This is a genomic window from Pseudomonas sp. BF-R-26, from assembly GCF_019947395.1.
Lineage (GTDB): Bacteria > Pseudomonadota > Gammaproteobacteria > Pseudomonadales > Pseudomonadaceae > Aquipseudomonas > Aquipseudomonas farris.
This window is the reverse complement of sequence record NZ_JAGYGK010000009.1, coordinates 57,309-114,191: the sequence shown is the minus strand read 5'-3', so window position 1 is coordinate 114,191 and position 56,883 is coordinate 57,309. Positions and strand designations below refer to the sequence as shown.

Here is a 56,883-nt window from a genome sequence, read left to right as displayed (position 1 = left end):
TGACTTGCTGGTGCATGCCGACAACCAGCCGCAGGTGACTGACGCCTTCGACGCCATGCTGGTGTGGATGGCCGAAGAGCCGATGCTGCCGGGCAAGAAATACGACATCAAGCGCGCCACGACTTACGTGCCGGGTTCGATCACCAGCATCGTCAATCGCGTGGACGTGAACACCTTGGCCGAAGGGCCGGCGAGCTCGCTGCAGCTGAACGAGATCGGTCGGGTCAAGATCAGCCTCGACGCGGCCATCGCGCTGGACGGTTACGACAGCAACCGCACCACCGGTTCGTTTATCGTCATCGATCGACTGACCAACGGCACGGTCGCGGCCGGCATGATCATCGCCCAGCCGTTGAGCCATGGCACCAGCACCCATCACGGCAAACTGGCTCACGTGGCTACCGAAGAACGCGCCCAGCGCTTTGGTCAGCAACCGGCTACGGTGTTGTTCAGCGGCCTGTCGGGCGCTGGCAAAAGCACCCTGGCGTATGCGGTTGAACGCAAGCTGTTCGACCTGGGCCGTGCGGTGTTCGTACTGGATGGCCAGAACCTGCGTCACGACCTGAATAAAGGTCTGCCACAGGATCGCGCCGGGCGTACCGAAAACTGGCGTCGTGCGGCGCACGTTGCGCGTCAGTTCAACGAAGCCGGTTTGCTGACATTGGCAGCCTTCGTTGCGCCGAGTGCTGAAGGTCGTGAGCAGGCCAGGGAACTGATCGGCAAGGAGCGTCTGCTGACGGTCTACGTCCAGGCCTCTCCGACGGTCTGTGCCGAGCGTGATCCGCAAGGTCTGTACGCGGCGGCTGGCGACAACATCCCGGGCGAATCCTTCCCGTACGACGTGCCGCTGAATGCCGATCTGGTGATCGACACCCAGTCGCTGTCAGTGGAAGAAAGCGTCAAGCAAGTGCTGGATCTGCTGCGTAAACGTGGCGCGATCTAAGCATTAGCTGCAAATAAAAAACCCGCAGATGAGTGATCGTCTGCGGGTTTTTTTGTGTCCTTGAGATCGCCATCGCGGGCAAGCCCGCTCCCACAGGGATCTCTAGTGAATACAGAGTTTGCGTTTCACAGAGAACCACTGTGGGTGCGGGCTTGCCCGCGATGGCGCCGGTACAGGCACCTCAAACCTTGGCGGTGTACTCGCGGTGCATCTGCCCCAGCAGCGCATCCTTGTCATTCCACAGCTGATTGATCCAACCCTGAAATTCGAGCCGATACACACCGTCCTGGTCGTAGTTCTTGCCGACGAACTGCGGTGGAATCTTCAGCTCCTGAAAGTGCACCACCACGTCCTTCACGTTCCCGCAGAGCAAATCCCAATAGCCCGGACGCCCGGCCGGATAGTGGATGGTCACGTTGACGATGGCTTCCAGCTGGTCGCCCATGGCATCCAGCACGAAGGCAATACCGCCCGCTTTCGGCTTGAGCAGGTAGCGGAACGGTGAACTCTGCTGTACGTGTTTGCCCTCGGTGAAGCGCGTGCCTTCGACGAAGTTGAAAATCCCCACCGGGTTATTGCGGAATTTGTCGCAGGTCTTGCGGGTGGTTTCCAGGTCTTTGCCTTTCTTCTCTGGATGCTTTTCCAGATAGGCCTTGGAGTAACGCTTCATGAATGGAAAACCCAGCGCCCACCACGCCAGGCCAATCACCGGCACCCAGATCAGTTGCTGTTTGAGGAAGAACTTCAGCGGGCGGATGCGACGGTTGAGCACGTACTGCAACACCATGATGTCGACCCAGCTCTGGTGGTTGCTGGTGATCAGATACGAGTGCTGATAGTCCAGGCCTTCCAGACCGCTGAGCTGCCAGCGCGTGTGCCCGAGCAGATCCATCCAGGCTTTGTTGTTGCTGATCCAGGTTTCGTGGATATGGCCCATCAGCCAGTCGGTGAAACGCTGGGCGGCGGGGAAGGGCAGAAGCAGTTTAAAGATCGCCACCACGAACAGCGGCGTGCAGCAGACAATCGTGTTCAGCGCCAACAACAGCGAGGCGATCACGCCGCGCAGGGGGGCAGGTAGAAAATCCAGCATTTAAAGATCCATAGGTCGGTTGGCAGCTTGGATCGCGGTCAACGCGATGGTGTAGACGATGTCGTCAACCTGCGCGCCGCGCGGCAGGTCGTTCACCGGTTTGCGCAGGCCTTGCAGCATCGGGCCGAGGCTGACGCAGTCGGCGCTGCGCTGCACGGCTTTGTGGGTGGTGTTGCCGGTGTTCAGGTCGGGGAACACGAACACCGTGGCACGACCGGCCACCTGACTGTTCGGCGCCAGTTGTCGGGCCACGGTTTCGTTGGCGGCGGCGTCGTACTGCAACGGGCCGTCGATCAACAGCGAGTTTTGCTGTTCGTGGGCGAGCAATGTGGCCTCGCGAACCTTTTCGACTTCTTCACCGCTGGCCGATTCACCGCTGGAGTAGCTGATCATCGCTACGCGCGGAATGATGCCGAACGCCGCTGCCGAATCGGCGCTTTGCAAGGCGATCTCGGCCAGTTCGCTGGCACTCGGGTGCGGGTTCATCACGCAGTCGCCGTAAACCAGCACTTCTTCCGGAAACAGCATGAAGAACACCGAAGACACCAACGTGCAGCCCGGCGCGGTCTTGATCAGTTGCAGGGCCGGACGGATGGTGTTGGCGGTGGAGTGAATGACCCCTGACACCAGCCCGTCGACTTCATCCAGCGCCAGCATCATGGTGCCAATCACCACGGTGTCTTCCAGTTGCTGCTCGGCCATCGGCGCGTTGAGGCTTTTAGTCTTGCGCAGTGCAACCATCGGCTCGACGTAGCGCTCGCGAATCAAGTCCGGGTCGAGGATTTCCAGCCCCGGTGGCAACTCGATGCCTTGGGCGCGGGCGACCGCTTCAACGTCCGCCGGTTTGGCCAGCAACACGCAACGGGCAATGCCGCGCGCCTGACAGATCGCCGCGGCCTGCACGGTCAACGGCTCGCTGCCTTCGGGCAACACGATGCGCTTGTTGGCGGCTTGGGCGCGCTGGATCAGTTGGTAGCGGAACACCGCTGGCGACAGACGCATTTCCCGTGGTGTACCGCAGCGCTGGTGCAGCCAGTTGGCGTCGAGGTGGCTGGCGACGAAATCGGTGATGATCTCCGCACGTTCGCGGTCGTCGATTGGGATTTCCTTGTTCAAACCGTTTAACTGGTTGGCGGTGTCGTAGGAACCGGTGCTGACCGACAACACCGGCAGGCCGGCCTGCAAGGCGCCACGGCACAGATCCATGATGCGCGGGTCGGGCAGGGTGTCGCTGGTCAGCAACAGGCCGGCCAGAGGCACGCCGTTCATCGCCGCGAGGCTGACGGCGAGGATGATGTCGTCGCGATCGCCGGGGGTTACCACCAGCACACCGGGTTTGAGCAGCTCCACAGTGTTGCGCACGGTGCGGGCGCAGATGATGATGTTGGTCATGCGCCGGGTTTCATAGTCGCCGGCGTTGAGCACCTGAGCGCCCATCAGATCGGCCACATCGCGGGTGCGCGGCGCATTCAGTTCGGGCTGGAACGGGATGCAGCCGAGCAGGCGAAAATCGCCACTGCGCAGTAACGGCGAGTGTTCCTTCAAGCGCGAGGCGAAGGCCTCCATGCTTTCGTCGGTCTTGACCTTGTTGAGGATTACGCCAAGGACTTTCGGGTCTTTCGGCCCGCCGAACAATTGCGCCTGCAACTCCACCCGGCCGGACAATTCAGTCAGCACTTCGTTTTCCGGTGCCGATACCAGAATCACGTCGGCGTCGAGGCTCTTGGCCAAATGCAGGTTGACCCGCGCCGCGTAACTGGCGCTGCGGGTCGGGACCATGCCTTCGACGATCAGCACGTCCTTGCCGACAGCGGCTTGCTGATAAAGGGTGATGATTTCTTCGAGCAGTTCGTCCAGCTGACCGTCGCCGAGCATCCGCTCGACGTGGGCCAGGCCCAGTGGCTGAGGTGGTTTCAAACCGTGGGTGCGGGCCACCAGTTCGGTAGAGCGTTCAGGGCCCGTGTCGCCCGGGTGAGGCTGGGCAATCGGTTTGAAAAAGCCGACTTTGAGACCGGCCCGCTCAAGTGTACGTACCAGCCCGAGGCTGATGGAGGTCAGACCCACACCAAAATCGGTGGGCGCGATAAAAAAAGTTTGCATGCGGATTCTCTGGAAGTGCATGTGGGCAGCCGTGGCCGCCAGGTGATCATCTATATCTGACGATCTACCGAAATTCAGTCGCCAAGGTTATCGCTAACCGAGCCTTGTGCGCACCAACCACAATCAAAGGGATGGCCTATTTTTTCATTACGCAGCGAAGGGTCCAGCACCCAGGCCCGGGATTGCCACGGAGGCTGGTGCCGCAAGTGCTGTGTATGACCGCAGGAAAGCTCGGCCACCCAGTGGCCATCCTCATCCTGATGAAAGCCTGTGACGGTCGAGGCTTTCGTCGCACCCCGTCTGTCCGGGTTGTGTTCGCTTTCGGGCGATTGCTTCGCTAAACTTGGACATTCATCTTTCTTATGCAAAAGGTCTCGCCCCATGCTGATCGCCGCCAATAAGGCTGTCTCCATCGACTATACCCTGACCAACGACGCTGGTGAGGTCATCGACAGCTCCGCCGGCGGCGCGCCGCTGGTCTACCTGCAAGGCGCAGGTAATATTATCCCGGGCCTGGAAAAGGCACTGGAAGGCAAAGCAGTCGGTGACGAACTGACTGTCGCTGTAGAACCTGAAGATGCCTACGGCGAATACGCTGCCGAACTGGTCAGCACTTTGAGCCGCAGCATGTTCGAAGGCGTTGACGAGCTGGAAGTGGGCATGCAGTTCCACGCTTCTGCTCCGGACGGCCAGATGCAGATCGTCACCATTCGCGATCTGGACGGCGACGATGTCACTGTCGACGGCAACCACCCGTTGGCCGGTCAGCGCCTGAATTTCCAGGTCAAGATCATCGACATCCGTGACGCCAGCCAGGAAGAAATCGCTCATGGTCACGTCCATGGCGAAGGTGGCCATCACCACTGATTTTCTGCGCTAAGCTCAGAGAGCTGGAGAGGCGCCTGAGGGCGCCTTTTTAGTCCGCGGCTGTCCTTGATGGCACCGCCAAGTGGCTGTTTCGAGAAGAACACGGGAATTTGGAGTTCGTCATGAGTGCTTTTCACGACCTTAAACTGACAGCCCTGGATGGTCAGGAGCTACCTCTGGCGCCCTTCAAGGGGCGTGTCGTGCTGGTGGTCAACGTCGCCTCCAAATGTGGTTTGACCCCACAGTACGCGGCGCTGGAAAACCTCTACCAGCAATACAAGGACAAGGGTTTCAGTGTGCTGGGCTTGCCATGCAACCAGTTTGCCGGACAGGAACCGGGCACCGAGCAGGAGATCCAGGCGTTCTGCAGCCTCAACTATGGCGTGACCTTTCCGTTGTCCAGCAAGCTGGAAGTCAACGGTCATGAGCGTCATCAGTTGTATCGTCTGCTCGCGGGCGAGGGCGCGGAATTCCCGGGCGACATCACCTGGAACTTCGAGAAATTCCTGCTGGGCAAGGACGGTCGCGTGCTGGCGCGGTTCTCGCCTCGAACGGCGCCGGATGATCATGCTGTCATCCAGGCGATCGAAAAAGCGCTGAGCTAAAAAGAAAGATCAAAAGATCGCAGCCTTCGGCAACTCCTACGGGTGTACGCATTCCCCTGTAGGCGCTGCCGAAGGCTGCGATCTTTTCGTTTCTAATCCTTAATCACTTAAATCAATAGTCCTGTTCAAGCCTTGCGACTCTCCATATTATCGCCGTCATAAAGTCTATATCCCGTGGAGCGTCCCATGCCTGTCAAAGCCCTGTTCAAGCCTTTTCACCTAGGTGCTCTCGAGTTGCCGACCCGCGTTGTCATGGCGCCGATGACTCGCTCGTTTTCGCCTGGCGGCGTGCCCAATTCCAAAGTGATCGAGTACTACCGTCGTCGCGCCGCTGCCGGGGTTGGGCTGATCATCACCGAAGGCACCACCGTCGGTCACAAGGCCTCCAACGGCTATCCGAACGTGCCGCACTTCTATGGTGAAGCGGCATTGGCCGGCTGGAAGAAAGTCGTCGATGCGGTACATGCCGAAGGCGGCAAGATCGTTCCGCAACTGTGGCATGTGGGCAGCGTGCGCCGCATCGGCACCGAGCCGGACGCCAGCGTGCCGGGTTACGGTCCGTCGGAAAAATTGAAGGACGGTCAGGTCGTGGTTCACGGCATGACCCAACAGGATATCCAGGACGTGATTGCCGCGTTCGCCCAAGCCGCCAAAGATGCACAGAGCATCGGCATGGACGGCGTGGAAATCCACGGTGCCCACGGTTATCTGGTGGACCAGTTTTTCTGGGAAGGCAGCAATCAGCGCACCGACGAATACGGTGGCAGCCTGGCCAATCGTTCGCGCTTCGCCATCGAACTGATTCAGGCGGTGCGTGCAGCGGTCGGTGAGGGTTTCCCGATCATCTTCCGTTTCTCCCAGTGGAAGCAGCAGGACTACACCGCGCGCCTGGTACAAACCCCGGAAGCCTTGGGCGAATTCCTCAAGCCATTGTCCGACGCCGGCGTGGACATTTTCCACTGCTCGACGCGGCGTTTCTGGGAGCCTGAGTTCGACGGTTCCGAGCTGAACCTGGCCGGCTGGACCCGCAAGCTCACCGGCAAGCCAACCATCACCGTCGGCAGCGTCGGCCTGGACGGCGAATTCCTGCAATTCATGGTCAACACCGACAAGATCGCGCAACCGGCCAGCCTGGAAAAACTGCTGGAGCGTTTGAACAACGATGAGTTCGATCTGGTGGCAGTGGGCCGTGCATTGCTGGTGGACCCGGACTGGGCGCAGAAAGTGCGGGACGGTCGTGAGGAAGACATCCTGCCGTTCAGCCGTGAGGCTTTGATGACGCTGGTTTAAGTAGCGACTGGAAGGGCCCCATCGCGGGCAAGCCCGCTCCCACAGAGTTCTGCGTCACACACAAATCCTGTGGGAGCGGGCTTGCCCGCGATGATAGCCTCAAGGTCAGCAAAGATTCAGGGTAATGTCTGTGCATTAGGAACCACCTGCTCCCCAACACAAGCCCCGCGCAACTGCCCCTCGAACTGCTCGATAATCGCCGCCCACCCCTGCCGACTCGCATGCTGGCGCGCATTAAGGCGCACGCAGCGCAAGGTTTCGCGCTCCTCCAGCAGCCAACGTGCCGCATCGCAGAACGCTTCTTCATCCCCGGGCATGGCCAGTACGCCGTTGTAGCCATGGCGAATGTGCTGGGCTGCCGCCGCCTGATCGTATGCCACCACCCCCAGCCCCGAGGCCAATGCCTCAAGCACCACATTGCCGAAGGTTTCGGTCAGGCTCGGAAACAGAAATACATCCCCCGACGCATAGTGACTGGCCAAGGCTTCGCCGCGTTGTGAGCCGCAGAAAATCGCTTCGGGCAATTCCTTCTCCAGCATCGATCGTTGCGGGCCGTCACCGACCACAATCAATTTCATTTTTCGCTGTGGATAAGTCATTTTCAGCGTGTCGAAACTGCGCCTGAGCAAGCCAAGATTCTTCTCCTGGGCCAGGCGTCCTACGTGGATGAAGGCAATATCATCCTCGGCCAGTCCCCATTGCTCGCGCAGCGGTTTCAGCCGTTTGGCCGGATGAAACAACTGACTGTCGACGCCTCGAGAGAGCAGCGCCAGGCGCTCGAAACTGCGGCGTTCCAGTTCCAGTCGCTGGCTGGCGCTGGGCACCAGGGTCAGGGTCGAGCGATTGTGAAACCAGCGCAGGTAGTGAGTCAGCAAGCGCGTCAGCAGCCCGAGGCCGTACTGGCTGGAGTACTGCTGAAAATTGGTATGAAAGCCGCTGACCACCGAAATCCCCAAGCGCCGTGCCGCGCGCAACGCCGATAACCCCAGCGGTCCTTCGGTGGCGATGTACAACACGTCCGGGCGATGCCGTTTCCAGCGCCGCAGCAACTTGTGCATCGACGACTGACCCCATTGCAGGCCGGGATAACCCGGCAGCGGCCAGCCTCGACACAACAGCAACTCATCATTGTTGCCCATAAGCGGGTCGCCGCCCTGGCGTGGCCGCACCAACTCGACCTGATGCCCGCGCGCGCGCAAACCATCGAACAAGCGGCCAAGGGTATTGGCTACGCCGTTGATTTCCGGTGGGAAGGTTTCGGTGATCAGGGTGATATGCAGAGTTCTCGTCATGACCTCAGTGTCGGCTGAGGTCATGTCGTCATTGTGACGATGGGATGATGGATTTGTGACGAGATACCTGGCGGTGACGATTTGTGTTTATCGGACATCGCTCAGTAACCCTTGGATTCAAGGGCTCCGCTATCACCATGGCACTGGTGGTGGATGGGCTACGGCGCGGGCGATACACGACAGTGACTGATGGTCGATCGGGGCGTTCGGCGAGTCCCAGGTGCGCTGCCCCAATGGCAGTAACCACGATTTCAGCTGAGTCCACATTTCCTCGGGCGAACTGAACGTCGGCTGCTCGATCCACAATTGAATGCCGGCCCCCGCCATCGCCGGACTTTGCGCAGGAATTTCGGTGAAAGCAGCTCCTGCCTTGTCCATGAAACGGTTGGCTCGCCAGACATCATAGATGCCATGAGGTGAATGTTTGGCGTGGAAGAGATTGTCCCAGGTCTTGTTGATAATGAAGTAGAAGTCACCGTGGGCGTTGGTCACGGTATAGCCGGCATTCACCAACTCCTGCACGGTCATATGGTTTTTCAGGCTGCCCCAGATACTCCAGCATTCGATTTGCACGTGTTTGTCCAAGGCGATGATTTGATTTTTTTGCACGGCTCCATCGTTCCAGACCCGGGCGATTTTGCCTTCCGCCCTTACGAAATCCGCCAGTTCATTAACGAAGTACCTGACGGCATCCTCTGAGTTAGCCTCTGGATTACCTGAAGCTTCACGTACGTATTGAGCCAATTGGGGCGTGTTGTTCGGGATGATCGGACTTAGAAAGTATTCGTCTGCCCCCAAATGGACATATCGACTGTCTGGAAACATATCCAATAGGTCGCAGAACAGTGTTTTCAGAAAGTCCCGGGCGTCGGGGATGCTGAAGTCGAGGGCTTTCGAGACAACGGTACCGTTATTGAGCTTGAGTTGAAACTCTGGTCTGTTGCGTAATATCCAGTCCATATGCCCAGGCATATCCAGCTCGGGAATAACCTGGACATGATAAGCGGCGGCGGTGTCGAGCACGCGTTTCAGATCTGTTGCACTCCAGGCATCCTCGCTGGAAATGTCCGGGAAGGAAGGGAACATTACCCTTACCCCCTCATTGTCGGTGAGGTGTAGATGCAGTGTGTTGAGCTGGTTCCACGCCATTTCCTGTATCAGACGGATCACCCACTCAGGACTGAACTGCCGGCGCCCCATATCAATCATCACCGAGCGTTCGGCATAGACGGGTGCGTCGATCACTACGCCTGGGTCAAGCACCGTAGATACCCGAACCGCTTTATGCAGGGTCGTCAGCGCACGGGCCATGGCTCCCGGATTTTGCGCGGTGACGCGAATGGAGCGAGTGATATCGATCCGGTAGATCTCACCTTCACCATTGGCGGGGATAGGTATATCTGCGGTATCCGGAGCGGACAGTGTTAACTCTACGTCGCCATCACCCGCCGGAGGGATATCTTCCGAGCTCAGTACGATTGCTGGTGGCCGTGTGAGTTTGGCGGCACCCGTGAAGCCAAATGCCAGGCGTGTTGCCAAAGGGCGAAGACGCTCATCGTCAATAAGTATTCGCGTGCTCGCACTGACTACAAATCCTGCATGAGACTCAGCGTGGAGAACGGACGGACTCATGCTGAGCCATGGGAAGCGCTCATTTTCACAGTGGGCATTGTGGCTTTCTGCAGCTGTTGTCATCGGTCTGATCTCCAAAAGTCGAGGGCATCACTCAACCTTGACTACTTGAAGGTTTTTGACGTGACTGAGCCCGAAGACTTATTGAATACCTGGCGCTGGCGGCTGGCTACTGTCAGAAATAACAGGTAAGAAAGGGAGAGGTTGCTAAAACAGAGCAATGATCCTGTTGGAATGCAGGCCCGGGAAACAGGGACGAGACTCTCACGAGGTCTCATCCCCTTGCATAAAACCGAGCTCTAATCAGCAGGTCGTGTCTCCAGCACTTCAGCCCCACGCTCACGCACCCAGAACAAAGTCGCCCCCGCCACGGCCGCCGGCATCATCAGAATGTTGACCACCGGAATCAACAACACCAGATACACGCTCCCGCCGAAACCGAGGCTCTGCCAGCGCTTTTGCCGCAGCCAGGCGAGCATTTCGTTCCAGCCGAGTTTGTGGTTATCCGCCGGGTAGTCGATGTACTGAATCGCCATCATCCACACCCCGAACAACAGCCACAGCGGCGCGGCGATGATGTTGATCACCGGGATGAACGACAGGATGAACAGACCGATGGCCCTGGGCAGGAAGTAGCCGAGTTTGCGCATTTCCCGGGACAGGGTGCGCGGGATCATGGCGATCAGTTCGCCCCAGCTGAAGGCCGGGAAGTCGTCGGTGCCGCGCACCACCACTTCGACCTTCTCCGCCAGGAAGCCATTGAATGGCGCGGCGATGACGTTGGCCAGCATGGTGAAGGTGAAGAACACCATCAACACCACCAACACGACGAATATCGGCCAGAGAATGTAGCTGAGGAAGCTCAGCCAATCGGGCAGGGACGGCATCAGCGTATCCACCCACATACTGAACTGATGGCCGGCCAGATAGATCAATCCGACGAACAGCACCAGGTTGATTGCCAGCGGCAACAACACGAACAAGCGCAGGCTTGGGCTCAAGACCAGCTTTAGGCCCTCGCGCAGGTATTGCGGGCCAGACAGAACGGGGGCGGGCATAACGTGCTCCGAGCAAAGGGTAAACGCGCCGACCTTACCGGCTTTGCCTGACAGGCGAAAGCGCGGTAGCGGCATCGACATTAACTGTAACAAAGGCGTCTATAAATTCACTGCAACGGGATAGAGACCGCCTATGAGCTGGATTGTTAAACCGTATTTCCTTAATCTTCGCCCCCTCGATACGCTGCACCCAATCTTTTACAGGACTGTCGAGCCCAAGCCTTCCCCAAGTGCTTTCAACGGTCCTTTTTTATTCCCGCCGGCAATCCGGCGTTCCGCGCCCAGTGTTTCGGGCCCGGTCAACAGGAGCAGGTCATGTCTGAAGTTCGTCATTCGCGAGTGATTATTCTCGGTTCCGGCCCTGCCGGTTACAGCGCCGCGGTCTATGCCGCCCGTGCCAACCTCAAACCACTGCTGATCACTGGCATGCAGGCTGGCGGTCAACTGACCACCACCACCGAAGTCGACAACTGGCCGGGCGACGTCCACGGTCTGACCGGCCCGGCGCTGATGGAGCGTATGAAAGAGCACGCCGAGCGCTTTGAAACCGAGATCGTGTTCGATCACATCAACGCCGTGGACTTCGCCGCCAAGCCATATACCCTGATTGGCGACAGCGCGACTTACACCTGCGACGCACTGATCATCGCTACCGGCGCCAGCGCCCGTTACCTGGGCCTGCCATCGGAAGAAACGTTCATGGGCAAAGGCGTTTCGGCCTGCGCGACTTGCGACGGTTTCTTCTATCGCAACAAGCCAGTGGCTGTGGTGGGTGGCGGTAATACGGCTGTGGAAGAAGCCCTGTACCTGGCCAACATCGCCAGCACCGTAACCTTGATCCACCGTCGCGAAACTTTCCGCGCCGAGAAGATCCTGATCGACAAGCTGAATGCCCGGGTTGCCGAAGGCAAGATCATCCTGAAGCTGAACTCGACCCTGGACGAAGTCCTGGGCGACAACATGGGCGTGACCGGTGCTCGCCTGAAGAACAACGACGGCAGCTTCGACGAGCTGAAAGTCGACGGCGTGTTCATCGCCATCGGCCACACCCCGAATACTTCGTTGTTCGAAGGCCAACTGACGTTGAAAGATGGCTACCTGGTTGTGCAGGGCGGCCGTGATGGCAACGCCACTGCGACCAACCTCGAAGGCATCTTCGCCGCCGGTGACGTGGCTGACCACGTTTACCGTCAAGCCATCACCTCGGCTGGCGCCGGCTGCATGGCGGCACTGGATGCCGAGCGCTACCTCGACGATCTGCAGAACGCGTAACTCCGATTCTGTAGAAAGCAAAAAACCGGCTTCCGCCGGTTTTTTTGTGCCCACGATTTAGAGGCCGATCAAAAAACCTGTGGGAGCGTGGCTTGCCCGCGATAGCAATTTATCATTCAACATTGACGTCGACTGATACACCGCTATCGCAGGCAAGCCAGCTCCCACAGGTTTTGTGTTACCCGAAGTCGATTGCGATCAACTGCGAAACCGCTCCTGAACAAAGTCCATGACCTTCAACGACTGATAAATCGCATTGGCTGCAACCCGCCCGAACGGTCCTCCGTTCCAGTCCAGCAGGTACGGTTTGAACAACTGATACCGCGCACTTTCCCCGCACACGGCTTCGGCGATGACCCTGCCGCCAATCGAGCCGGTATTCAGACCATGGCCGCCAAACGAGGTACAGGCCCAGACGCCCGGTTCCAATAGCCCCAGGTTAGGCATTTTGTTGGTGGAATAGCCCATCAGGCCCGACCAGGCCAGTTCGATTTTTACCGGCGCCAGTTGTGGATACACCGAGACCATGTCCGCCTTGAGCATGGCCGCCAAGGCTTTTTCGTCCTGTTCGTTGCGGGTGGTGATGCGTCCGCCCCAGAGCAGGCGGTCGCCTTCGACCACGCGATAGTAGTCCGAGGCGCGGCGGTCGTCGGAGAAGGCGGCGCCGGAGTCGAGGACGTTTTTGATCGAGTCGCCCAGGTGTTCGGTCAGTACCACGTAGGTCGCGATGGGCAGGTAGGCGCGGCTGAGTTTCTGCAATTCCGGGCCGCCGTAACCGCCGGCGCAGAACACCAGGTCCTGGCAGCGCACGGAACCGTGAGCAGTCTGGACAATTTTGTCGCTGCCCTCGCAACGCCAGGCCAGCATTTTTGAGTGTTCGAAAATCTGCCCTCCAGCCGCTTCGATGGCGAGAGCCAGACCCAGGCAATAATTCAGCGGATGAAAGTGCAAGGCGTTCGGATCCTCGATGCCCTGGAAATAGCGCAGGGTGTGGGCCCGTTCGCGAACCTGGGTGGTGTCGAGGTAGTTGAGTTCATAGCCGAAGTCGCGGCGCATGGTGTCGATGTGGTTTTTCACGCCTGCGCTGTCGTCGTAACGCTTGACCCTAATCGTGCCGGCAGATGGATCGCAGCCGGGCAGAGCCAGTTCAGCGATGTTGTGGCGCACGATTTCCACGCCTTCGACCGACATTTGAAACAGCGCCCTGGCCTGTTCCAGCCCAAGTTTTTTGCGGATCGCCCCTGACCCTTCAGCCCAACCTGGCGAGACCACGCCGCCATTGCGGCCAGACGCGCCCCAAGCGACTTGATGGGCTTCGAGGATGACCACGTGTTTCCCGCGCCGGGTCAGTTCCAGGGCGGCGGTAAGGCCCGCGATCCCGGCGCCGATGATGCAGACGTCGCAGGTTTCGTGGGTATTCAGTTCGGACCTGGCCGCGCGGGGCAACGAGGTTTGGGAGTACCAGGTGGTGGGGAAGGACATGCTGAATCCTTGACAAGTTGCCGGTCGATTAAGCGAATGCCTGGCTTTTGTGGGAGCGAGCCTGCTCGCGATGGCGGTCTGACATTCAACATTGATACTGAATGTTATGGCCTCATCGCGAGCAGGCTCGCTCCCACAGGTGGGCGGTGTGATCAAGGTCGGTTACTTAACCGTCGAGTAGTCCACGCCGTACCACTTGGTCGACAGTTTGGTCAGCGTGCCGTCCTTGTGCATCGCGCCGATGATTTCACCGAGTTTGGCTTTCAACTCCGCGTCACCCTTGTCAGTGGCAATGGCCAGTGGTTCGTAGAACACCACGCCGTTGTCGACGGCCCGCAGCGGATAATTCTTCTTGATGGCAGCTTCCAGCGTGCTGCGCTGAGTGAGGATGCCGTCGAGACGAACGCCATCGCCCAGGCGCAGGTCATCCAGCGGCCCGAGGGAACCGGCATAGGTTTTCATCTTTGTGGTCTGTACGTCGTAGGCGACGGGCGGCATGTCCGTCGCTTCGATGGCCAGTGCCTGGTTCAGGTAATCCTCGGAAGTGGTGCCGCCTTCGACACCGATCGTCTTGCCATTGAGGGCTTTGTGGTCGGTGAGTGTGGATTTGTTGTGCACCGCAAACACGTAGGGCACGTAGTAATAAGTCGCGGGAAAGTCGAGGATCCGTGCGCGGCTTTTGGTGGCGGTCATCGAGCCCACGGACATGTCCCAGCGCCCGTTCCACTTGCCAGCGGTGATCACGTCCCAGTCGGGGGTGATGAACTTGACCGCAACGCCGAGACGCTTGGCGATCTCCTTGGAAACGTCGATGTCGAACCCGTCGATTTCATTCTTGTCGTTGATAAAACCCTGGGGTGGCCAGGTTGCCGAAGTGGCGACGGTCATGGTTTTGCTGCTTTGGATTTTGTCCAGTACGGCTCCGGCGTTGGCGGCGCCGACGAACAACAGCGACATGGCGGCTGCGAGGGTAAGTACGTGTTTTTTACTGAGCATGTTCATCTCCACTTCTCGTTATTGTTATGCGGGGGTAAAAGCAGTTCTCAGTGACCGATGATTTGCGACAGGAATTGCTGCGCGCGTTCGGTCTGTGGGTTGTTGAAAAATTCGGCAGGGGTGGCTTGTTCGATGACCTGGCCCTGGTCCATGAACAGCACGCGATCGGCGACCTTGCTGGCAAAACCCATTTCGTGGGTCACGCAAATCATGGTCATGCCGTCGGTGGCCAACTCGCCCATGACGTCCAGCACTTCGTGAACCATTTCCGGGTCCAGGGCCGAGGTCGGCTCATCGAACAGCATGACTTTGGGGTTCATGCACAGCGCTCGCGCAATCGCCACTCGCTGCTGCTGACCACCGGACAATTGCGACGGGTACTTGTGCGCATGCTCGGCAATTCGCACTCGCTCCAGATAAACCTGAGCGCGCTTTTTCGCCTCGGCGGACGATACGCCTTGCACCAGTTGCGGGGCCAGGGTCAGGTTGTCCATCACGCTCAAGTGCGGGAACAGGTTGAAACTCTGGAACACCATGCCGATCTCCCGGCGCACGGCGCTGACACTGTCTGCCTCGCTGGTGAGGGTGATGCCGTTGACTTGAATGTGGCCTTTCTGGAAGTTCTCCAGATGGTTGATGCAACGAATCATCGTCGACTTGCCCGAGCCCGACGGACCGCATACCACCAGAATTTCACCCGTGGCGACATTCAGATCGACATCGCGCAAGGCGTGAAAATTGCCATACCACTTGTTCAGGCCGGTGATGGAAATCATTGAGGGGCTGGTCTTCACCGCAGGTGCCAGGTCGAGTTGCTCAGCGGTATTGGTTCGAGTCATCACGCATCAACCCCTTGCAATGGATCGGTTGACCCGTTTTTCGATTCGCGCCTGCACCCGTTCGAGGATGAACGACAGGGCCCAGTAGATCATCGCGGCGGTGATCAGCATTTCCAGGTGGCGGAAATCCGCGCGACCCTGGGTCTTGGCCAGATACATCAATTCCCAGACGCCGATCACCGACACCAACGAACTGTCCTTGAGCATGGCGATGAACTGGTTGCCGGTGGGCGGGATAATCACCCGCAAGGCTTGCGGCATGATCACCCGGCTCAGGGTCTTGAACGGGTTGATGCCCAGCGCCCGTGAAGCTTCCCACTGGCCTACCGGAATACTCTGGATGCCCGCACGGAAAATCTCCGTCATGTAGGCGCCGTAGCACAGCGACAACGCCAGGATGCCGGCCGGCACCGCATCGACCACATAGCCCAGCTGCGGCAGTCCAAGGTAAATCAGGTAGATCTGGATCAGCAGCGGAACACCGCGGAAGAACGAGGTGTAGAACGAGGCGATGGCATTGGCCAGGCCGTTGTTCGACAGCTTGGCCACGGCACCGATCAACGCCAGCACGAAGGCAATCACAATCGCGATGGCGGAGATGTACAGCGTGGTGGCGGCACCCTGGATGATCAGGAAACCGATCTTGTCGAGGATGAAGCTGTAGGAAAGGTCGAAGGTGTCGAAGAATGCCAGGAACAGGATCAGCAGTTCGATCCAGACCACGGTGGTCTGCACCTTGAACTTCAAGCGCCCGAGGACGTGGAAGTTCAGCGTACCCAGTGCGGCAATCGCCAAGCCAATGGCAATGTTACGAGCGGTCAGGCCGTCCGGGGCATTACCCAACAGCGGATGCAGGAAATGACTGAGGGCGCTGTTACCCAGGTTCATCAGGTAGGAACCGAGGAACAGCACCACGGCTACGCCAAGCAGGAATTGAGGATCATTGGACTTTTTCTTATAAATTATATTGTCGTGATACATGACTGCCTCAGGCTTGTAGGTGGTAGTGATCTCGCTTGATAAAAGGGGTATCTGGTCAGTATTGCGGCGCAAAATCGGGGACTACAAGCGAACATAATTCGCTACGTCAGTCCCGGATCGCAGTTTGCTGTTCAGGAAAGCTTTGCCAGGCATGCCTCAAGGATATCCAGCCCTTCCTCCAGCACGGCGGCCTCAGTGGTCAATGGCGCCAGTAGACGAATGATGTGGCGCGACTTGCCGCTGGGCATCAGCAGCAAGCCCGAGTCGCGCGCCAGTGCCAGCAGCTGTGTCAGTTGCGCCGAGGCCGGTGTGCCATCGGCATTGATCAGCTCGATGCCGCGCATGGCACCGACGCCGGTCAAGCGGCCCAGATACGGTGACAGTTCGCGGGCTCGCCAGGATTCGTAGCGGCTGACAATCGCCTCTTCCTGTTGCGAGCCCCAGGCGTGCAGGTGTGCATCACTCATTTCGTCCAGGGTCGCCAACGCGGCGGCGCAGGCGATGGGATTGCCCGAATAGGTGCCACCCAATCCGCCCTTGGGCAAATTATCGAGTAGCGACTTACGCCCGACCACCGCACCCAGCGGTACGCCGCCAGCAATGCTTTTGCCCAGCAGGATCAGGTCCGGCTCAATGCCCAATCGCGAGAACGCAAACCGCTGGCCGGTGCGGCCGAAGCCGGACTGGATTTCATCAGCGATCAGCAGGATGCCTTTGTCATCACAGAAGCGTCGCAGCGCCTGGGCAAATTCCACGTCCATCGCCAGGAAGCCCGCCTCGCCCTGCACCGGTTCGACGATAAAACAGGCCACGTCATCAACGTCGATCTCGACGCTGAACAGCCGCTCCATCGCCTTCAGGGCCTCGGCGCAGGTCACGTCATTGTCTTTGCTGGGGAAGGGCAGATGGAACACCGGCCCCGGTAGCACACCGACTTTCTGCTTGTACGGCGCGACTTTGCCGTTGAGGTTCAGGGTGGCGAGTGTGCGACCGTGGAAGGCGCCGTCGAAGGCGATGACTGCCGTGCGACCGGTGGCGCCACGGACGATCTTCAGGGCGTTTTCCGCCGCTTCCGCGCCGCTGTTGGTGAGCATGCCGCTGACCGGGTAATCCACCGGAATAAACGCCGTCAGGCGATCCATCAGTTCGAGGTAAGGCACATGCGGGGCGGCGTTGAACGCGTAGTGGGTCAGCCGGGTGGCCTGTTCGCGAATGGCCTCGACGATGCGTGGATGGCAATGGCCGAGGTTCAGCACGCCGATACCACCGACAAAATCGATGTAGCGTTTGCCGTCGGAGTCCCAGACCTCGGCGTTTTTACCGTGGCTGAGCGTGACGGGGTGAACGATGTTGATTGACCGACTGATGTTTTCGCTGCTCATGGATACCGGACTCAGAAGAAGGGTTTCTTCTTTTTATCTAAGCCGCGAGCAGCGGTGCCCGGCAAACGAAATAAAGTTGCCGGGTCAATATTAAAAGTCGGGATGTGGTTTCGGGATTGAAATATCAAAGACGCGCAGGCTTCTGTAGGAGCTGGCGAAGCCTGCGATCTTTTGATTTTGATCTTCGCCAATCAGCGGCGAGTCAGCGGCTGCTGAGTGAACTTCACACCGGCCAAACCATGGGCGATCAGCGCGCGGATATTGCCGTGGTCGCTGCCTTCAGGCGTGGCCACCACCGAGCGGTAATGCTCACCAAATGCCAACAGCGCTTCTTCATCGCTCAGACCTTCCAGCAATGCCAGACCCAGGGTCTTGCACGAACCTTCGTTCTGCCCGGCGGCGTTTTCCACACCGCCGTTATTGAACGCCTGGGGCTGATAGTCGTAACCGGCGGCGATGAACGCCAAGGTATCGGCGAAAGCGTGTTCGCCGCTCTTGAGGCTGGCGCGCAGGGTGTTCAGATCACTCATTGGGTTTTCCTTTGGCGAACGCCGCTTGCTGGTCGGCGCTGGCTTCTTTCTGGTATTGGGCTTTCCACTCGGCGTACGGCATGCCGTAAACCACTTCGCGGGCTTCATCGAGGCTGACGTCGATCTGGCGTTCGTCGGCGGCGGCCTTGTACCACTTGGACAGGCAGTTGCGGCAGAAACCCGAGAGGTTCATCAGGTCGATGTTCTGCACGTCCTTGCGGCTGTCCAGGTGGGCAACCAGCCGGCGAAAGGCGGCGGCTTCAAGTTCCAGGCGTTGTTGATCGTTCATGATGGGCTCTGTGCAATCAAATCGTGGCGCGGATGATAAAAGCCTGGCGACCGATGCGCCAGACGCGGTCAGCGGCTCGCGGCCAGGGTAATCGATACCGACTCGGCGAAGCGCAAGGCATGGGGCTTGTCGACTTCGACTTCGGCGTACAGCACCGACTCGTTGACCATGATCAGGTCCAGCAATTCCTGGGTCAGGCGCTCGAGCAGGGCAAAGCGATTGCCCTCCACGTGGGCGATGATTGCCTTGGTGATGGTGCGGTAATTCAACGCGTGATCGATATCGTTGTCACGCACTGCATCCTGGGCGGCGTACAGAATGGTCAGGTTGATCAGCACATCCTGCTTGTTGAGGATTTCGTCCTCGTTGATCCCGATGAAAGTTCGCAAACACAGGTCCTTGACCCGGATGCGTGCCATTCCTGGTTGAAGTTGTGGCATTGCTACTTGCTCCGTCCAATCAATTGCAGGAACTCCTGGCGGGTATTACTCGACTCGCGGAAGGCGCCGAGCATCACCGAGGTGTTCATGGTCGAATTCTGTTTTTCGACGCCGCGCATCATCATGCACATGTGCTGGGCTTCGATGACCACCGCGACACCGGCGGCGTCGGTCACTTGCTGCACTGCGTCGGCGATTTGCCGGGTGAGGTTTTCCTGGATTTGCAGTCGGCGGGCGAACATATCCACAAGCCGCGCAATCTTCGACAGGCCCAGCACCTTGCCCGTTGGAATATAAGCCACATGGGCCTTGCCGATGAAGGGCAGCATGTGATGTTCACAGAGCGAGTACAGCTCGATGTTGTCGACGATGATCATTTCATCGTTGTCTGAGGCAAACAGCGCGCCGTTGACGATTTCTTCGACACTTTGTTCGTAGCCATGACACAGGTATTGCATCGCCTTGGCGGCGCGAACCGGGGTGTCTTGCAGTCCTTCGCGGTCGGGGTTTTCACCGAGGCCGATCAGAATCTCGCGATAGCTCTGGGACAGGGTGTTCTGAGGCAGGAATAACGTCATGGGACATCCTCGCGGGAGTGGCTTATTTGACGTGCCGTCCGCCGTTGACGGTCAGGGTCGTGCCGGTGACATAAGGGTTGTCGAGCAAATAGCGCAGGCTCTGGTAGATCACTTCGCTGCCGGGCTCGATGCCCAGTGCCGATTTGGCCAGAACCCTGGCGCGGTACGCCGCGTCGTCGTCGGGATTGAACAGTAGCAGGGCTGGGGCGATACCGTTGACCTTGATGCCGGGCGCGTATTTCGCGGCAAAGGACAGGGTCAGGCTGTCGAGCCCGGCTTTGCTGGCGCAGTAGCCGATGTGCTTGCTGCTGCCCCTGCGGGTCACATCATCGCTGATGTGCACGATGTCTGCAGGACTTGAACGCCGTAGCAGGTCGGCGCAGTGCAGGTTGATCAGGTAAGGCGCCAGCATGTGCACGCTGAACATTCGTGTGAAGGCTGCGGCTTCGGTACCCGAGGGTTCGGCCAGCCATTCAGAAGCGTTATGAACAATCGCCCGCAAACTGTCGGTGTGGTTTTTCAGTTCGCCGATGAATGCAAGGATACCGGCCTCGCTGGAAAAGTCCGCAAACACCGCAGTCGCCCCCAGATCGCGAAGGGTTTGCACACCAGGCCGTTCGCTGCGGTAGCTGAAAATGACCGGATGGCCGTCGTCGAGCAAACGCTGCGCACAGTGCAGGCCGACACGCTGGCCGGCACCGGTGATGAGGATTGGGGCTGCGGTAGAGGTCATGAACGGCTCGCGTCGCGGTAAGAGCAAAACTATACCAGCGACGGGAGTTGTTCACCTACGTCCTGCGATGGCCTTGCTTTTGTCGGAGCAAGGCTTGCCCGCGAAGGAGACGACTCGGTCTATCTGTCAAACCGTGTCATCGTTCTTCGCGGGCAAGCCTCGCTCCTACAAAGGGGTTATTGATTTTGGGGGGTGGGTTCGGCGGGCACCGGACGTGCCGATGGGGTTTGCAGCCACCCGGCCAGCAGACGAGTCGACAGCGGAATGAAGAAATACACCATCAATGGCGTCAGGCACAGGGTGCTGACAAACACGCGGGTCAGCAAACCCGTTTCAGCCAGCAGCGGCCCCAATACAAAGTTGAACAACAGGGAAACCGGAAAGAACGCCAGCCAGATAGCCACCGCCTGTTTCCAGCGTGGCGGGCGTTGACCGACCGCACCGAACCAGCCATCGATGCCACTGACCCGATGTTCCGAAGGGTTGGCAAACAGATCACTGCCGCGTCCCAGCCAGGCAGTGCGCGATGCGGAATGCTCCCAGGCGTGCATGGTCTGCTCGTCGGCGAAGCGAAAGATAATCTGGAATTCGTCATCGTCGGGCGGCGGAGCGAGCACACCAGAGCCGAGGTAACCGGGGAAGTCGGTGGCCAGTTGTTCGCCTTCGCGCAACCAGGCCATGAGGTCCTGATAACGCCCATTGGCGACGCGGCGCGCAACCATCAGCGTGACGGGTGAGGTAGACATTTTGTATCTCCGTATTACAAACGCGTCGCTCCGGATAGGAGCTTCGCTGGACACAACGCCGGGGTAGTGGGCTGCATCTCAAGACAAGCAAGGATTATTCCTGATTATGCCTTGGACGTCTGTGACGTCTGTGCCAATTAGACCAGCTACGTGTTGATCACTACTGGGACAGGAGAGTTAGAATGGATCCAAATTTATACATGGACGTAGATTTCAAGATGCCTGTGCTGACCGACGTTGCACCTGGCTTGCCCTCTATCACCTCCCTGATTCGAGAAGAGCTTTTTCCGATTCGCGAGGTCGCGCGCCTGACAGGGGTCAACCCGGTCACGCTACGCGCATGGGAGCGGCGGTACGGGCTGATACAGCCCACGCGCACCGAAAGTGGTCACCGTTTGTATTCGATGACCGATATCGAACGTGTTCGCAGCATCCTCGGCTGGATAGAACGCGGTGTCGCGGTCAGCAAGGTCGGCAAGATACTGGCCAAGACTGAACCGCTCAAGGTGCTGGCGCAGGTCATTCCCAACGAACTCGTTCAAGCCGACTACGGCCAATGGCGGCAGCGGGTCAAGGCAGCGGTGAGTGCTTTTGACGAAGTTCAACTGGAGCAAGTCTACGGTCAGATTTTTTCCAGTTACCCACTGACCGTGGTGTTTCAGGACATTCTGATTCCAGTCTGGAAGCTATTGCTACAACGCCATGAAGCGTTCGGTCAGATCAGCGAGTGGCTTTTCCTGGATGGTTTTCTGCGAGCTCGAGTGTTGCAACGCCTGCTGCTGGTACGTGTCATGCAACCGCGACGAGTGATTGTCTGTGCCTTGGCCGATCAATGTCGTGAACTCGATGTGCTGCTCACTGCGCTGTATCTGAGCAGTGTCGATTCGGCTATTCAGTTGTTGGCGATCGGTCAGCCCTTCGACGAGTTGATCCTGATCTGTGAGAAAATCAAGCCCAAGGCACTGGTGCTGGTTTCCAGTCACGCGCCGGCCGGCGAATTGCCTCGACGTTTGAAACGCTTGGCCATGAGCCTGGATTGTCAGGTGTTGCTGGCCGGGGATGCATCGGACCTGGCACAGGAGAGCCTGGCCGGATCATCGATCGGTTGTCTGGGAAACGAGGGGGTGTTGATACGCCAGCGTCTGAAACAGTTCCTGGCGGGAAACCTGGATACCTGAGGCCAGGTAGACGCAGAGATCAGATATGCAGTGCAGGATGAGTCAGACGATGTTGCTGAAGGATGTACTGACGCAGACGTTCGGTTTCGTCCGTGTCGCTCTGGCTCAACTCGTAAGCGTAGAAACCCTGCTCGGTTTCACGCTCGAAGGTGCCGCGCAACGCAATCCGCTCATAACCTGACGGGCTGAACCACAACGCGAAATGCTTTGGCGCCTTGGTCTTGTTGCGAACCTCCAGCAGAACCCCTTTGAACGATATTTCGTGCACCCACATCGTGCCGGGTTGCCCCTTGGCATTTTCCAGCGCCACGGGCTCTTCGAGCACCAGACGCCATGGCCGAATCATCGGTCCGTCTTCATAGATGCTGGGGACGCCGAGGCGTAGATGCATTGCGTGAAATTCATCTTCCACCAAGTGCAGCGGGAAGGTCATTTGCTGATTTTCGAAATTGGCCTGGATAGTGACTTGTTCATGAGCGGCCAGGCGGGTGAGCAAATCACGAATCTGCGAACCGCCGTTGACGAGCAGGCTCGACGTCGCATCTCGCACATTGAGTTGCGGGTTGTGTTGCATGTTCTGGATAAAATCCAGCTCATCCTGCGTCAGGAGTGCGTCGCGCTGCATGATTTGCTCGAAAGGAATAATTACAAAGTCATCGGTGATTGTAGTAAATGACCACTAATTCGCTGATTGGTTTGAGCCGTTCGTCGTTTTGAGGGCGAGAATTTCTGCCTGTGCCTCGGCCAATTGCGCTTCCAGCTGCGCGACTCGCTGCTGCGCCTTGACCTGAGCCGTGACGTCTTTCTGCACCCCGACAAAATAGGTCTGTCCGTCGTGCGGGTTTTTTACCGTGGAAAGCGACAGCTCGTTCCAGAACGGGGTGCCGTCCTTGCGGTAATTCCTGAGGATTTCCCGGCAGGAGCCGCCACTGCCCAACGCTTGGCGAATCAAAGCGAGGGCTGGCTGATCCCGGTCTCCTGCCTGCAAAAAACGGCAATCCTGGTAGAGGATTTCTTCGCTGGTATAACCCGTCAGGCGTTCGAATGCCGGGTTTACGTAAATCAGGATGTTGTCCTGCTCGCCTTCCTTTTCGGCTATCACGATGCCGTCGTTGGAAGCGTCGATCACCATTTGCAGCAGAGAGGCGTTGATCATCGCAGAGTCCTTTGCGTATTGATTGATACGCTGCATTCTAAAAGATCAATGAGGGAGGTGCTGTTAATATCTCCTACTTTTATTTAGATTCAGGATCAGATTGATGAAAGTCGCCATCCTTTCCGGCTCGGTGTACGGCACGGCTGAAGAAGTCGCCCGCCACGCAGCAAGCATTTTGAACGCCGCCGGTTTTGAAACCTGGCACAACCCCCGCGCGACACTCGCCGATGTTCAGGCGTTTGGCCCCGAAGCATTTCTGGCGGTGACCTCGACTACCGGCATGGGCGAGTTGCCGGACAATCTGCAGCCGTTGTATTTCGCCATCCGCGACCAATTGCCGGCGGCTTGGCGTGGTTTGCCGGGTGCGGTGATCGGTTTGGGCGACTCCAGTTATGGCGATACGTTCTGCGGCGGCGGTGAGCAAATGCGTGAATTGTTTGGCGAACTGGGCGTGCGCGAAGTGCTGGAGATGCTGCGCCTGGACGCAAGCGAAACCGTGACGCCGGAAACCGACGCCGAGCCGTGGCTGGCGGAACTGGTCAGCATTTTGCGGGGCTGACCGGCCGCTCGCGCCTTTCATTGGCGGCGATGCTTTGACATGGATCCAGACTCACCCGCGCACTGACTCGCTCGGCCATCAAGCTGGCTGCCAATGCAACTACACGAAGTCCGGGGGCTGACTAGACTGCTGTAACGCAGCAAAAAACAATAAAAATCCAGAAAAATAAAAAAGAGAATCCTTGCCGTGAGCGTAGCCCCCGTCCAATCGCCACACAGCATCAAAGACAAAGTCAGTGCCGCCGAATGGCAGACCCGCATCGATCTGGCCGCCTGTTATCGTCTGGTCGCCTTGCACGGCTGGGACGATCTGATTTTCACGCATATTTCCGCCAAGGTGCCGGGCACTGAAGACTTCCTGATCAACCCGTTTGGGTTGATGTTCCATGAAATGACCGCGTCGAGCCTGGTCAAGGTCGATCAGGCCGGCAACAAGTTGATGGACAGCCCTTACGAGATCAACCCGGCGGGATACACCATCCACAGCGCCGTGCATGAAGTCCGTCATGATGTCGCGTGTGTACTGCACACCCACACCGCGGCGGGGGTGGCGGTATCGGCACAAAAGCAGGGCATCTTGCCGATCAGTCAGCAGTCCTTGTTCGTCCTTTCCAGCCTGGCTTATCACGCCTACGAAGGTGTTGCGCTGAACCATGAAGAGAAGGCGCGGCTGCAAGCCGATCTTGGCGAAAACAATTTCCTGATGCTGCACAACCACGGTCTGCTGACCTGTGGCGGCACCATCGCCGACACGTTCCTGATGATGTTTACCTTCCAGCGCGCCTGCGAGATTCAAGTGCTGGCGCAGAACGGTGGTGCGGAGCTGATCGCCATCGAACCGCAGATTCTGGCGGGCGCCAAGGCGATGATCGCCGGTGTCACCAAAAGTGCTCAAGGGATGGGCGGCGCGCTGGCCTGGCCGGCGCTGCTACGCAAACTCGATAAACAAGACCCGGGTTATAAACTCTAAATGGCCCTCGCCGAGATTCCACTGTGTGTCTGGCGCAAACGCGGCCAGACGTTCGTATTTCGCGGTCAGACCATCCGCTATTGGGCCGCGGGGCAGGGCGAACCGCTCTTGCTGATCCATGGCTTCCCGACGGCCAGTTGGGACTGGCATTACCTGTGGCAGCCGCTGGCGCAGCGCTATCGGGTGATTGCCTGTGACATGCTCGGTTTCGGCAACTCGGCCAAACCGGTGAATCATGACTACAGCCTGCTGGAACAGGCTGATCTGCAACAGGCCTTGTTGGCGCATCTGAACGTTGAGCAACCCGTTCACGTGTTGGCACATGATTATGGCGACAGCGTGGCTCAGGAATTGTTGGCCCGGCACTATGAAACGCGCGCTGATATTGCCAGTTGCGTCTTCCTCAATGGCGGGCTGTTTCCCGAAACCCATCACCCGGTGTTGATGCAAAAACTCCTGCTCAGCCCCTTGGGCTGGATGATCGGGCGAGCCTTTACCCGTGACGCGTTGGTGAAGAGTTTCCAGCAGGTCTTCGGTCCGCAGACTCGGCCCACGGAAAGTGAACTGGATGATTTCTGGAGTCTGGTCGACAGCAATCACGGGCAACGGATCATGCACAAATTGATCAGTTATATCCCGCAGCGCCGTGTCCAGCGTGAGCGTTGGGTCAGCGCCATGCAGCGTGGCGAGGTGCCGTTGCGGGTCATCGATGGCGAAGTCGATCCGGTTTCCGGCGGGCACATGGTGGCGCGCTATCGGCAACTGATTCCCAACCCGGACACCGTCCTGCTGCCTGAGATCGGCCATTACCCGCAGATCGAAGCGCCGGCGCAGGTGCTCAAGCACTATCTGGAGTTTCGCGACCGTCTGGTTTTACCGCCGCTCAAGGTGGCGTGTTCCTGACTATCCCGCTGCCTTATTGCGCACCATTCAGCCGCCCCCGTGTTCATTGTGACCGGCAGCCCTGTGGCTGACACTCGCACTCATTGTCCCTTGGCCTGCTGGAGTTCCCCATGAATGAGTCTGTGCGCTTCGAAGATAAAGTGGTGATCGTCACCGGTGCGGGCGGTGGCTTGGGGCGGGCGCATGCGTTGCTGTTCGCCAAACAGGGCGCCAAAGTGCTGGTCAATGATCTCGGCGGTTCGGCTCAAGGCGAAGGCGCCAATGCATCGGCTGCCGATCGTGTGGTCGCACAAATTCGCGAAGCGGGCGGCACCGCCGAGGCCAACCACGATTCCGTCACCGACGGTGACAAAATCGTGCAACACGCCCTTGATACATTCGGTCGTGTCGATGTCGTGGTGAACAACGCCGGCATCCTGCGAGACAAGACCTTTCACAAAATGGACGACAGCGACTGGGACCTGGTTTACCGCGTCCACGTCGAAGGCGCCTACAAGGTCACCCGCGCCGCCTGGCCACACATGCGAGAGCAAAACTATGGCCGTGTAATCTTCACCGCATCGACTTCGGGCATCTACGGCAACTTCGGTCAGTCCAACTACGGCATGGCCAAACTCGGCCTCTATGGCCTGACCCGCACACTGGCCATCGAAGGCCGCAAGAACAACATCCTGGTCAACGCCATCGCCCCGACCGGCGGCACCCGCATGACCGAAGGCCTGATCCCGCCACAAGTGTTCGAACAACTCAAACCGGAACTGGTCAGCCCGCTGGTGGTGTACCTGGCCAGCGAACATTGCCAGGAAACTTCGGGGTTATTCGAAGTGGGTGGCGGCTGGATGGGCAAGGTGCGCTGGGAGCGCAGCTTGGGCGCCGGGTTTGACCCGCGGGTGGGGTTTTCGCCGGAGGATGTGGCGGCGCATTGGGAGCAGATTTGTGATTTTGAGGGGGCAGCGCATCCGAAGGACAATATTGAAGCGTTGAAGGAAATGATGGGGAATTTGCAGAAGTATTCGATTTAAGGGCAGTGGCCCACCAAGCCGTAAGGATTTGGCTTGGTGGCTCCCTGATTTCAAATGTATCTTTTTTCTATGACGAACTTGGGCGCTTTCCAGTTCGGGCCTTTGATGCATAGCCCTTTTTCACCGTCTACCAATATTCCCGCTTCGTAAAGCTTAGTGTAGGCTTCCTCAAGCTCGCCATGTTGGACCGCTTCACGATTGTGGCGCCTGATCATCATGTCTAGATGTGGGGGAGATCTAAGTAATGCAAATACCGTCACGATATCTTCTAATGATTCGTTTTTGACTATTTCTTTTATAGTACTCATTTTGGCATCTCCTTTAAAAGCTGTTGGTAATCTCTTTCGTCTTGTATGTCTGCTCCTCGAAACCCTTGTAGGCAGGATTTTCACCTTTGTGGGTCAGTGGGTCATGGCCATAATAAAGATTGGCTATTCCTATCTGTTCTTGATGATCTGTCCTTGCTTTGAACAGTTGCAGCTCAAGCGTCCGTAACTCAATATCAAGAGCATCGGTTCCAGGGGGGACCACAGCAGCAACAGCCGCTCTTGTTTTTGCAAGTTCGGCATCGGTTATATGAATGATGTTCTTGATGTTTTCGTTGAAGAGTTCTTCGGTATAAGCATTGTTATCAATCAGCCAATCAGTGGCGGAATCCATTAAGTCATATCCACGATCGGAGTGGTCGGGATTTGATACGCCCCCGGCGCTAAATCCGAAACCAGAGGACGACGAAGGCGTACGAGGTCTACCTCTATGAACAAGGATGTTTTTTTCTTGCGGCATATCGAATTCCTTTCGATTCCAATACTGGAATAGCCATACCGGCATCCAATGATGACGGCCGTTCATGGTCCTGTGTATCAGCGCCATCCAGGGCGCCGAGAAAGACTATAAATTCCAACGTAAAAGCCGGGCAGGTGAGCGTTTCCGACAGTGATGTAGGAAACAAGAAGTTTTATCTCGGAAATAAACCCACATAAAAAAGGCCGCTGCAAACGCAGCGGCCAAAGTAAGACGTTTGATCAAGGAGCAATAAATCAACGTCAGTGAACACAGGGCGATGAGTCGAAAAAATACGCTTCAAATCATCTGGAATCTGTCGCCAACGGGGTGGGTCTATCATCCCCGTCGCTTCGTGCTTTCAGGCCGTTTGCCGTGAAAGCCCGGCAAGAATAAGGGCTTGAGCGCAAAGGAAAAATAGCGATTCCAGACATGCACTGTTGCAGTCTGAGCAACAGTCTTTGGCTGAACCCTGTAGCAGCCTTCGGCAGCTGCCACATGCCCGATTCAACCCGCCTTCCATGCGTTACGCTGATAACCCTCCATCCAGCCCATCCATACCCCGCGCAAACCCGCGTCCCATGCGGGCATTCATCCTTTGGAGGTACAGCGCGAATACCTCCTTGGTGCGCTTATCGCTCCCGGCGTGCGGCAGTAGGGTGAGGCCTTCTGTCACTCACCGGGGAAGACGCATGACAAAAACAACAATGCGCGCCATCTTCAAACCGCAAGCGCTGGCCGCTGCGGTGGCCTTGGGCTGCTGTGCCCAGGCGCAGGCTGTTTCATTCAACATCGGCGAAATCGAGGGGCAGTTCGATTCCTCGTTGTCGGTTGGCGCGAGCTGGGGCATGCGCGATGCCGACAAGTCACTGGTGGGCACCGTCAACGGCGGCACTGGCCAGTCTTCGACCGGTGATGACGGACGCCTGAACTTCAAGAAAGGCGAGACCTTCTCCAAGATCTTCAAAGGTATCCACGACCTCGAGTTGAAGTACGGCGACACGGGCGTGTTCGTTCGTGGCAAGTACTGGTACGACTTCGAGCTGAAGGATGAAGACCGCGAGTTCAAGCAGATCAGTGACAACGGTCGCAAAGAGGGCGCCAAGTCTTCGGGCGCGCAGATCCTTGATGCGTTCGTCTATCACAACTATTCCATTGCCGATCTGCCGGGCACCGTGCGCGCTGGCAAGCAGGTGGTCAGCTGGGGTGAAAGCACCTTCATCGGCAACTCGATCAACAGCATCAACCCGGTCGACGTTTCCGCGTTCCGTCGTCCTGGCGCCGAGATCAAGGAAGGCCTGATTCCGGTGAACATGCTGTTCGCCTCCCAGGGCCTGACCGATCAACTCACGGTGGAAGGCTTCTACCAACTGGAGTGGGATCAGACGGTTCTCGACAACTGCGGCACCTTCTTCGGTGTCGACGTGGCGGCGGACGGCTGCAACAACGGCTACACCGTCGGCAGCCCGGCGATTGCGCCGCTGGCGCCGTTGGCGGCAGCCTTTGGCCAACCTATCCAGGTCAGCCGTGAAGGTGTGATCGTGCCCCGTGGCGGCGACCGCGATGCCCGGGATTCGGGGCAGTGGGGCACAGCCTTGCGCTGGCTCGGTGACGACACCGAATACGGCCTCTACTTCATGAACTACCACAGTCGCACACCGACCGTCGGCACCACCACCGCCGGGCTGTCGACACTGGCCAGGCTGCCGGGAATGATCAGCGCCGCCAACCGTCTGGCTCCGGGCAGCGGCTCGGGCCTGGCCCAAAGCGTGATGCTCGGGCGCGGTCAGTATTACCTCGAATACCCGGAAGACATTCGTCTGTACGGTGCGAGCTTCTCCACCACTTTGCCCACCGGCACTGCCTGGACCGGCGAAATCAGCTACCGGCCCAACGCTCCGGTGCAGGTCAACACCAACGACTTGACCCTGGCGTTGCTTAACCCGATCGCCGGTGGCGCCGCATCGCCTGTCGCGACCCGGCCAGGTGCCGACAACACCGGTTATCGCCGCAAGGAAGTGACTCAGGTCCAAAGCACTCTGACGCACTTCTTCGACCAAGTGCTGGGCGCCCAACGCCTGACCCTGGTCGGTGAAGCCGCGGTGGTACGAGTCGGCGGTCTGGAGTCGCGGAGCAAGCTGCGTTATGGCCGGGATTCGGTTTACGGCCAGTACGGTTTCGGTGGCGATACCGACGGCTTCGTCACTTCTACCTCTTGGGGCTACCGCGCCCGGGCGATTCTCGATTACGCCAACGTGATCGGCGGGATCAACCTCAAACCCAACCTGTCCTGGTCCCATGACGTCGCCGGCTACGGTCCCAACGGGCTGTTCAACGAAGGCGCCAAGGCGGTCAGCGTCGGTGTCGATGCCGATTACCGCAACACCTATACCGCGAGCCTCAGTTACACCGACTTCTTCGGCGGTGACTACAACGTTCTGGAAGACCGTGACTTCCTGGCGCTGAGCTTCGGTGTGAACTTCTGATCTGGCTGAGAAGGATGATGTTAATGCGCAAGATGATTCTGCAATGCGGCGCCCTGGCCCTGAGCCTGTTGGCCGTCAACGTGATGGCGGCGGTCTCGCCGGAAGAAGCCAACAAGCTCGGCACCACACTTACGCCACTGGGCGCCGAGAAGGCCGGCAACGCCGACGGATCGATCCCGGCCTGGACCGGTGGCATTCCGAAAAACGCCGGCGCGGTCGACAGCAAAGGCTTCCTGGCTGACCCGTTCGCCAGCGAAAAACCGTTGTTCACCATCACCGCCGCGACTGTTGATAAGTACAAGGACAAGCTTTCGGATGGCCAGGTGGCGATGTTCAAACGCTACCCGGAAACCTACAAGATTCCGGTCTACCCGACCCATCGCAGCGTGGGCCTGCCGCCGGAAATCTACGAGTCGGCCAAGCGCAGCGCACTGAATGTGAACAGCATCAACGACGGCAACGGCCTGGCCAATTTCACCGGCAATCGCTACTACGCGTTCCCGATTCCGAAGAACGGCGTCGAGGTGCTGTGGAACCACATCACCCGTTATCACGGCGGCAACCTGCGACGCATCATCACCCAGGTGACCCCTCAGACCAACGGCAGCTACACGCCAATCCGCTTCGAGGAAGAGATCGCCGTACCGCAATTGATGAAGGATCTGGATCCGGAAAAAGGCGCCAACGTACTGACCTTCTTCAAACAATCGGTGACCGCGCCGGCGCGCTTGGCGGGCAACGTATTGTTGGTGCATGAAACCCTCGATCAGGTGAAAGAGCCGCGTCTGGCGTGGATCTACAACGCCGGTCAACGTCGAGTGCGACGCGCACCTCAAGTGGCCTACGACGGGCCGGGCACCGCCGCCGATGGTCTGCGCACGTCGGATAACTTCGACATGTTCTCCGGCGCGCCGGATCGCTACGACTGGAAACTGATCGGCAAGAAGGAAATGTACATTCCCTACAACAGCTACAAACTCGACTCGCCGAGCCTCAAGTACGATGACGTGGTAAAGGCCGGGCATATCAACCAGGACCTGACCCGTTACGAATTGCACCGGGTCTGGGAAGTGGTCGGCACGGTCAAGCCGAGCGAGCGGCACATCTACGCCAAGCGCCACATGTACCTCGACGAAGACAGCTGGCAAGTGGCGCTGGCGGATCACTACGACGGTCGCGGCCAACTGTGGCGAGTGGCCGAAGGTCACGCCCAGTATTACTACGATCACCAGACTCCGGCCTACACCTTGGAGGCGCTCTACGACATCATTGCCGGCCGATACATTGCCCTGGGAATGAAGAACGAAGAGAAGCACAGCTTCGAATTCGGCTTCAACGCCAAGTCTGCGGACTACACCCCGTCGGCTCTGCGCGCCGAGGGTGTTCGGTAAGGGTTTTGATACATTGGCATCACCAGAGGCGACCTGCGGGTCGCCTTTTTTATGGGCGCCAATCAGCGTCCTGAATACTTCTCAACAAGCGGGTTATAGAGGGCTAGGGTGGCCGGACAATTATAAAAAGGCACGCCGCAATGACCGCCATGACTCCGTGTCTTGACCGTTCTGGATTCCTGCCCCGCCTGTCTTCTCATCACCTGTCGCGGGCCCGTTTGAGTGAGCCGTTACTGGCCTCAACGGCACGGGTGAAATTGCTCTGCGCACCCGCCGGCAGTGGCAAGAGCGCGCTGCTCGCCGAATGCCTGTTGCAGGCGCCAACCCAGTGCCGGGTGCATTGGTTGCCAATGTCTGGCGTGGCGTCGAGCGCGGCGGATTTTCGTCATCGTTTGGCAGAGACACTGGGGCTGGCCTCATCGGATGAAACCGGGTTGCTGGGCTGTCTGGCACGATTGCAGACGCCGACCTGGCTGTTTCTCGATGATTATTGCCGTCTGCCAAACCCGGAGCTGGATCTGTTACTGGATCGCATGCTGGCGATCAGCAGCCCGATGCTGACCTGGTGGCTGGGTGCCCGCCGCCGGCCACCCTGCAACTGGCCAAGGTTGCTGCTCGACGATGAGTTGTACGAGTGCGAGAGCGCTTCGCTGGCTTTTACCTCGGGCGAAGTCGAGCAGATATTGCAGCCCTGGGTACCGGAGCAGGCCAGCAAGGTGGCCGGTCGGATCATCCAGCGCACCGGCGGCTGGTGTGCCGGTGTGCGGATTGCGTTGCTGCAGAAGTGCGACTGGTCGCGTCAGGACAAACCCCTGGGACGGGCGGACACCTTGCTCGATTATCTGGAGCATGAGTTGTTCAGCTCGCTGACGCCTGAGTTAAGCGAAGCCTGGAGGGTGCTGGCCCATTTACCCCGCTTCAATGCACGGCTGTGCGATCACCTGTTCGGGGCCGGGGAGGGTGCTCAATACTTGCGGACCTTGCAAGCGCTGGGCTGTTTCATCGAACCCTGGCGGGACTCTACCGACTGGCTACAGATTTTCACCCCGTTCACCCAGTTGTTGCGCGATGAGCAATGGCCGGCAGGACGCTCCTGGCATCGGCGTGCCTGCCAGTGGTTCTGTACCGAACAGGACTGGAAGTCAGCCTTTGAACAGGCATTGCTCGCCGAGGAATACGAAGTGGCGGTCAGCCTGCTGCAGCACTTCAGTTTCGAGCATTTGTTCGAGGAGCAGACGGTGGTGCTGTTGTTGCGTTTGCATGAGCAGCAAGGCGAGGAACTGACGCTAGGCAGCCCGCAATTGGTCGGATTGATTACAGCTACGCTGTTATTCGCCGGACGTTTCGAACAGGCGACTGCCTGCATTGCTCATTTGGCGTACTTCACGCCTCAACCCTCGGCGGTGCTTCAGCGTCGATTGATTGCACGCTGGCAGGCCTTGCAGGGTTGGTTGCTGCATTTACAGGGACGAATGGAGGCTTCGCGCGCGCACTTCCTTGACGCGTTGAGCGCGCTCGATCCCGAATGCTGGACAGCGCGCCTGATGTGTTTGTCCGGTCTGACGCAACAGGCATTGCTAAGGGGCGAGCTCGATGTGGCGCAAGCCCACAACCGCGAGGCGCTGTGCCTGGCGCGGGCGCAAGGTTCGCTGGTGTTCGAGGGCTTGATGGAACTCGATCATGCGCAATTGCTGGAGCAGCGGGGAGCTCCGGCCCGCGCCGAGAGCCTGTTGCTCAACGTGCACGAACTGCTCTGCCAGCAAGGGGATCGGCCCACGCCTCTGCTCGGGCGCATCGCCCTGCGACGTGGACGACTGGCGTTATGCATGGGGCAGGAGGAACGGGCCACCGAGTTCTTTCAGCACGGTCTCGACGATTGTCTGCGCAGCCACGACAAACGTGTGCTCTACGGTTTTCTCGGTCAGGCGCAATTGGCGGCCAATCAGGGCGATTACGCCCAGGCCTTTGTTCGCTTGCGCGATGCCGAGCGCTTGATGCAGCAGCGGCAGATTCCGGACACGGTCTACCGAGGAGTGCTGTTGCAGGTCAGTAGTCATTTCTGGTTGCAACAGGGACGTCCCGAACTGGCGCGCGAGGCGTTGAGCCGGGTACTCAAACACTATCGCGGGCCCCGGGCACGACAGGCGCCGCCGGCCACTCTGGAGTTGATTCCACGGATCGAATACCTGCTGATCCTCGCCCGAGTCCGGTTAGCGCCGCAGATGTCTGATGCCACGGCACAGCTTGAGTTTTTGATGACACACGCACAGGCGCGCGGTATGTGGGCGCTCGCCACTGAGTTGCAACTGGCGGTAGCCGAAGCATTGTGGCTCGCCGGCCGTACGGAACAATCCATCGGTATGTTGCAAGAGGGCGTTTGCAGTGTGGAGCGATACCAGGGACAACAGGTGTTGAGAGAGTTGAGACAGCGTCAGGGTGCATTGTTTGAAGCCCGGTCTTCTGTTTTGCCAGACGAACTTATCCTGCGTTCAGGTGAAACAGGTGCATTGAGCCAGCGTGAACGGCAAGTACTGGAGTTAATAGCACTCGGTCATTCCAATCAACAGATTGCAGATGCCCTGTTCATTTCTTTGCATACTGTTAAAACCCATGCCCGGCGTATTCACGGAAAGTTAGGAGTGGAGCGCAGGACGCAAGCCGTGGCAAAGGCAAAGTTACTTGGGTTGTGCGGATGATTTCAGGGCTTTTTAGGCTGTATTGGTTTTTTTGAATTTTGTGTTTTGAGATGGTGTTGTTTTACATGTGGTATTGAATGCGAATATTTGGTATTGGATAGGCAGTTTGTTGTTTGTTTGTTCTGGAATAGTTTTAAAGGAGCCAGCGGTAAAGTTGGTTTTTTTAAACTATACAAAGGACAGAAATTAATATCATGAATACAATTTACTCCGCAGTAAGCGACAGCCGTCCGCAATGGTTTGAGTATGCGAGTGCCGCCGATCAATTACATTACGGAGAACTGGAACAACAGTTGATCGATAGTCGTAACGATCTGGAAAAACAACTCGGGCGTTTCACCAGTCTACAAGTTTATGCCCAGAGCCTGATGAGTCAGGCGCTGCTAATGGAGTTTGGCGCAACCCTTAACCCCGACAACATCACGACCCACTGCCGTTATGTGTTCCAGCAGAACGGTCGAACCTACATTCAGGAGGACAAGCGATCTCTGACCGACTTGCTGCTGCATGGGCTGCATGAGAATGGTCAGCGTGGCCAGATCACTTTCAAGAGCGATGGATTTTTGCCATCGAGCCTAGACCAGCAATGGCTGGAAGAAGTACTTACCACTGACGTACGCGCAGCTTTTGGGGCTGAAATCCGGAGTGTCTACCTGCGAGCAGGTGTGCTGGCGGCCATGAACAATGTCACTCGTGACCGGCTTTTACTGAGTGCATTTGCCGCGAAGCTCCAGGGACATCTCAACGACGATAACCTGCAACTTATTCGACGTGCTGTAGCCGGAGACACGAGCCTGTCGCTGGCGCCTTTGCAGTTGCGTGAAGACACCCGTCCACTTTGTGATGTGGTCGTCGTCGGCCCTCTTGATGGCTATTCGGACGATTGGTTTTTGTACGCGCCGGGAGCGCCCGGTGGTCAGGACTGGCACCGCTTTGCAACCTTCAGGGTGCTGGATCTATCTCTCAGCGCCTGGACGGCGACGGAACAAGGTCGGGATTATCTGGTATGGCAGACTCACGCGCTGGAACGGGAAGAGATTGGTGGTTACCTGAAAACAATCCCGCCACGACCCAACAATTGGCGCGGCGCCAGGCTGGCACCTTCTTTCTATCAAGGAGAGGAAGTGCTGAAGAGTATTGTTTTCAATCATCGGGCATGGCTGGTTGCGCAAGAAGAAAGTCTGACACCCTATGGTTATCGCATTGCCTCCGATGAACAGCGTCAGCGCTTTACGCGACTCAATTGCGAACTCAAGGCTCTGAAAACCCTTGAGGTGCGCCAGGGCGGGTTCATTTCCTACGAGCGGTTTTGCTTCGACCTGATCAAGCAACGAGTCGAACAAGTATTACTGCAACGAGGTGAAAGTTTAGCGGTCAACCCTGACCGGATTTATGTGCAAATCAGTCAGGAACAACAGATGACACTGACTGAACTGATCGTTCGTGAAGTGCATTTTGAAGCCAGCGGCATCGGTCAGCCTCTTTATCCACGCTTCACGTGGGCGACCGACCATCCGGATATCAGAACGCTTGATATCCGCGATATTTCCAGTTGGTCGAAAACATTGCGCCCCGGTGAGAAGTACATCGACATGTTGCGTTCGGTTTATCTCAACCGCTCCAATCCCGAAGGACTGTTAAAGCGAGGGATTTGCATAGGCGCAATGCGTCGTCAGATGACCGTGTCACTCATGCAAGCGGCTTTCACAGGGCGCATACCACCACAGCATGTCATCGAACTCGAGAAGGTTATCGTGGCGTTCGGTTCGATGCAGCCGACCAGTCCCGTCGGTGAAGCGCCTGGCGATGTGCGCCACAGTGCCTTGTTCAAGCTCTTTCTCCGGGATCGTCTGGTGGTGGGGGTATTCGTGTTCAGGCTGCTTGTGGCCGGGAAAGTCGAAGAATACCTGTATACCCCGAATGCACCGGATGGCTGCGAACTGCGTCCCTTCAAGGATTTTGTACCCGCCGTGAAAACCCGGGGCATTGGTGACTATCTGTATGATCGAGTGTTCGCGAAGTACCAGCCGCAGGTTGGTACCTATCTGACAGATCTTGAGCAGTTGGCCAACTTCACAGAAGCGCCAGCGCTGGTGCGCAACAGTCGCGTCACCGATCTGAACGACTGCTACAACGACGTGGTGTACAAGATCATTTCTGATGTCGATGAGGCCACCCAAAGCCTCGGCGAAATCATTGGCGGCCTGGTGTACGACGCTGTCGTGACGGCAGTCAGCGTGATCAGCATCGTCTTTGCGCCTGTGGGTATTGCATTGAGTGCCGCGTTGCTGACCCAGAATTTGGTGCAGGGGGGCGCGGCCTACTCCGAGGGTGACCGGGCAAAAGCCATGGGGCATTTCAAGGAAGCGTTGATTGAACTGGCGTCGCTGGGCAAGGCCGGGATAGGTGGAGCGGGAGCCAGTCAGGTGCAGAAAAATCTCATTGACTTGCTGGGTGATGCGCGAGAGGTCGAAAAATTGTACAGCGCGGCCACAGGCCAACCAGGCTTGGAGGAGCGGGCGCTCGAGGCGATCAAAGAGATCCTGGCCGATCCTGGAAGCTCTGTCAGCAAAACCACCCTTGTGTAATAGCCAAGGCTGGCCGTTGCTTCCAGATCCCGCTCAGCGGTTGAAGTCTTCAGATTGATACCCCATCCGCCAACTCACGGCCCGCGTCGCCGCCAGCAAACGCTGCGCCGCCGGGCCGTTTTCATCGGCGTGAAACAACGACGTCGGGCCGACGATGGTTATCACCGCCGCTACCTGTCCGACCGCATTGAACACCGGCGCCGACAACGCATCCACGCCGGGCATCAGCAAGCCGTGAACATGGTGCAAGCCGCGTTCGCGGATCTGTTCGCACAATGTGGTGTAAGCCTGCTCATCGGCCAACGGATGAGCTTCGACGGCGCGGACCTCTAGATCGCGCAATTCATCGGTTTCGCGATGAGGCAAATAGGCACTGAACACCAGTCCTGTCGACGAACTGAGCAACGGTAAAACCGAGCCCAATTGCGTGACCACTGTCACCGCGCGCACCGCCGGTTCGATGTGCACCACCGTCGCGCCCTGATTGCCCCACACCGCTATAAAGCAGGTCTCATTCAGCTCATCACGCAACTCGGCCAAGGGCAGGGCGGCGACTTTCAGCACGTCCATACTGTTCAAAGCAGCCAGGCCGACTCGAAGCGCTTCACGGCCGAGACCGTAGTGGTTGGTGGCGGGGTTCTGCTCGGCAAAACCGCTGGCGATCAATGCCTGCAGATAGCGATGCACCTTGCTCGCCGGCATCTGCACGTGTTCGGCCAGGCGCGACAGCGAGGTCGACGGTGACAGCTCGGCAAGCGCCTTGAGGATGTCGGTGCCGACCTCGGCCGAGCGGACTTTCTGTTTACCGTTGCTTTCGCTGGTCATGAGGCGGTGTGATCCCGGGACGAATGGGCGTCTTTATAGCTTGACGGTCAATACCAATCAAATTACGTTATGCGTAATTGAATTACGATAAAAATAACCCAGGCGTGCCAAGACCTCTTCAGCAGAGTGACAGGCCATTGCCTACTCCCGTTCAGGAGGCTCCATGAACCTCGATTCAACGGCGCCAGCACTGGCTTACCAGTCAGGCTTTGGCAACGAATTCAGCAGCGAAGCGTTGCCCGGCGCACTGCCCATTGGCCAGAACTCCCCACAAAAAGTCCCTTACGGCCTGTACACCGAACTGTTCTCCGGTACGGCGTTTACCATGGCTCGCAGCGAAGCACGACGGACCTGGATGTACCGCATTCAGCCGTCGGCCAACCACCCGGCATTCGTCAAACTGGATCGGCAACTGGCCGGCGGTCCATTGGGTGAAGTAACCCCCAATCGCCTGCGCTGGAACCCCTTGGACATTCCGACCGAGCCGACCGATTTCATCGACGGGCTGGTGAGCATGGCCGCCAACTCGGGCGCGGAAAAACCGTCCGGGATCAGCATCTATAACTACCGCGCCAACCGCTCCATGGAGCGCGTGTTCTTCAATGCCGACGGCGAACTGCTGCTGGTGCCGGAACTTGGCCGTTTGCGCATCGCCACCGAACTGGGCGTGCTGGAGCTGGAACCGCTGGAAATCGCCGTCCTGCCTCGCGGGCTGAAATTCCGCGTCGAACTGCTCGACCCGCAAGCCCGCGGCTACATAGCCGAAAATCACGGCGCGCCATTGCGCCTGCCGGATCTGGGGCCGATCGGCAGTAACGGCCTGGCTAATCCCCGCGACTTCCTGACGCCAGTGGCCCATTACGAAAACCTCAAGCAACCGACCACCCTGGTGCAGAAATTCCTCGGCCAATTGTGGGGTTGTGAGCTTGATCATTCGCCGCTGAACGTGGTCGCCTGGCACGGCAATAACGTGCCGTACAAATATGACCTGCGCCGTTTCAACACCATCGGCACGGTCAGTTTCGATCACCCGGATCCGTCGATTTTCACCGTCCTGACCTCGCCGACCAGCGTGCACGGTTTGGCCAACCTCGACTTCGTGATCTTCCCGCCACGCTGGATGGTGGCCGAGAAGACATTCCGTCCGCCGTGGTTCCACCGCAACCTGATGAACGAATTCATGGGCCTGATCCAGGGCGAATACGATGCCAAGGCCGAAGGTTTCGTGCCTGGCGGTGCGTCGTTGCACAGCTGCATGAGCGCCCACGGCCCCGACGGCGAGACCTGCACCAAGGCGATCAACGCTGAACTGGCGCCGGCTAAAATCGATAACACCATGGCCTTCATGTTCGAGACCAGCCAAGTGTTGCGTCCGAGCCGATTCGCCCTGGATTGCCCGCAACTGCAAAACAATTACGACGCTTGCTGGGCCACGCTGCCCGCCACTTTCGACCCGACCCGGAGATAACCCATGACTCAGACTTCCATCACTCGTAGCTGGGTTGCCTCCGCCAACGGCCACGCGGATTTTCCGCTGCAGAACCTGCCGTTGGGCGTGTTCAGCGTGAAGGGCTCCGCGCCGCGCAGTGGCGTGGCGATCGGCGATCACATTTTTGATCTGGAAGCGGCACTGGATGCCGGCCTGTTCGAGGGCATTGCGAAGAAAGCAGTCGAAGCCACCCGTGGCGGTCAGTTGAATGCGTTCTTCGAATTGGGCCGCGAGGCTCGTGTCGCTTTGCGCGAACGTCTGCTGGAACTGTTTGCCGAAGGCAGCACCCTGCACGGCAAGATCGAGGCTCAAGGCGCCAAACTGCTGCCGCTGGCGGCGGATTGCGAAATGCACCTGCCGGCGAGGATCAACGACTACACCGACTTCTACGTCGGCATCGAGCACGCGCAGAATGTCGGCAAACTGTTCCGCCCGGACAACCCGTTGCTGCCGAACTACAAGTACGTGCCGATCGGTTACCACGGCCGTGCATCGACCATTCGCCCGTCCGGCACTGACGTTCGCCGTCCGAAAGGCCAGACCCTGCCGGCCGGCCAGACCGAGCCGACGTTTGGCCCGTGCGCACGTCTGGACTACGAACTGGAACTGGGTATCTGGATCGGTCAGGGCAACGCGATGGGCGACTCCATTCCCATCGGTGATGCCGCCGACCACATCGCCGGTTTCTGCCTGCTCAACGACTGGTCGGCGCGGGACATCCAGGCCTGGGAATACCAGCCGCTGGGGCCGTTCCTGTCCAAGAGTTTCATCACCAGTATTTCGCCGTGGGTGGTGACGGCCGAAGCGCTGGAGCCGTTCCGTCGTGCGCAGCCTGCGCGCCCGGAAGGCGATCCGCAGCCGCTGCCGTACCTGTTCGACAAACGTGATCAGGCCGCCGGTGCCTTCGACATCGAACTCGAAGTGCTGCTGCTGACCGAATCGATGCGCGAGCAAAATCTGCCAGCCCATCGCCTGACCCTCAGCAACACCCAACACATGTACTGGACCGTTGCACAACTGGTTGCGCACCACAGCGTCAACGGCTGCCAGTTGCAGGCCGGTGATCTGTTCGGTTCGGGCACGCTGTCGGGCCCTGAAAACGGTCAGTTCGGCAGCCTGCTGGAAATCACCGAGGGCGGTAAAAAGCCGATCGAACTGGCGTCGGGCGAGGTGCGTAAATTCCTTGAGGACGGCGACGAAATCATTCTGCGCGCGCGTTGCAGCCGCGAGGGTTTTGCTTCCATCGGTTTTGGCGAGTGCCGTGGCAAAGTGCTGCCAGCACGCTAAGAGGATCGGGGCATGGAACTCTATACCTACTACCGTTCGACCTCGTCTTACCGGGTGCGTATCGCGCTGGCGTTGAAGGGGCTGGATTACCAGGCGCTGCCAATCAACCTGATTGCGCCGCAAGGTGGCGAACATCGGCAGCCGACTTATCTTGGCATCAACCCGCAAGGCCGGGTGCCGGCCTTGCGCACTGATGAGGGCGAGTTACTGATCCAGTCACCGGCGATCATCGAATACCTGGAGGAACGTTATCCACAGGTGCCGCTGCTGTCCAAAGACCTCGCCGCCCGCGCTCATGAGCGTGGCGTGGCGGCGGTGATCGGTTGCGATGTTCACCCGCTGCACAACGTCAGCGTACTCAACAAGCTTCGGCAGTTGGGGCACGATGAGCCGCAGGTGGTGGAGTGGATCGGTCACTGGATCAGCCAAGGGTTGGCGACGGTGGAGCAATTGATCGGTGACACCGGTTATTGCTTTGGCGATCAACCGGGGCTGGCGGACGTCTATTTGATCCCGCAGTTGTATGCAGCCGAGCGCTTCAATATTTCATTGGAAGCCTACCCGCGAATTCGTCGGGTGGCGGCGCTGGCGGCGACACACCCAGCCTTCTTCCTGGCCCATCCGGCGAATCAGCCCGATACCCCATAACAAGGTTGTCAGAAACAAGATCAAAAGATCGCAGCCTTCGGCAGCTCCTACAGGGTGTACGCCATCCCAATGTAGGAGCTGCCGAAGGCTGCGATCTTTTGCTTTTAATGCACGACCGAATTCGGCGGCAAATGCCCGAGCCGTTCAGTCAGGCGAATCCGCTGGATCGGATCGTCACTGAGCAGCAGCGCATGCTCCAGGTCAAAGCGCTCGGCATTCGGGCAGTCCAGTCGTTGATAGAGGCTGGCCCGGGCCAGATAGTCGGAGGCGCTGGCGTTGCCCAATTCAAGCACGCGCTCGGCGTCGATCAGGGCGTCGATGTAGTCGTCATTCGTGAGGTGCAACTGGCGCAGGTTGCGCGACAGCCGCTGCAGCATCTGCACCGGTTCGGCAGTCAGTAAATGCTCGGCGCCGAGCTTCATGTTCGGGCCGTACTGGCGTTGCAGCAGTTCGCGGCAATCATTGGGGTACAACCGTCGCCCGCCGCACGGGTCGAGCAGGTGATCGGCGCCTTGCACCCGCAGCAGGAAATGCCCGGGAAAGTTGACCCCGACCATGGGGATCTCCAGCCTTCTGGCCAGTTCCAGGGCAATCAGGCCCAGCACCAGCGGTTGTCCCCGCCGACGTTCCAGTACTTTATTGAGTAACGCCACTTGCGGACGCAAGGGCGTGGAGTCGTCCTGAGCGAACCCCAGGTCATTCATTCGCCGCAACAACGGTTGGGCCAATTCACTCACCGGCAGCATCGGCAACCCGTAGCTGACCCGTTGTTGCAGGTCCTTGAAGTCCGCCAGCACGGCCTCGGGATCCAGCTCTTTATCGTGTTCGACAGCAATCCACAGCGCCGCCTCGAACAGCGCGGGCGGTGATCGTTGCAGACAATCGAAAAAACGTTGGCGCGGGGTCATCAAAATCTCCGGGCAATGCCTCGTTTTAGCCCCGTCACACGCTTTCGTCCAGTGCTGCACACAGGTGGTAACAGGTTATGTCCGAAAGCGTTCAAAGCGACGCCGCTTATTCCGGTGCGCTTCTGCAATTTTTGTGCGCAAGCCTATACTGGCGACTACAAGAAGTGATTCGGGAGCCCTACGATGTTCGCTCTCATGCAAAGCACTCGCCTTGAATCGCTGCACCTGAGCGTCGATCCGGTCACCGGATTGAAGGCGGTGATTGCCATCCACAACAGCCGTCTGGGGCCTGCCCTGGGCGGGTGTCGTTACCTTGCTTACCCCAGCGATGAATCCGCGATCGAGGATGCCGTGCGCCTTGCCCAAGGCATGAGTTACAAGGCGGCCCTGGCCGGCCTGGCTCAGGGCGGTGGCGTTGCGGTGATTCTTCGCCCGGCTCATGTGGAAAACCGTGCCGCGCTATTTGAAGCCTTCGGGCGCTGCATCAACGAACTCGACGGTCGCTACATCACTGCCATCGACGCCGGCACCTCGGTGGCGGACATGGATTGCATCGCTCAGCAAACCCAATTCGTCACCAGCACCACTGCCGCGGGCGACCCTGCACCACACGCCGCCATGGGTGTATTCGCCGGCATTCGCAGCACTGCCATGGCCCGCTTGGGCAGCGATAATCTCGAAGGTTTGCGCATAGCCATTCAAGGCCTCGGCAATGTCGGTTATGCCCTGGCCGAACAGCTACACGCGGCCGGTGCCGAACTGCTGGTCAGCGACATCGATCACGGCAAAGTACAGCTGGCCATGGAGCAGTTGGGCGCTCATCCGATCGCCAACGACGCGCTGCTCAGTACACCGTGCGACATACTCGCGCCCTGCGGCCTGGGCGGTGTGCTAAACACCAACAGTGTGTCGCAACTGCGCTGCGCGGCGGTCGCAGGTTCGGCAAACAACCAGTTGATCCATCTGGAAATCGCCGATCAGCTGGAGCGCCGGGGCATTTTGTATGCGCCCGATTACGTGATCAATGCCGGCGGGCTGATCTACGTTTCGCTCAAACACCGCGGGGAAGAGCTGACGACCATTACCGCGCACCTTTCGAAAATCAGTTCACGGCTGACCGAAGTATTCGCCCATGCCCAAGCGGAAAAGCGTTCTCCGGCCCGGGTGGCGGATGAGTTGGCGGAGAAAGTGTTGTACCGGTGACGCTGTACCGGTGAAAAGTTTGAAAGGAGTGAGAGCCTATCCGGCCATTGCTCCCCAAGCCCTGCGCCACAAGCGTCGGGCCTGACAAATGCACGCCGACTCACGCGTGCCAGGAGCCCTGTGATGCTTCACAAGGTTGAGCTGCCGTACACCCGATTTCTATCCCCTGACGGCCAGTTGCTTGGCGATCTTCCCGACTGGGCCGACGATTTCAATCTGTTGACGCGCCTGTATCGGCAGATGGTCCTGACCCGCCTTTTCGATCAGAAAGCTGTCGCCTTGCAACGCACCGGGCGCATCGGCACTTATGCGCCGACCTTGGGCCAGGAAGCCATTGGTGTCGCGGTCGGCAGCCTGATGCACGCCGAAGACGTACTGATCCCCTATTACCGCGACACCGCCGTGCAGTTGATGCGCGGTGTGCGCATGGAAGAAATCCTCTTGTATTGGGGCGGCGATGAGCGTGGCAGCGACTTCGCCGACCCGGCGGTCGCTCAGGATTTCCCGATCTGTGTGCCGATTGCCACTCAAGCCCTGCATGCCTGCGGCGTCGCCAGCGCCTTCAAGATCCGCGGCGAGCATCGAGTCGCGGTCACCACCTGCGGCGACGGCGGAACCAGCAAAGGTGATTTCCTCGAGGCACTCAATGTCGCTGGCGCCTGGCAATTGCCAGTGGTGTTTGTGATCAACAACAACCAATGGGCGATCTCAGTGCCGCGACGCATTCAGTGCGGTGCCCCGACCTTGGCGCAGAAAGCCATTGGCGCTGGCTTCCACGGCGAGCAAGTCGACGGCAATGACATGCTCGCCGTTTACGACCGCATGCAAGCAGCCCTCGAACGGGCGCGCCACGGTAAAGGCCCGGTGCTGCTCGAATGCCTGAGCTATCGCCTCGGCGATCACACCACGGCCGACGATGCCACGCGCTATCGGCCGGCGGAGGAGGTCAAGCAGGCCTGGCTCGAAGAACCGATCAAACGCCTGCAACGCTTTATGGCCGGGCAGGGGGTGTGGGATGAAAGCCGCGAACAGGCACTGATCAGTGAATGTCAGGGCCTCGTGCAGCAGGCTGTGGATAACTTCGAAGCGGCGGGCCTGCAGGCGCCGGAGTCGGTGATCGATCATGTCTACGCCCAGTGGCCGCAAGCCCTGGCCGAACAGCGCGAAGAATTTCTCGAACGGGTGGCGCGCCGGACGGGAGGTTCGGGCCATGAGTAACGGTAAGGTGACGCTGCTGGAAGCGGTGAATCTGGCGTTGCATCGGGCCATGAGTGAAGACGAAAACGTCATCGTCCTCGGTGAAGACGTCGGGGTGAACGGGGGCGTGTTCCGCGCCACGCTGGGCCTGCGCGACAGCTTTGGTTTCAAGCGGGTGATCGACTCGCCGCTGGCCGAAACCATGCTCGGCGGGCTGGTGGTGGGCATGGCGGCCCAGGGTCTGAAACCGGTGGTGGAAATCCAGTTCATGGGTTTCATCTACGCCGCCATGGAGCACTTGGTGTCTCACGCCAGCCGCATGCGCAACCGCACGCGCGGGCGGATCACCTGTCCGATGGTGATGCGCACGCCCATGGGGGCAGGGATTCGCGCGCCAGAACATCACAGCGAAAGCACCGAAGCCTTGTTCGCGCATATTCCGGGGCTGCGGGTGGTGATCCCGTCCTCGCCGGCCCGGGCCTATGGCTTGCTGCTCGCGGCTATCGACGACCCGGATCCAGTGATATTTCTCGAGCCAACCCGACTCTATCGAATGAACCCGCAACCGCTGCTGGATGACGGCAAGCGCCTGCCACTGGACAGCTGTTTCACATTGCGTGAAGGCAGCGACCTTACCTTGATCAGTTGGGGCGCCAGCGTGATGGAAACCCTGCAAGCCGCCACGCAACTGGCCGAGCGGGGCGTCTCGGCGGAAGTGATTGATGTCGCCAGTATCAAACCGCTGGACCTCGACACGATGGAGGCCTCGGTGCGCAAGACCGGTCGCTGCGTGATCGTGCATGAAGCGCCACGCTCCTGCGGGGTCGGCGCGGAAATCGCCGCCAGTCTCTACGAACGGGTATTTCTGGAGTTGCAGGCCCCGATCCAGCGAGTCACCGCGCCAGACATCCCGCCGCCGCTGTATCGACTGGAATCGCTGTACATGCCCGGCGTCGAAGACATTCTTCATGCCTGCGACACCGTCATGCAGCACTACCCCTGAAGAGACGCCTGAGGCCGAGGAGGTTGCGATGAAATACTTCAAACTGCCGGATCTGGGCGAAGGCTTGCAGGAAGCGGAAATCGTTCGCTGGCACGTCAAGGTCGGCGATACCGTCAAGGCCGACCAACTGCTGGTGTCGGTGGAAACCGCCAAGGCGCTGGTGGACATTCCCGCGCCCTACGACGGCGTGGTGGCGAAAACATTCGGTGGCGAGGGCGACATCCTTCACGTTGGCGAACCTCTGCTCGGTTACGAAGGCGAAGCGGATGCGGGCACTGTGGTCGGGCGGCTTGAGGGCGGCGGTACGAATCAGGAGGATGCATTTTTCATCGGCGCTGCACCTTCGACTCGTGAGCACCTGGCGAACCGTGCCACGCCGGCGGTGCGTCAACTGGCTCGGCAGCTCGGTGTTGAACTGAGCACCTTGATCGGCTCCGGCCAGGACGGCCAGATCACCCGCAGCGACGTAGAGAATTCGGCCCAGACGGAACGCGAACGCTTCGGCGGCGAGAAGCTGCGCGGTGTGCGACGCAGCATGGCACTGAACATGGCCAGGTCCCATGCCGAAGTGGTGCCGGTGACTATTTTCGGTGATGCCGATTTGTATCGTTGGGGACAGGCGCGAGAACCGCTGATTCGTCTGGCCAAGGCGATGGCGGCCGCCTGCGCCGTAGAGCCGGTGCTCAACAGCGCCTTCGATGGTAAAACCCTGGCGCTCAAGCAACACGAACGGCTCGATCTGGGCATTGCCGTGGATACCCCGGACGGCTTGTTCGTGCCGGTGCTGCGCGATGTAGGCAATCGCACGTCAGCGGATTTGAAGGAAGGCGTCATGCGTCTGCGGGCCGACGTGCAGGCGCGCTCGATCCCGCCTAAGGAAATGATGGGGGCGACCCTGACCCTGTCGAACTTCGGCACCTTGTTCGGCCGCTACGCCAACCCGGTGGTGGTGCCGCCGCAAGTGGCGATCCTCGCTGCCGGGGCGATCCGCGATGAACCGGTGGCGGTCGAGGGGGCAGTGGTGGTGCATCCGATCCTGCCGCTGTCCCTGACCTTTGATCATCGAGTGGTCACCGGTGGCGAGGCGGCGCGATTCTTCAAAGCGTTGGTCGAGGCGCTGGAACAACCCGAGGCCTAGGTTTCCTGCAGGCATGAAAAAGGCCCTGAGCCATTTGATTCAGGGCCTATTCAATTCGGGCATTGCTTACTTTGGTGTCTTGGCGGCTTTGGCTGGCTTGGTCGGCTCAGCGCCCGCTACTTCAACTGGCGCAGCTACTTCAACAGGTTCAATGGCTTCGGCGGGTGCATTCAGCAGTTCGGACAGTGCGTCCGGCTGGCTCTTGAATGCCTTGGCGAATACATCACGGTTCTTCGCCATGTAAATTCCGGCTTCTTCCACTTGCTGTTCGGTCAGGGACGGAACGGCTTTTTGCAACACTTCAGCCAGCAATTCGGCCAGTTCGAGCATTTTGTCATGACGGTCAGCTTCGGCTTTATCCATGAACAAGCGCTCCAGATCTCGGCTGCTGCGGTATACCACTTCGACGGCCATTCACCACCTCACATGCCTTCACATTAGTTGTCTGTTTCGACCACTGTATTTATATACAGCGAAAAGGATAAGCGAATCCCTGCGCTTTGGGTAGTGGCTTTTTAATGTAGACCGAATTCAGGGTTTGTCAGGTGAACCGTGGCGCTCCCATCGCGAGCAGGCTCGCTCCCACAAGGATCACCGCTGAACCCTGTGGGAGCGGGCTTGCCCGCGATGGCGTCCGTCCAACCACCGCCAACGTGTCTCATGTCACGCAGCCATCATCTCACCCAACAGTATCTGGCCTTTTTTCTGCATGCAGAACAACCGTCACGTCCAACCCGCATCATCCGCTCGAACCGAGCTAAGGAACAATCAAAGTGAAAATCAACTGGGCCGAGAACCTGCGGCAGAACGTGCACCAACTGGCCGAGTCCCTGGGCAACCTGTTCGTCGAGACCTTCCACTACCTGGCGCTGTTCGCCATCGGTGCGGTGACCGCGTGGGCGGCAGTGATGGAATTCCTCGGGATGCTCGAACAGGGGCACATCAAGATCGATGACATCTTGCTGCTGTTCATCTACCTGGAACTGGGGGCGATGGTCGGGATTTACTTCAAGACCAACCACATGCCGGTGCGCTTCCTGATCTACGTGGCGATCACCGCACTGACGCGGCTGCTGATCTCCAACGTCTCGCACCACAATCCGCCGGACCTGGGGATCATCTACCTGTGCGGCGGGATTCTGCTGCTGGCGTTTGCGATTCTGGTGGTGCGTTACGCCTCGTCGCAATTTCCTTCGGTGAAGATCGAACACCCGCAACGCAAGATCGGTGCGGGTTCCGGTGAGCATCCCGAGGTGGAGAAGGGCGAGATTTAAAGCCCCATTGAAGGTCGGGGCCGGGATTTGACCAAGGGCGGCGGCGGGTTGCGATTGTCGCCGTCGGTCATGGCTTCAAGTATGGCCACGGCGCTGTGGCCCTGTTCGATGGCGATGCCGAATTGAATGCTTTGCACCAGGCGTTTGAGGCGCTTGGGGTCATTGCGCTGTTCGGCACTGATCATCCGTTTGGCCACTACGCGGCCACTTTTGGAGAGGGTCAGCATGATGCTGCCGTCCAGCCCCTGAATGCTCAGGTTAACTTGATAATCCGGTGCAAAGGCATCGGTAATGAGCTGAAAAGGGTTGTCCATAATGCGTCACCGCCTGATTGAACGTGCAGTTGTTGACGGCCGTGATCGGGATTAGTTCGCAACACCAGACCACCGGCCTTCCATGTTCATGCGCTTTCATCCGTGTTGCGTAGGGGATATAGCAAGGTGCATGCCGGAAAAATTGTCGAACAATGAACACGGCAAAAAAATGGCGAGCACCCTGGCCCGCCTTCTTTTTGCCTGCCCGTTTCAGGGCATGAACGAGTAGATGATCGCAGACAGTGCAATCAAACCGATCAACACCACGAACACGTTCGAGGCCTGATTCGAGTACTGGCGCAAGGCCGGCACGCGGTGGATGGCGTACATCGGCATCAGGAACAACAGGCACGCGATGATCGGCCCGCCGAGGGTTTCGATCATGCCCAGGATGCTCGGATTGAAGGTCGCGACGGCCCAGCAGCTGAGGATCATGAACAGCGCAGTGATGCGGTTCAGCCAACTGGCGGACATGACGCGACCACGGCCACGCAGGCTTTTCACGATCAGCCCCTGAAAGCCTTCGCTGGCGCCGATGTAATGGCCGAGGAAGGATTTGGTGATCGCCACCAGCGCAATCAATGGTGCGGCGTAAGCGATGACCGGAGTCTGGAAGTGGTTGGCCAGGTACGACAGGATCGAAATGTTCTGCGCCTTCGCTGCGGCCAAATCAGCCGGGGACAACGCCAGCACGCAGCTGAAGCAGAAGAACATCACCGTGACGACCATCATGACGTGAGCGATCGCGAGAATGCCGCTGCTTTTGCGTTCGGCTTGCTCGCCGTAACGCTGTTTCTGATCGACGGCGAAGGCGGAGATGATCGGCGAATGGTTGAACGAGAACACCATCACCGGAATCGCCAGCCATAAGGTCTTGAAGAACAGTGGCAGCGGCATGCCTTCACTGGCGGTGGCAAAGAACGCGCCGTTCCAGTTCGGGATCAGGCTGACGCCGAGCAGCAGCAACGCCGCAACGAACGGATAAACCAGCACGCTCATGCATTTGACGATGACCCCCTGACCGCAACGGACGATGGCCATCAAGCCGAGAATCAACCCCAGCGACAGGATCGCCCGAGGCGGCGGCGTCATGTGCAACTGGTGCTCCATGAGGCTGCTCAGGGTGTTGGTCAGCGCCACGCTGTACACCAGCAGAATCGGGAAGATCGCGAAGAAATACAGCAGCGTGATCAGCTTGCCGGCGCCGATGCCGAAGTGTTCTTCCACCACTTCGGTAATGTCCCCGGAGCGGCCTGACAATACAAAACGCGTCAGGCCACGGTGGGCGAAGAAGGTCATCGGAAACGCCAGCACCGCCAGTATCAGCAGCGGCCAGAAACCACCGACACCGGCGTTGATTGGCAGGAACAACGTGCCAGCGCCAATCGCCGTGCCATAGAGGCCAAGCATCCAGGTGGTGTCGTGTTTACTCCAGCCTTTGTGGGATATTTCGCTATTGCGTGTCAGGTCTACAGCGGGATTATCGGCAGCGGGTGTACGTACATCGGTCATCGTTTTTGCCTCGTTATTATTCTTGCTCGGGCTCACGTGTTACGGGCTGTCAGGAAATGTTCTTCAACATTCAACCCAGCTAACAGCCAGGCCGCCCCGTGAAGTTTCTTTGTATTTGTCGTGCATGTCGGCGCCGGTATCGCGCATGGTGCGGATCACCCGGTCCAGGGAAATGAAGTGCTTGCCGTCGCCACGCAGGGCCATTTGCGTGGCGTTGATCGCCTTCACGGCAGCGATTGCGTTGCGCTCGATGCACGGCACCTGCACCAGACCGCCGACCGGATCGCAGGTCAGGCCGAGGTTGTGTTCCAGGCCGATTTCGGCGGCGTTTTCCAGTTGCTCGGGAGTCGCTCCGAGTATGTCGGCCAGGCCGGCGGCGGCCATGGCGCAGGCGGAACCGACTTCGCCCTGGCAGCCGACTTCGGCGCCAGAGATCGAGGCGTTTTTCTTGCAGAGGATGCCTACAGCGGCAGCGCCCAAAAAGAACGCCACGACGTCATCGTCCGACGCGTCCGGGTTGAATTTCATGTAGTAGTGCAGCACTGCGGGAATGATCCCCGCCGCCCCGTTTGTAGGCGCGGTAACCATGCGTCCGCCGGCCGCGTTTTCTTCGTTCACGGCGAGGGCGAACAGGTTGACCCACTCCATGGCTGACAGGGTGGAGCTGATGACATTCGGTTTGCCGATTTCCAACAGACTGCGGTGCAATTTCGCGGCGCGACGCGGAACATTCAGACCGCCGGGCAGGATGCCTTCGTGGCGCAAGCCTTGCTCGACGCATTCACGCATCACCGACCAGATATGCAGCAACCCCTGGCGGATCTCGGCGTCGCTGCGCCAGGCCCGTTCGTTGGCCATCATCAGCTCGGAAACCCGCAGACCGTGTTGGTTGCAGAGCTTGAGTAATTCGGCGGCGCTGGAGAAATCGTAGGGCAAGACCACATCGCTGGCCGGCGCAATGCCGGACTCGGCTTCGGCTGCTTCGATGATGAAACCACCGCCCACCGAGTAGTACGTCTGCTCGAACAGCTCACCGGTTTCGCCGAAGGCTGTCAGAGACATGGCGTTGGGGTGGTAGGGCAGGCTCTCGTCGAGCAGCAGGAGATCGCGTTGCCAGTTGAAGGCAATGGTCGATTCGCCGGCCAGACTCAATTCGCCGGTTTCACGCAAGGTTTGGATTCGGCTGTCGATTGAGTTCGGATCAATGCTGTCTGGCCATTCGCCCATCAGGCCCATGACGCAGGCACGGTCGGTCGCGTGGCCGACGCCAGTGGCCGAAAGGGAGCCGTAGAGTCGGATTTCTACCCGCCGTACGTCGGCCAGTAAATATTGATCAATCAGTGTCTGGGCGAAGGACGCGGCGGCGCGCATCGGGCCGACGGTGTGGGAGCTGGACGGACCGATGCCGACTTTGAAGAGATCGAAAACACTGATAGCCATGCTAAAGCCTATACAAGCAATGGAAGAGAAATCGCTGCCATTTCTGTAGGACAAGCGCAATGTCGGCGATACTGCCAACCTCGGTCCTACGTGACCAACGAAACTTCCTAAGACAGCCTTTAGCAGGACTAAACAATGAGTCGCCAATTGCACGCCCAGACTTACGTCTGGCTGCACGTGTTTTCGTGTGCCGCGCGGCACTTGTCCTTCACCCGTTGCGCCGAAGAACTCCACATCACGCCGGGGGCGGTCAGTCAGCAAATTCGCCAACTGGAAGAGCGGCTGGGTTTTCGCCTGTTTCATCGTCGCGCCCGGGGCGTGGAATTGAGCGCCGAAGGCCAGCGATTGGCTATCACTGTCAACGAAGCCTACGGCAGCATCGATGCGGAGTTGCGACGACTGGATGCGGGAATGATCAGCGGGATTTTGCGATTGCGCTCGATTCCCTCGTTCCTGAGCAAGTGGCTGACCCCGCGCCTGCCGCGTTTGCAACAGCGCTTTCCGGATATTCAGCTGCGGCTGGTGGCCGAGGACAGCAGTGTTCCGTTGCACGAAGGTGACTTCGATCTGGCGATTGACCTGAACGACGGCAGTTATCCCGGATTGTTATCCACAGCCTTGTTGGATGAGCAGATTTTTCCGGTCTGCGCTCCGAGCCTGTTGCGCGGAAGGCCGCCACTGCACGGTCCGGCGGATCTGGTGCATTTTCCGTTGCTGCACGACATCACCGCCTGGCGCGGCAGTTACGAGTACGCGGAATGGGAGTTTTATCTCAACGCTATCGGCTTCGAAGGCGCGGATGTGCGGCGCGGGCACACCTTCAATCGTAACCACCTGACCATCGAAGCGGCGATTGCCGGGATGGGGGTGGCGATTGCGCGGCGAACGCTGCTCAACGATGAACTGGAGCGCGGGACGTTAATCGTGCCATTTGGCCTGGCGGTGCCTAATCACAAGCGTTACGTGCTGCTCTATGCGCCGGGCGCGCTGAGCCATCCGGGCGTACGCGCGGTGCATGACTGGCTGGTGGAGGAGGCGGGGGTTTTTCGTAGCCTGCACCCACTGGCGGAGCGGCAGATGTGAGCAATTATGACAAAAGAGCGAGGCGACCCAACTCCCGACCTTAACAGCGCTTTTGCTCCTTGTCCGGCTTTTTTTGCGTATGAAAATTTATCTTTTCTTAGGGGTTGAAATGTTCTGCGCACACACCGATTGTGTAACCAAGAGGTCACGGTGATGAAGCCCAAGGGCCAGCCGAAGGGCCTCTCGCGAGCTAGCTGAAATAAGGGATGGAACTATGCAAATCCAAGTCAATAGCGATAACCATATTCAAAGCAGCATCCGACTGGAGGAGTGGGTACGTACTACCATTGAGAGCACGCTCGAACGTTATGAGGAGGACCTGACCCGCGTCGAGGTCCATCTGCGGGACGAGAACGGCGACAAGCCCGGTCCCCACGATATGCGCTGTCAGCTGGAAGCGCGGCCAAAAGGCCACCAACCGATTTCTGTCACTCATAAGGCCGCTAACCTGGAACTGGCGATCGACGGTGCGGCCGAAAAACTCGAACATGCGCTTGAACATCTGTTCGGCAAGCTGCGGGGCAAACCACGTGCCGCTGTAGTGCCGTTCGAAAGGCCTACGGCCGATGCGCTGCTGGAAGACGAGTTTCTCGAGAACGAACAGGCTGCACAAAACGGCTGAGGCCTGATTCACTTTTTACCTTCCCACTTTATCTTCACCTAAAAAACGGGCCTGCTTATGCAGGCCCGTTCTTGTTTCAGCATCCACCGGTCCCTGTCGCGAGGGAGCTTGCTGTGGCGAGGGGGCTTGCCCCCGTTCGGCTGCGTAGCAGTCGCAAAACCTGCTATCCGGTTTTGCCTGACACAACTCATTGAATGGTTTTGGGACTGCTACGCCGTCCAACGGGGGCAAGGGTGTGCGCTAGCCGCCATTGAATCAAAAAGCGACCGAAGTCTGCACATACACCGTCCGCGGTTCTCCCACGTACTTGCCCTTGTTGTTATCATCGAACGAGCGGGTGAAGTACTGGTGGTTGAAGATGTTCTTCACCCCCACCGCCACGTTCAGGTCCGACAACTTCGGCCCGAAGTCATACGCCGCGCGACTGCTGAACAACATGTACCCCGCAATCTTGCCGGTGCTGCCATCGGCGCTTTCGGCCGAGGTGTTGGCGTTGTCAGCGAACTGATCACTCTGATAGCTGCTGTCCAGGTTCAGTTTCCACGCGCCTTCGGTATAACCGACGCCGAGCGTGCCTTTGTGTTTCGAGGAGAACGGCACACGATTGCCCTTGTTCGCCCCATCTTCGCGGATGGTCGCGTCCACATAGGCGTATGTCGCGTACACATCGAAACCGGCCAGCGCCGGGCTCAAGTCGTCGAGAGCGTAGTTGATGCTGGTTTCGATGCCTTGATGGCGTGTTTCGCCTCGGGCGATCACCGAGTCGTTGGTTTGATTGCTTTCATACTGGTTGTCGAAGTTGATCAGGAACGCACCAATCTCTGCCCGCAACGCGCCGTTGTCGTAACGGGTACCCAGCTCCCAGGTGCGCGCCTTCTCCGGTTTGACTTCGCCGCTGGTCACCCGGTTAGGCATCTGGCTGTACTGCACGCTGCCGAACGATCCTTCGGTATTGGCGTAGAGGTTCCAGCTGTCGGTCAGGTGATAGAGCACATTCAACGCCGGCAGGGCGGTGTTGTAGTCACCTTTGTATTTCACGTTAGTCAGGTTGTTGGTCTGCTGCGATTCGATCATTTCGTAGCGGATGCCCGGCGTAATCGTCCACTTGCCGATATCGATCCGGTCATCGACAAAGAACGCATTGGCCTCGGTGCCGCCCCGGGTATCGCGGTCGTTGCGACTGCTGGTGGTTGGGTATTCGTTGCTGGCGATCGGCGTGCGGTAGCGCAGTTCGTGGCCGGCCTCGTTGATGTAGCGATAGCCGACGCCGACTTCATGGCTGGTCTGGCCGAGATCGAAGCCTTGGGCGAAACGGGTTTCCAGGCCGCGGACCCAGTATTCACGAGGTGATAGTGAGAGGAACGTGCCCTGGTCCAGATAACCGCTGCGCAGGGTTTTGGTGAAGAAGGTATTGGCGGTGAACTCGCGGCGATCTTCCTGATAGCGATAGCCGAAATTGAACATCGTGCGGCGGCCCCAGAATTGGTCTTTTGGGCGGGTCGACTGGTACGGATCGGCGTCGTAATCGGCGACGTTCAGCCCGCCGGGCATGTCCGCCTTGCCTTCGTAGTACTGGGCCATGGCGTTGAAGCTGTTGGCGTCATCAAGCTGGTATTTGCCCTTGAGGATCAGGTCGTCGATTTCGGTGTCGCTGTGTTCGCGCCAGTCACCGCCGCGGGTGCCCGAGTACAGAATCGCGCCGCCCAGACCGTTATCGGCCGTGCCGCCGGCCAGCAAATTACCGGTGGTTTTGAAGCCGTCATGGCTGGACGATGGACTGGTTTCGGTCTGGAAGCCGCCCTTGACCGTCGGCTCATCGGGAATGGCGCGGGTCACGAAGTTGACCACACCGCCGACGTTCTGCGGCCCGTAGCGCACCGCGCCGCCGCCGCGCACCACGTCGACCGCGTCCATATTGCCCATGCTGATCGGCGCAAACGACAACTGCGGCTGACCATAAGGTGCGAAGGGCACCGGAATGCCGTCCATCAATACCGTGGAGCGTGAAGCCAGCCGTGGGTTGAGCCCGCGAATGCCGAAGTTCAGTGCCATGTCATGGCTGCCGGTGCCGTTGTTGTCTGGCGCGTTGACCCCCGGGATGCGATTGAGCACGTCCCTGGCCTGAGTCGCGCCCTGGCGTTCGAATTCTTCGCGGCGGATCACGTCGCGAGCGCCGGGATGTTCGAAGACGTTGGTTTGAGCTGCATCGCCGAGCCAGTCGCCGACCACTTTAGAGGTGTCCAGCTCCAGCGCCGCATCACCCGCCGGTTGCAGGCTGAAGGCATTGTTGCCCTCGGCGCGAGCTTGCAGGCCGGTGCCTTCGAGCAACGCGCTCAAACCCTGCGAAGGGGTGTAGTTGCCTTCCAGGCCGCGACTCTGCACACCGCTGGTGACCTGCGAGCCAAAGGAGATCAGCACGCCGGCTTCACGGCCAAACTGGTTAAGTGCGTTCTCCAGCGAGGACGGTGCGATGTGGTACGGCTTGGCATCAGCGGCATGCACCAATGGCAGAACGCCGAAGCTCAGGCTGGCGCCCAGCAAGAGTTGGCGCAAGGTGCGAGCCATAGGTGTGAGACGGGTGGGTTGCATGGAGGGCGATCCTGAGAAGGTTGAATCAAGGGGGCTTTCCTTCTCTGTCACGCCAGATCTGAAAAACGGCTCACTTTTTTTGATCTTGCTGTGAAGATCGTTCCCACGCTCTGCGTGGGAACGATCACTAGGCCCGTGCCTCGACCGTCACCCAATACCGGGTAAACCGCCTCACCTTCACCGGCAAACTGATTTCCAGCAGATCAAGGATCCGCTCGCTGTCGTCCAGTGGATAAGTCCCGGAGATCAGCAGATCGGCGACATTCGTCGCGCAATTGAGCTGCCCCCGGCGATAGCGACCGAGTTCATCGAGGAAATCCCCCAGGCGCATGTGCGCAGCCACCAGCATGCCGTCGGCCCAGGCGCCGCTGTTGGCGTCCAGTGGCAGGGGAGCGCTGATGCCGCGTGCGCCGAAGCTCAACTGCCGGGCGGTTTGCAGCATCAGCGGCGCGCCGCCATCGGGCGTCAATTCGACGCTGCCTTCGAACACCGCCACCTCAGTGTGATCGGCAAACTGCCGCACGTTCAGCCGCCCACCTTGGGTTTTCAACAGGCCTTGTGCGGTCTGTACTTGAAACGCCTGGGCGGCGGTCAGCAGCATTTCGCCTTCGAGCAAGCGGATCAGCCGTTGCTGACCTTCGATTCGCACATCGACCGAACTGGCGGTGTTGAGCTGTACTTGGCTGCCATCGCCGAGCGGCACTTTACGTCGCTGGCCGATCGGGCTGCGGTAGTCGGCCAGCAACGGCGTCAGCGGATTGTGTTCACGCATGCTCCAGGTGACTGCAGAACCCGCGCCGAGAATCAGCAACAGCTTCAATGCCTGACGACGGCCGGCGGATTTCGGAGCGTTGAGGGCGGCGTGGGCCAGCGGTGAAGACAAACCGCGCAAGCGTTGATTGACTCGCTGAATATGTTCCCAGGCCCGCCGATGTTCACCGTGAGCATCGAGCCATTGCTGCCAGGCGATTTGCTGGCGCGGGTTCAACGGCCCTTGTTGGATTTCCATCCACCAGTGCACGGCCTGCTCGGCCACTTGAGAGGAAAAATCCGCAGGGCTGTTCATAGTGCGAAGTAGCAGCGCATCGCCGCTTTGTTCAGGTGCCGTTTGACCGTCGCGATGGAAATACCCAGTTCGGCGGCGATCTGTGGATAAGTCAAACCATCGACCTGAGCCAGCAGAAAGGTGCGTTTGACCAGGCGCGGCAAACCGTCGAGCAACTGGTCGAGCTCCATCAGCGTTTGCAGGATGATCGCCCGATCTTCCTCCGACGGCGCGACGATTTCCGGCATCTGCGCCAGCGCATCGAGGTAGGCGCGCTCCAGATCCTGACGGCGGTAATGATTGAACAGCACACGCTTGGCGATGGTGGTGAGGAACGCCCGCGGTTCGATGATTTGGGGCGTTTGCCGTGCCGTCAGCACTCGAATGAATGTGTCCTGAGCCAGATCCGCGGCGCTGTCAGGGCAGCCGA

The 56,883-nt window shown here is 58.9% G+C and carries 53 protein-coding genes and 1 pseudogene (2 of these 54 running past the window's edge); 24 read left to right on the top strand and 30 right to left on the bottom strand.

The annotated features are described in order from the left end of the window. Positions 1–943 carry the 3' end of a sulfate adenylyltransferase subunit CysN gene (gene cysN, locus KGB18_RS15245; RefSeq protein WP_123719996.1) on the top strand. 956 nt of this gene lie to the left of the window's left edge, so the window shows 943 of its 1,899 coding nt (coding positions 957–1,899); the start codon falls outside the window, past its left edge; its stop codon occupies positions 941–943. A 181-nt stretch (positions 944–1,124) separates the two neighbouring features. Here cysN and KGB18_RS15240 read toward each other — a convergent pair whose 3' ends face one another. The 3 genes from KGB18_RS15240 to KGB18_RS15230 all read right to left on the bottom strand — a co-directional run bounded on the left by KGB18_RS15240 (position 1,125) and on the right by KGB18_RS15230 (position 4,546). After that, positions 1,125–2,033, bottom strand: coding sequence for an acyltransferase (locus tag KGB18_RS15240; protein WP_038978984.1), 909 nt, complete (start codon positions 2,031–2,033; stop codon positions 1,125–1,127). Beyond that, positions 2,034–4,133 (bottom strand): phosphate acetyltransferase, encoded by a 2,100-nt coding sequence (pta, locus tag KGB18_RS15235; RefSeq protein ID WP_123719995.1) that lies wholly within the window; start codon positions 4,131–4,133, stop codon positions 2,034–2,036. It abuts the gene before it with no gap. Between the two features lie 74 nt (positions 4,134–4,207). Further along, positions 4,208–4,546, bottom strand: coding sequence for a DUF3565 domain-containing protein (locus KGB18_RS15230; protein WP_223570186.1), 339 nt, complete (start codon positions 4,544–4,546; stop codon positions 4,208–4,210). Here KGB18_RS15230 and KGB18_RS15225 point away from each other — a divergent pair. The 3 genes from KGB18_RS15225 to KGB18_RS15215 all read left to right on the top strand — a co-directional run bounded on the left by KGB18_RS15225 (position 4,515) and on the right by KGB18_RS15215 (position 6,895). Beyond that, a complete protein-coding gene (locus KGB18_RS15225; protein ID WP_007901600.1) occupies positions 4,515–5,000 on the top strand; it encodes a peptidylprolyl isomerase in 486 nt (161 codons plus the stop codon). The genes KGB18_RS15230 and KGB18_RS15225 overlap by 32 nt on opposite strands. 122 nt (positions 5,001–5,122) lie before the next feature. After that, positions 5,123–5,605: a glutathione peroxidase gene (locus KGB18_RS15220; RefSeq protein ID WP_052965554.1), complete on the top strand. Its 483-nt coding sequence runs from the start codon at positions 5,123–5,125 to the stop codon at positions 5,603–5,605. Between the two features lie 186 nt (positions 5,606–5,791). Next, entirely contained in the window at positions 5,792–6,895 is a 1,104-nt protein-coding gene (locus KGB18_RS15215) for an NADH:flavin oxidoreductase (protein WP_123719994.1), read from the top strand. A 116-nt stretch (positions 6,896–7,011) separates the two neighbouring features. Here the strand turns inward: KGB18_RS15215 and KGB18_RS15210 are convergent, their stop codons facing one another. From KGB18_RS15210 to cysZ, 3 genes are all read right to left on the bottom strand, one after another. Further along, positions 7,012–8,211 (bottom strand): glycosyltransferase family 4 protein, encoded by a 1,200-nt coding sequence (locus KGB18_RS15210; RefSeq protein ID WP_223570185.1) that lies wholly within the window; start codon positions 8,209–8,211, stop codon positions 7,012–7,014. Between the two features lie 108 nt (positions 8,212–8,319). Continuing rightward, positions 8,320–9,882 (bottom strand): family 20 glycosylhydrolase, encoded by a 1,563-nt coding sequence (locus tag KGB18_RS15205; RefSeq protein WP_223570184.1) that lies wholly within the window; start codon positions 9,880–9,882, stop codon positions 8,320–8,322. Between the two features lie 236 nt (positions 9,883–10,118). Continuing rightward, positions 10,119–10,877, bottom strand: a complete 759-nt coding sequence (gene cysZ / locus KGB18_RS15200; RefSeq protein ID WP_123719991.1) for a sulfate transporter CysZ — start codon at positions 10,875–10,877, stop codon at positions 10,119–10,121. 315 nt (positions 10,878–11,192) lie between these two features. On the opposite strand from cysZ, the gene trxB reads away from it, so the two are divergent. Beyond that, positions 11,193–12,149 (top strand): thioredoxin-disulfide reductase, encoded by a 957-nt coding sequence (gene trxB, locus KGB18_RS15195; RefSeq protein ID WP_008008648.1) that lies wholly within the window; start codon positions 11,193–11,195, stop codon positions 12,147–12,149. Between the two features lie 198 nt (positions 12,150–12,347). On the opposite strand, the gene KGB18_RS15190 is transcribed toward trxB, so the two are convergent. The 11 genes from KGB18_RS15190 to KGB18_RS15140 all read right to left on the bottom strand — a co-directional run bounded on the left by KGB18_RS15190 (position 12,348) and on the right by KGB18_RS15140 (position 21,145). Further along, positions 12,348–13,631, bottom strand: a complete 1,284-nt coding sequence (locus tag KGB18_RS15190; protein ID WP_223570183.1) for an NAD(P)/FAD-dependent oxidoreductase — start codon at positions 13,629–13,631, stop codon at positions 12,348–12,350. 162 nt (positions 13,632–13,793) lie between these two features. Then, a complete protein-coding gene (locus KGB18_RS15185; protein ID WP_201061911.1) occupies positions 13,794–14,627 on the bottom strand; it encodes a transporter substrate-binding domain-containing protein in 834 nt (277 codons plus the stop codon). A gap of 47 nt (positions 14,628–14,674) precedes the next feature. Further along, positions 14,675–15,403 carry an amino acid ABC transporter ATP-binding protein gene (locus tag KGB18_RS15180; protein ID WP_123356100.1) on the bottom strand — a complete coding sequence of 243 codons (729 nt, stop codon included), beginning with the start codon at positions 15,401–15,403 and terminating at the stop codon, positions 14,675–14,677. Between the two features lie 69 nt (positions 15,404–15,472). Further along, complete coding sequence (locus tag KGB18_RS15175) at positions 15,473–16,447, bottom strand: amino acid ABC transporter permease (protein ID WP_038978993.1); 975 nt, start codon at positions 16,445–16,447, stop codon at positions 15,473–15,475. A gap of 131 nt (positions 16,448–16,578) precedes the next feature. Further along, on the bottom strand, positions 16,579–17,829 hold the full coding sequence (locus KGB18_RS15170; RefSeq protein ID WP_223570182.1) for an aspartate aminotransferase family protein: 1,251 nt from the start codon (positions 17,827–17,829) through the stop codon (positions 16,579–16,581). 191 nt (positions 17,830–18,020) lie between these two features. Continuing rightward, positions 18,021–18,359 carry a HopJ type III effector protein gene (locus KGB18_RS15165; protein ID WP_027924562.1) on the bottom strand — a complete coding sequence of 113 codons (339 nt, stop codon included), beginning with the start codon at positions 18,357–18,359 and terminating at the stop codon, positions 18,021–18,023. After that, positions 18,352–18,648, bottom strand: coding sequence for a DUF1244 domain-containing protein (locus KGB18_RS15160; protein ID WP_018927179.1), 297 nt, complete (start codon positions 18,646–18,648; stop codon positions 18,352–18,354). Before KGB18_RS15160 ends, KGB18_RS15165 begins: the two co-directional genes overlap by 8 nt. Before the next feature lie 68 nt (positions 18,649–18,716). Beyond that, positions 18,717–19,088, bottom strand: a complete 372-nt coding sequence (gene folX, locus KGB18_RS15155) for a dihydroneopterin triphosphate 2'-epimerase (RefSeq protein ID WP_007901645.1) — start codon at positions 19,086–19,088, stop codon at positions 18,717–18,719. 2 nt (positions 19,089–19,090) lie between these two features. Beyond that, positions 19,091–19,666 (bottom strand): GTP cyclohydrolase I FolE, encoded by a 576-nt coding sequence (gene folE, locus KGB18_RS15150; RefSeq protein ID WP_095055672.1) that lies wholly within the window; start codon positions 19,664–19,666, stop codon positions 19,091–19,093. A 22-nt stretch (positions 19,667–19,688) separates the two neighbouring features. Continuing rightward, positions 19,689–20,399: a dihydromonapterin reductase gene (gene folM, locus KGB18_RS15145; RefSeq protein WP_123719988.1), complete on the bottom strand. Its 711-nt coding sequence runs from the start codon at positions 20,397–20,399 to the stop codon at positions 19,689–19,691. A 176-nt stretch (positions 20,400–20,575) separates the two neighbouring features. After that, positions 20,576–21,145, bottom strand: coding sequence for an antibiotic biosynthesis monooxygenase (locus KGB18_RS15140; RefSeq protein WP_123719987.1), 570 nt, complete (start codon positions 21,143–21,145; stop codon positions 20,576–20,578). 182 nt (positions 21,146–21,327) lie between these two features. On the opposite strand from KGB18_RS15140, the gene KGB18_RS15135 reads away from it, so the two are divergent. Further along, positions 21,328–22,323 (top strand): MerR family transcriptional regulator, encoded by a 996-nt coding sequence (locus tag KGB18_RS15135; RefSeq protein WP_223570181.1) that lies wholly within the window; start codon positions 21,328–21,330, stop codon positions 22,321–22,323. Between the two features lie 19 nt (positions 22,324–22,342). Here the strand turns inward: KGB18_RS15135 and KGB18_RS15130 are convergent, their stop codons facing one another. Together KGB18_RS15130 and KGB18_RS15125 are read right to left on the bottom strand one after the other, a co-directional pair. Beyond that, positions 22,343–22,948: a hypothetical protein gene (locus KGB18_RS15130; RefSeq protein ID WP_123719986.1), complete on the bottom strand. Its 606-nt coding sequence runs from the start codon at positions 22,946–22,948 to the stop codon at positions 22,343–22,345. 54 nt (positions 22,949–23,002) lie between these two features. Then, positions 23,003–23,479, bottom strand: a complete 477-nt coding sequence (locus tag KGB18_RS15125) for a PAS domain-containing protein (RefSeq protein ID WP_038979000.1) — start codon at positions 23,477–23,479, stop codon at positions 23,003–23,005. 103 nt (positions 23,480–23,582) lie between these two features. On the opposite strand from KGB18_RS15125, the gene KGB18_RS15120 reads away from it, so the two are divergent. The 4 genes from KGB18_RS15120 (at position 23,583) to KGB18_RS15105 (ending at position 26,932) form a co-directional block, all read left to right on the top strand. Then, positions 23,583–24,038: a flavodoxin gene (locus tag KGB18_RS15120; RefSeq protein WP_123719985.1), complete on the top strand. Its 456-nt coding sequence runs from the start codon at positions 23,583–23,585 to the stop codon at positions 24,036–24,038. 186 nt (positions 24,039–24,224) lie between these two features. Next, entirely contained in the window at positions 24,225–25,007 is a 783-nt protein-coding gene (locus KGB18_RS15115) for a class II aldolase/adducin family protein (RefSeq protein ID WP_123719984.1), read from the top strand. After that, complete coding sequence (locus KGB18_RS15110) at positions 25,008–25,910, top strand: alpha/beta fold hydrolase (RefSeq protein ID WP_223570180.1); 903 nt, start codon at positions 25,008–25,010, stop codon at positions 25,908–25,910. It abuts the gene before it with no gap. 110 nt (positions 25,911–26,020) lie between these two features. Then, complete coding sequence (locus tag KGB18_RS15105; RefSeq protein ID WP_123719982.1) at positions 26,021–26,932, top strand: SDR family oxidoreductase; 912 nt, start codon at positions 26,021–26,023, stop codon at positions 26,930–26,932. Positions 26,933–26,982: 50 nt separating this feature from the next. Here the strand turns inward: KGB18_RS15105 and KGB18_RS15100 are convergent, their stop codons facing one another. Together KGB18_RS15100 and KGB18_RS15095 are read right to left on the bottom strand one after the other, a co-directional pair. Then, positions 26,983–27,240: a hypothetical protein gene (locus tag KGB18_RS15100; RefSeq protein WP_223570179.1), complete on the bottom strand. Its 258-nt coding sequence runs from the start codon at positions 27,238–27,240 to the stop codon at positions 26,983–26,985. A 13-nt stretch (positions 27,241–27,253) separates the two neighbouring features. Continuing rightward, a complete protein-coding gene (locus KGB18_RS15095) occupies positions 27,254–27,718 on the bottom strand; it encodes a hypothetical protein (RefSeq protein ID WP_223570178.1) in 465 nt (154 codons plus the stop codon). A 689-nt stretch (positions 27,719–28,407) separates the two neighbouring features. Here KGB18_RS15095 and KGB18_RS15090 point away from each other — a divergent pair. From KGB18_RS15090 to KGB18_RS15075, 4 genes are all read left to right on the top strand, one after another. Beyond that, positions 28,408–30,201, top strand: a complete 1,794-nt coding sequence (locus tag KGB18_RS15090) for a DUF1302 domain-containing protein (RefSeq protein ID WP_123719979.1) — start codon at positions 28,408–28,410, stop codon at positions 30,199–30,201. 23 nt (positions 30,202–30,224) lie between these two features. Next, complete coding sequence (locus tag KGB18_RS15085; RefSeq protein ID WP_223570177.1) at positions 30,225–31,592, top strand: DUF1329 domain-containing protein; 1,368 nt, start codon at positions 30,225–30,227, stop codon at positions 31,590–31,592. A gap of 140 nt (positions 31,593–31,732) precedes the next feature. Continuing rightward, positions 31,733–34,288: a LuxR C-terminal-related transcriptional regulator gene (locus KGB18_RS15080; RefSeq protein WP_223570176.1), complete on the top strand. Its 2,556-nt coding sequence runs from the start codon at positions 31,733–31,735 to the stop codon at positions 34,286–34,288. 194 nt (positions 34,289–34,482) lie between these two features. Then, positions 34,483–36,876 (top strand): dermonecrotic toxin domain-containing protein, encoded by a 2,394-nt coding sequence (locus KGB18_RS15075; RefSeq protein WP_123719976.1) that lies wholly within the window; start codon positions 34,483–34,485, stop codon positions 36,874–36,876. 33 nt (positions 36,877–36,909) lie between these two features. Here KGB18_RS15075 and KGB18_RS15070 read toward each other — a convergent pair whose 3' ends face one another. Continuing rightward, positions 36,910–37,701, bottom strand: coding sequence for an IclR family transcriptional regulator (locus KGB18_RS15070; protein ID WP_201061900.1), 792 nt, complete (start codon positions 37,699–37,701; stop codon positions 36,910–36,912). 163 nt (positions 37,702–37,864) lie between these two features. On the opposite strand from KGB18_RS15070, the gene hmgA reads away from it, so the two are divergent. Genes hmgA through maiA form a run of 3 tightly spaced genes read left to right on the top strand, consistent with a single transcriptional unit; the run spans position 37,865 to position 41,125 of the window. Next, positions 37,865–39,169 carry a homogentisate 1,2-dioxygenase gene (hmgA, locus tag KGB18_RS15065; RefSeq protein ID WP_201061899.1) on the top strand — a complete coding sequence of 435 codons (1,305 nt, stop codon included), beginning with the start codon at positions 37,865–37,867 and terminating at the stop codon, positions 39,167–39,169. A 3-nt stretch (positions 39,170–39,172) separates the two neighbouring features. Continuing rightward, entirely contained in the window at positions 39,173–40,477 is a 1,305-nt protein-coding gene (fahA, locus tag KGB18_RS15060) for a fumarylacetoacetase (protein WP_123719973.1), read from the top strand. A 12-nt stretch (positions 40,478–40,489) separates the two neighbouring features. Continuing rightward, a complete protein-coding gene (maiA, locus tag KGB18_RS15055) occupies positions 40,490–41,125 on the top strand; it encodes a maleylacetoacetate isomerase (protein ID WP_123719972.1) in 636 nt (211 codons plus the stop codon). A gap of 104 nt (positions 41,126–41,229) precedes the next feature. Here the strand turns inward: maiA and KGB18_RS15050 are convergent, their stop codons facing one another. After that, positions 41,230–42,033: a SirB1 family protein gene (locus tag KGB18_RS15050; RefSeq protein ID WP_223570175.1), complete on the bottom strand. Its 804-nt coding sequence runs from the start codon at positions 42,031–42,033 to the stop codon at positions 41,230–41,232. Between the two features lie 183 nt (positions 42,034–42,216). Between KGB18_RS15050 and KGB18_RS15045 the strand changes: the two genes are divergently transcribed. The 4 genes from KGB18_RS15045 (at position 42,217) to KGB18_RS15030 (ending at position 46,574) form a co-directional block, all read left to right on the top strand. After that, on the top strand, positions 42,217–43,236 hold the full coding sequence (locus tag KGB18_RS15045; protein ID WP_223570174.1) for a Glu/Leu/Phe/Val dehydrogenase family protein: 1,020 nt from the start codon (positions 42,217–42,219) through the stop codon (positions 43,234–43,236). Between the two features lie 123 nt (positions 43,237–43,359). Continuing rightward, positions 43,360–44,454 (top strand): pyruvate dehydrogenase (acetyl-transferring) E1 component subunit alpha, encoded by a 1,095-nt coding sequence (pdhA, locus tag KGB18_RS15040; protein WP_201061896.1) that lies wholly within the window; start codon positions 43,360–43,362, stop codon positions 44,452–44,454. After that, positions 44,447–45,436 carry an alpha-ketoacid dehydrogenase subunit beta gene (locus KGB18_RS15035; protein ID WP_123719969.1) on the top strand — a complete coding sequence of 330 codons (990 nt, stop codon included), beginning with the start codon at positions 44,447–44,449 and terminating at the stop codon, positions 45,434–45,436. Before pdhA ends, KGB18_RS15035 begins: the two co-directional genes overlap by 8 nt. A gap of 28 nt (positions 45,437–45,464) precedes the next feature. After that, positions 45,465–46,574: a dihydrolipoamide acetyltransferase family protein gene (locus KGB18_RS15030; protein WP_123719968.1), complete on the top strand. Its 1,110-nt coding sequence runs from the start codon at positions 45,465–45,467 to the stop codon at positions 46,572–46,574. A gap of 159 nt (positions 46,575–46,733) precedes the next feature. Here the strand turns inward: KGB18_RS15030 and KGB18_RS15025 are convergent. Beyond that, positions 46,734–46,988, bottom strand: a pseudogene (locus KGB18_RS15025) (YebG family protein); the annotation flags it as partial. A 359-nt stretch (positions 46,989–47,347) separates the two neighbouring features. Between KGB18_RS15025 and KGB18_RS15020 the strand changes: the two are divergent. Continuing rightward, entirely contained in the window at positions 47,348–47,848 is a 501-nt protein-coding gene (locus tag KGB18_RS15020) for a phosphate-starvation-inducible protein PsiE (RefSeq protein WP_007903272.1), read from the top strand. Here KGB18_RS15020 and KGB18_RS15015 read toward each other — a convergent pair. The 3 genes from KGB18_RS15015 to KGB18_RS15005 form a co-directional block, all read right to left on the bottom strand. Further along, positions 47,845–48,162 carry a DUF3509 domain-containing protein gene (locus tag KGB18_RS15015; protein ID WP_123496706.1) on the bottom strand — a complete coding sequence of 106 codons (318 nt, stop codon included), beginning with the start codon at positions 48,160–48,162 and terminating at the stop codon, positions 47,845–47,847. The genes KGB18_RS15020 and KGB18_RS15015 overlap by 4 nt on opposite strands. Positions 48,163–48,372: 210 nt before the next feature. Continuing rightward, entirely contained in the window at positions 48,373–49,674 is a 1,302-nt protein-coding gene (locus KGB18_RS15010) for a serine/threonine transporter (RefSeq protein WP_038979021.1), read from the bottom strand. Between the two features lie 63 nt (positions 49,675–49,737). Beyond that, on the bottom strand, positions 49,738–51,114 hold the full coding sequence (locus KGB18_RS15005) for an L-serine ammonia-lyase (protein WP_223570173.1): 1,377 nt from the start codon (positions 51,112–51,114) through the stop codon (positions 49,738–49,740). 135 nt (positions 51,115–51,249) lie between these two features. On the opposite strand from KGB18_RS15005, the gene KGB18_RS15000 reads away from it, so the two are divergent. Beyond that, positions 51,250–52,197, top strand: a complete 948-nt coding sequence (locus KGB18_RS15000; protein WP_123719965.1) for a LysR substrate-binding domain-containing protein — start codon at positions 51,250–51,252, stop codon at positions 52,195–52,197. Positions 52,198–52,411: 214 nt separating this feature from the next. Continuing rightward, positions 52,412–52,819 (top strand): HPF/RaiA family ribosome-associated protein, encoded by a 408-nt coding sequence (locus KGB18_RS14995; protein ID WP_008070486.1) that lies wholly within the window; start codon positions 52,412–52,414, stop codon positions 52,817–52,819. 255 nt (positions 52,820–53,074) lie between these two features. Here the strand turns inward: KGB18_RS14995 and fecA are convergent, their stop codons facing one another. The 3 genes from fecA to KGB18_RS14980 all read right to left on the bottom strand — a co-directional run. Next, positions 53,075–55,408, bottom strand: a complete 2,334-nt coding sequence (fecA, locus tag KGB18_RS14990) for a TonB-dependent Fe(3+) dicitrate receptor FecA (protein ID WP_223570172.1) — start codon at positions 55,406–55,408, stop codon at positions 53,075–53,077. 127 nt (positions 55,409–55,535) lie between these two features. Next, positions 55,536–56,474, bottom strand: a complete 939-nt coding sequence (locus KGB18_RS14985) for a FecR domain-containing protein (protein WP_201061891.1) — start codon at positions 56,472–56,474, stop codon at positions 55,536–55,538. Next, positions 56,471–56,883: the 3' portion of a sigma-70 family RNA polymerase sigma factor gene (locus KGB18_RS14980; protein WP_123719962.1), read on the bottom strand. Its footprint extends 76 nt past the window's final position; the window shows 413 of its 489 coding nt (coding positions 77–489); its start codon lies beyond the right edge, outside the window; its stop codon occupies positions 56,471–56,473. Before KGB18_RS14980 ends, KGB18_RS14985 begins: the two co-directional genes overlap by 4 nt.

Coding starts and splice junctions, on each gene's coding strand:
- KGB18_RS15220 (WP_052965554.1), top strand. CDS start 5,123: ATGAGTGCTTTTCACGACCTTAAACTGACAGCCCTGGATGGTCAGGAG.
- pta (WP_123719995.1), bottom strand. CDS start 4,133: ATGCAAACTTTTTTTATCGCGCCCACCGATTTTGGTGTGGGTCTGACC.
- KGB18_RS15190 (WP_223570183.1), bottom strand. CDS start 13,631: ATGTCCTTCCCCACCACCTGGTACTCCCAAACCTCGTTGCCCCGCGCG.
- KGB18_RS15015 (WP_123496706.1), bottom strand. CDS start 48,162: ATGGACAACCCTTTTCAGCTCATTACCGATGCCTTTGCACCGGATTAT.
- fahA (WP_123719973.1), top strand. CDS start 39,173: ATGACTCAGACTTCCATCACTCGTAGCTGGGTTGCCTCCGCCAACGGC.
- hmgA (WP_201061899.1), top strand. CDS start 37,865: ATGAACCTCGATTCAACGGCGCCAGCACTGGCTTACCAGTCAGGCTTT.
- KGB18_RS15140 (WP_123719987.1), bottom strand. CDS start 21,145: ATGTCTACCTCACCCGTCACGCTGATGGTTGCGCGCCGCGTCGCCAAT.
- KGB18_RS15180 (WP_123356100.1), bottom strand. CDS start 15,403: ATGATTTCCATCACCGGCCTGAACAAGTGGTATGGCAATTTTCACGCC.
- KGB18_RS15085 (WP_223570177.1), top strand. CDS start 30,225: ATGCGCAAGATGATTCTGCAATGCGGCGCCCTGGCCCTGAGCCTGTTG.
- KGB18_RS15210 (WP_223570185.1), bottom strand. CDS start 8,211: ATGACCTCAGCCGACACTGAGGTCATGACGAGAACTCTGCATATCACC.
- KGB18_RS15030 (WP_123719968.1), top strand. CDS start 45,465: ATGAAATACTTCAAACTGCCGGATCTGGGCGAAGGCTTGCAGGAAGCG.
- folE (WP_095055672.1), bottom strand. CDS start 19,666: ATGACGTTATTCCTGCCTCAGAACACCCTGTCCCAGAGCTATCGCGAG.
- maiA (WP_123719972.1), top strand. CDS start 40,490: ATGGAACTCTATACCTACTACCGTTCGACCTCGTCTTACCGGGTGCGT.
- KGB18_RS15010 (WP_038979021.1), bottom strand. CDS start 49,674: ATGACCGATGTACGTACACCCGCTGCCGATAATCCCGCTGTAGACCTG.
- KGB18_RS15100 (WP_223570179.1), bottom strand. CDS start 27,240: ATGAGTACTATAAAAGAAATAGTCAAAAACGAATCATTAGAAGATATC.
- KGB18_RS15095 (WP_223570178.1), bottom strand. CDS start 27,718: ATGCCGCAAGAAAAAAACATCCTTGTTCATAGAGGTAGACCTCGTACG.
- KGB18_RS15000 (WP_123719965.1), top strand. CDS start 51,250: ATGAGTCGCCAATTGCACGCCCAGACTTACGTCTGGCTGCACGTGTTT.
- KGB18_RS15075 (WP_123719976.1), top strand. CDS start 34,483: ATGAATACAATTTACTCCGCAGTAAGCGACAGCCGTCCGCAATGGTTT.
- trxB (WP_008008648.1), top strand. CDS start 11,193: ATGTCTGAAGTTCGTCATTCGCGAGTGATTATTCTCGGTTCCGGCCCT.
- KGB18_RS15215 (WP_123719994.1), top strand. CDS start 5,792: ATGCCTGTCAAAGCCCTGTTCAAGCCTTTTCACCTAGGTGCTCTCGAG.
- KGB18_RS15175 (WP_038978993.1), bottom strand. CDS start 16,447: ATGTATCACGACAATATAATTTATAAGAAAAAGTCCAATGATCCTCAA.
- KGB18_RS15130 (WP_123719986.1), bottom strand. CDS start 22,948: ATGCAGCGCGACGCACTCCTGACGCAGGATGAGCTGGATTTTATCCAG.
- KGB18_RS14995 (WP_008070486.1), top strand. CDS start 52,412: ATGCAAATCCAAGTCAATAGCGATAACCATATTCAAAGCAGCATCCGA.
- folX (WP_007901645.1), bottom strand. CDS start 19,088: ATGCCACAACTTCAACCAGGAATGGCACGCATCCGGGTCAAGGACCTG.
- KGB18_RS15125 (WP_038979000.1), bottom strand. CDS start 23,479: ATGATCAACGCCTCTCTGCTGCAAATGGTGATCGACGCTTCCAACGAC.
- KGB18_RS15240 (WP_038978984.1), bottom strand. CDS start 2,033: ATGCTGGATTTTCTACCTGCCCCCCTGCGCGGCGTGATCGCCTCGCTG.
- KGB18_RS15205 (WP_223570184.1), bottom strand. CDS start 9,882: ATGACAACAGCTGCAGAAAGCCACAATGCCCACTGTGAAAATGAGCGC.
- KGB18_RS15045 (WP_223570174.1), top strand. CDS start 42,217: ATGTTCGCTCTCATGCAAAGCACTCGCCTTGAATCGCTGCACCTGAGC.
- KGB18_RS15050 (WP_223570175.1), bottom strand. CDS start 42,033: ATGACCCCGCGCCAACGTTTTTTCGATTGTCTGCAACGATCACCGCCC.
- cysZ (WP_123719991.1), bottom strand. CDS start 10,877: ATGCCCGCCCCCGTTCTGTCTGGCCCGCAATACCTGCGCGAGGGCCTA.
- KGB18_RS15110 (WP_223570180.1), top strand. CDS start 25,008: ATGGCCCTCGCCGAGATTCCACTGTGTGTCTGGCGCAAACGCGGCCAG.
- fecA (WP_223570172.1), bottom strand. CDS start 55,408: ATGCAACCCACCCGTCTCACACCTATGGCTCGCACCTTGCGCCAACTC.
- KGB18_RS15120 (WP_123719985.1), top strand. CDS start 23,583: ATGAAAGTCGCCATCCTTTCCGGCTCGGTGTACGGCACGGCTGAAGAA.
- KGB18_RS15170 (WP_223570182.1), bottom strand. CDS start 17,829: ATGAGCAGCGAAAACATCAGTCGGTCAATCAACATCGTTCACCCCGTC.
- KGB18_RS15105 (WP_123719982.1), top strand. CDS start 26,021: ATGAATGAGTCTGTGCGCTTCGAAGATAAAGTGGTGATCGTCACCGGT.
- KGB18_RS15225 (WP_007901600.1), top strand. CDS start 4,515: ATGCTGATCGCCGCCAATAAGGCTGTCTCCATCGACTATACCCTGACC.
- KGB18_RS15165 (WP_027924562.1), bottom strand. CDS start 18,359: ATGAGTGATCTGAACACCCTGCGCGCCAGCCTCAAGAGCGGCGAACAC.
- KGB18_RS15070 (WP_201061900.1), bottom strand. CDS start 37,701: ATGACCAGCGAAAGCAACGGTAAACAGAAAGTCCGCTCGGCCGAGGTC.
- folM (WP_123719988.1), bottom strand. CDS start 20,399: ATGACCTCTACCGCAGCCCCAATCCTCATCACCGGTGCCGGCCAGCGT.
- KGB18_RS15135 (WP_223570181.1), top strand. CDS start 21,328: ATGGATCCAAATTTATACATGGACGTAGATTTCAAGATGCCTGTGCTG.
- KGB18_RS15185 (WP_201061911.1), bottom strand. CDS start 14,627: ATGCTCAGTAAAAAACACGTACTTACCCTCGCAGCCGCCATGTCGCTG.
- KGB18_RS15160 (WP_018927179.1), bottom strand. CDS start 18,648: ATGAACGATCAACAACGCCTGGAACTTGAAGCCGCCGCCTTTCGCCGG.
- KGB18_RS15230 (WP_223570186.1), bottom strand. CDS start 4,546: ATGGAGACAGCCTTATTGGCGGCGATCAGCATGGGGCGAGACCTTTTG.
- KGB18_RS15005 (WP_223570173.1), bottom strand. CDS start 51,114: ATGGCTATCAGTGTTTTCGATCTCTTCAAAGTCGGCATCGGTCCGTCC.
- KGB18_RS15090 (WP_123719979.1), top strand. CDS start 28,408: ATGACAAAAACAACAATGCGCGCCATCTTCAAACCGCAAGCGCTGGCC.
- KGB18_RS15080 (WP_223570176.1), top strand. CDS start 31,733: ATGACCGCCATGACTCCGTGTCTTGACCGTTCTGGATTCCTGCCCCGC.
- KGB18_RS15035 (WP_123719969.1), top strand. CDS start 44,447: ATGAGTAACGGTAAGGTGACGCTGCTGGAAGCGGTGAATCTGGCGTTG.
- pdhA (WP_201061896.1), top strand. CDS start 43,360: ATGCTTCACAAGGTTGAGCTGCCGTACACCCGATTTCTATCCCCTGAC.
- KGB18_RS14985 (WP_201061891.1), bottom strand. CDS start 56,474: ATGAACAGCCCTGCGGATTTTTCCTCTCAAGTGGCCGAGCAGGCCGTG.